Here is a 57,671-nt window from a genome sequence, read left to right as displayed (position 1 = left end):
AGGCCAAGATACAGATAGAGGAGGATCATTACTTGGCAAGACATCGCTCGGCCATGAAGCGGGATCGACAAAGTAAAACACGGCGTTTGCGTAATAAGAGCCGCAAGACCCGGGTTAAGCAACTAGTCAAAGAGGTCCGGCTGGCCGTGGCCCGAAATCAACCTGAGGAGGCTCAAGAAGCCCTGAAAAAAGCCATCCCGGTCATCGATCGGGTGGCGGGCCGAGGCACCCTGCATTGGCGAACCGCGGCCCGGAAAATCTCCCGACTGACTCGCCAGGTTAATTCCCTGACCGCTGGTTCCTAAGTGGAACTGGGGGACAGAGCTCTAAAATTACCTTTTCTAACCATAGCCGCGGAGAGGCAGTACTGGCTTTCAAGCCCTGATCGGCCAGGTGCAGACCAAAGAGGTGTGACCGGAGATCGGCAACCTTAAAATGCGCGGCCTGGCGCTGTAATTTTCCGGCCACAGGTCGAGGCACCCCCAGATGACTGGCGAGTTTATCTACCGAAGCACTGGGATGCTGGAATTCCTGGAGCCGGATAAGCAGGCGGAGCTGCCGGGCCAGCATGACTAGAATTTTGAGAGGCGGCTCGCCCATCTCCAGCAGTCGGTCTAGAACCTGTAAGGCCTGGTCAGGCCGGTGCTGCCCCAGGGCGTCGACCAGGGCAAAGACGGAATAACTGCGGCTCTGAGTGGTCAGTTGATCGACCATATCGGCGGTGATAGTTTTTTCAGGTCCCATATACAGGACTATTTTTTCCAGTTCCTGGGCTAGATCCAGCAGATTGTCTCCCACTGTTTCGATCAACCGCTGCGCCGCGGCGGGAGCCAAAACTTTCCCCTGACGGCGTGCCTCTTCCTCCAGCCAGCGGGGCAGCGCCGTTTCCCTGAGACGATAAAATCCCAGGGCCGCGTCCTGTTCATGCAGCCGCCGCCAGTAAGGGTTCTGCCTGATCTCTTTCGGCTTAAGCCCGGGCGCCACCAGGACCAAACAGGTTTGGGAAGCAGGGGCGTCGAGATATGGCCCTAAAGCCTTCAGCTCGGCAGGATTATAACGATCGGCGTTATAAAGAATTATAAGTTGCCGTCCCGACCATAAAGACGGCACCCGGGCTTGGCTCAAGGCTTCTGCCAAACTAATTTCCTCCGCCTCCAGGACCTTTTTTTCAGGACGGGTTTCGTTGCCTGATCCCAGTCCTTCTTGGAGACGCTCCAAGGCCCGGCGCATCAGCAACTCCTCGTCTCCATAAAACAGATAAGCCGGCAAGATGGTTTGCTTTTTGAGGTGGCGTTCCAGGATGGGGTGAGACATAGTCTGACCTTAAAGAATCATTAGAATCTCATCATGCACTCGCCGGGCCAGGGTGGCCGCCGCCCGGCTGATGGACATCTGGCGGGTTGCTTCCCCGTAATGATAGTCGGGTCGGACCACATAATCTGCTTCAATGATCTTCGTCTGCTTCCAGATGACCTTCCCGGACTGGCGTTCCTTGAGGATTAAATCAATGGAAATGGTCACCCGGCGAACCAGGGAACGGTCGATATCCCGATAGGCCAGAGAAGTGTTCTCCACTGTGGTAAGGTCCCCCTGGAGCACTAAATCCGCCTGATTTTCCTCAGTAGTCACCTGGGCGACCCTGCTTTGCGAAAAGGTGCCGATCAGGGCATTGGCAAAAATCGCTTCCAGTCCCACCTCATTAGAACGATTGGTAAACAGGGGAATGGCCAACTTGGGTTGTGTCCCCAAAGTGACCGGTTGGCTCCCCAGGACCTGGTAGCCGCAGGCCGCGAGGTTAACCAGGCTAAGCATTATCAGATATAGAGGTAAGATTCGCCGGATCGTCATCCTGGACTTCCGCAACAGAGGGATTCAAGTCTACTTTGGTTTATTGACCTGACTCACCTGGACAGATGGTTGATAACCATAATTCTATTTTATATTACAATATTAACCAACTTCTGACGGGCCACCACCACTTTTTTGGGCTTCTTCCCCTGGATCAACTCCTGAATGCGAGGATCTTCCAGAGCCCGTTGACGTATTTGGTCTTCCCCGGCCTCCGCCGGCACCTCGATCTTACTCCGCAACTTGCCATTGATCTGAATGACTACCAAGCGGGTTTCTGCAGCCAGGGCTTCGGGTTGCGCCTGGGGCCAGGAGGCCAGCAGAATCGGGATTGAGTGTCCCAAAGCTTCCCACAATTCTTCCGCAAAATGTGGCACCATAGGACTCAACATTAACAACAAGGAGTCGATCGCCTCGCGCCACACCGGGGCCGCCAGGGGTCCGGCTTCCAAATTCATTTCCTGGTGGTCCCGGGCCAGGTAGAGTTCATTTACCAACTCCATCATGGCCGCAATGGCGGTATTGAAATGGAATCGGGATTCAATGTCAACGGTCACCTTATGAATGGTTTGATGCACCTTGCGGCGCAGATCCTTTAGGCCCGGCGGCAACTCTGCTCCGGAACCGCAGTATGGTTTTAGCCCGGCCAACTGGCTATGTAGATCCGAGACCAGGGTCCAGGCCCGATGGAGGAATCGGGCGCACCCCGCGATCCCCTGTTCACTCCATTCCAGGTCCCGTTCCGGCGGGGCGGCAAACAGACAGAACAGTCGGGTGGTATCTGCACCGTAGGCTTTGATCATCTCGTCCGGATCTACCGCATTTCCCTTGGATTTGGACATCTTGGCGCCGTCCTTGAGGACCATGCCTTGGGTCAGCAACCGGGTAAAAGGCTCATCGAGGCTGATCAATCCCAGATCGCGCAGTACTTTGGTGAAAAACCGGGCATAGAGCAGGTGCATGACCGCGTGCTCAATACCACCGATATACTGATCCACCGGTAGCCAGTAATTCACCCGGGCGGGATCCAGGGGCCCTTCTTGGTAATCCGGACAGGTGTAGCGCAAGAAATACCAGGAGGACTCCACAAAGGTATCCATTGTATCCACTTCCCGCCGGGCCTGGCGGCCGCAGGCCGGACAGCTAGTATGGACAAAGGTATCCAGCTGCGCCAGGGGGGAGCCGCCGGCCATAGTAATGTTGACCTCCAGCGGCAAAACTACCGGCAAGTCAGCCTCGGGCACGGTCTGGATACCACAGTGCTCACAGTAGATGATGGGGATCGGTGCCCCCCAATAACGTTGCCGGGAAATACCCCAATCGCGCAAGCGATAATGCAATGAGGCGCGCCCCTTCCCTTGTGCTTCGAGATCCCGCAATATAGCCGGGCGGGCTTCTGAACTGGCCAGACCATTAAAGGGGCCGGAGTTGACCAAGGTGCCTTCATCTTCATAGGCAGCGGTCATGGTATCCGCGGATAAGGTCTGCCCCGGAGGCTGGATGACCACTACAACGGGCAATTGATACTTCCGGGCAAACTCGAAATCCCGCTGATCATGCGCCGGGACTGCCATCACCGCACCGGTGCCGTATTCCATCAAGACAAAATTGGCGACGTAGATAGGCATCCGCCAGCCGGTTACCGGGTTGAGACAACAGCGCCCGGTGAAGACCCCTTCCTTGGTCAGATCTTCTAATTGGCCGCGACTACGGTCCTGCTGCTTCCAGCGCTCTACAAAGTCCCGGACCACCTGTGCTTGCGGGGTTCCCTGAGCTAAACTGAGAGCCAACGGATGTTCCGGGGCCAGGCTCATAAAAGTGGCCCCGTAAAGGGTGTCCTGACGGGTAGTGAACACCGCAATGGACTCGTCGCTACCCTCTAACGGGAAATAGATTTCCGCACCCTCGGATCTGCCGATCCAGTTCTTTTGCATGGTGAGGACCCGCTCCGGCCAGTGGGGCAACTTGTCACAATATTCCAGCAGTTCGTCAACATAATCGGTAATTTTAAAGAACCATTGCTCGAATTCCCTCAAGGTTACCGGTTGCTGGCACCGCCAGCAACATCCCCCTTCGACCTGTTCGTTGGCTAATACTGTCTGGCAGTGCTCACACCAGTTAACCGCGGAAAGTTTTTTGTAGGCCATGCCCCGTCGATACATTTCGATAAACACCAGTTGTTCCCAGCGATAATACTCCGGATCACAAGTAGACAATTCCCGGGACCAGTCATAGCTGTAACCCAAAGACTTGAGTTGCTGACGCATGTAATTAATGTTGTCGTTGGTCCATTTAGCCGGATGAATGTTATGGGCCAGAGCCGCGTTTTCCGCTGGCATGCCAAAGGCATCCCAGCCCATGGGATGCAGGACATTGTAACCCTGCATCCGTTTGTAACGGGCAATCACATCACCGATGGTGTAATTACGCACATGCCCCATATGAATACGGCCGGAGGGATAAGGGAACATCTCCAGCACATAATAATTCGGTTGATCGGCCCTTTCCTGAACTTCAAACAACCGCTGTTCCATCCAGTATCGCTGCCATTTTGCCTCAATCCGGGCCGGGTCGTAGCGCACTTCCATTCCTTGCTCCTGAGAAATCTGAATTATCTGATACTTTATACCATACTTTAGCTGAAGGGCAAGTTTGATGACTGCGGACAGTATCCAGAATCTCCCTCCCGGCGAAAAGCTAAAACTGAATGAAGATCGGAAAAAATACCATGCGCTACCGCTCCCCAGTTGGGCGCAATTTGGCATTTCTTCCCGGTTATGCTAAAATTTTAGAGTCTGATAGCCATTTTATTAATACTATAATTTTTTGACACAATTTGGTATTATCTGAATATTACTATCTTTTATTATTGATCATGGCACGCCCCAAGAAAACTAAGAGTAAGCGAAAATCAAAAACCATATTGCCCAAACCAGCCAAGGGGCCGGCGGCACCTCCTCCGGGCCGTCGTCTGAGCCAAGAAATAATTGCCCTACTGTTGCTGGTATTGGACCTGTTTCTGGTGATCAGTCTGCTTTCTTATAGTTCCACTGATACCGCTGGACTGACCGCGGTTGGACCGGTAGCCAACTGGGGGGGCAAAGCCGGAGCACTGATCGCCGACTATCTTATCCGGGCTCTGGGACTGGCAGCTTTCTGGCTCCCCATTATATTGAGTTGGCTGGCTCTAAAGTTCTACCAGGGGGATGCCGGCCTCCGCTATCCCTGGCATTGGCTGGCTTATCTGGGGCTGCCGCTGGCCACTGCCGGGCTGATCTCTCTGGGCTGGCCCTTGTTCCCTTTGGGGGGCAGCCAGATTTTGGGCGGCGGTACCTTGGGATGGCGATTGTTAGTGCTGTTGACCCCCTGGCTCAATCTGGCCGGAACCGCCCTGGCACTAGTGGCGCTTTTGCTGGTCAGTTTCATGGCCGTGACCCGAATCTCCTACGTTGCTTTGCTGGGGCTTATTCGGGAAAAAATAGCCGCGCTGGTTCAGGCCATCTGCGGCCGCGGCCGGGAAGCCCCGGAAGTGCCTAATCCTCTGGAATCACCGCAGCCTTCGCTGATACCGCCCTCAGCCGAGGACCCGACTACCTCACTTAACGCCGCTGCCGCTGCTGCCCCGCCAGCCGAGCCCTTGCCGGAGCCAGTGGTATCGGCCTCGGCGGAAACCGTTTCTCGCCGTCAGAAGCGGGTCAAAGCCATACCGCTGAGCAGCTTTATTCTACCTCAACTGGATTTTTTGAATCCACCGCCTGCCTGGGATTTCCAGGTGCAGGAAGAAGCCTTATTGGCCCAGGCCCGAAAATTAGAAAATACCCTGCAACACTTTGGGGTGGAAGGCAAGGTAGTGGCGGTGCGTCCCGGCCCGGTGATTACCATGATTGAATTTGAACCGGCGTTGGGTATAAAAATCAGCAAAGTTACGAGCTTGGCTGACGACCTGGCCCTGGCTCTGAAGGCTCTATCGATTCGCATTGTTGCCCCGGTGCCCGGCAAGGCAGTGATTGGCATCGAGATTCCCAATGCCAAACGGCAACTGGTTACCATGCGGGAAATCTTAGGCCATGAGATCTATCGCCAGTCCCGTTCTCCTCTGACCATCGCCCTGGGCAAAGACATCATGGGGCAGCCGGTGGTCACCGATCTAGGCAAGATGCCTCATCTTTTGATTGCCGGGGCCACCGGTACTGGCAAAAGCGTCGGACTCAATGCCATGATCATCAGCATTCTCTTCAAGGCCAGCCCGGAAGAAGTGCGGTTTCTGATGGTCGACCCCAAGCGCATCGAGTTGTCAACTTACGAGGGAATTCCACATCTGCTGCATCCGGTGGTCATCAATCCGAAAGTGGCCACTACCGCCTTACGCTGGGCGGTGGAAGAAATGGAACGCCGTTATGGTCTGCTCTCCGACCTGGAAGTGCGCAATATTGAATCTTACAATGTCAAAATCCTTAAGACCTTAAAAATGACCAAAAACCAGGAAGAAGAGGATAGTGTGCGGCCTCTGCCCTATATTGTCATCGTCATCGACGAATTGGCCGATCTGATGATGATCTCGGCCCGGGAGACCGAGGAATATCTCATCCGTCTGGCCCAAAAAGCCCGGGCCGCAGGTATTCACCTGATTCTGGCCACCCAGAGACCTTCTGTCGATGTCATCACCGGCCTGATCAAAGCCAACTTCCCCACCCGGATTTCCTTTCAGGTGTCTTCCAAGGTGGACTCCCGGACCATCATGGATACGGTAGGGGCCGAAAAGCTCTTGGGGCTGGGTGACCTGTTGTTTATGCCCCCTGGCACGTCGCGGCTGAAGCGGATTCACGGGCCTTACATTTCGGAGGAGGAGGTCAAGCGGGTGGTTGACTTCCTTAAGGCCCAGCGGAGCCCCGAATTTGAACCGGGCATCCTGGAGATCCAGGAGCAGAAGGCTGAAGAAGAAGAATTGGGGGAAAAGGACGAAAAATACCAGGAAGCCCTGGAAATCGTCGCTGAAACCCGGCAGGCCTCCATTTCCATGCTGCAGCGCCGGCTGCGGGTGGGCTATAATCGCGCCGCCCGGATCATTGAGATGATGGAAAAAGAAGGACTGGTCGGCCCCTCGGACGGCATCAAGGCCCGGGAAGTCTATCTGCCGCACCGGAGATAGTTGAGCAAAAGTCCAATTCTAAATTATTACTTACCCTATTAAAGGTTAATATAAGGAGAATCTTCTATGACCCAAGCTCTGGTAGGATACAACCAGCATGGGATTATCCTGGCCACCGACAGTCAGGCCACCACTTTTGCTGAGGACGGTCAGAGCCACTATTTCACGGTGGAAAAGCTGTTTCCGTTGGGGACTCATGCCGCCGTAATAAGCGGCGGCTCCGGGGTCAGCGTGCCCCTGTCGCTGGCCTTGCGCCACGAAGTCGACCAGCGCCGCCTGGTGGAGATTGAGGCCATCATCGGGTTTGCCCTTTCCTTCCTCTCCCAAGCCTATGGCCGTTATTTAGCCCAACACGGGCCGGAGCCGGAGGACTTGCGCCGGATATATTTCATCCTGGCGGGTTATGCGCCCCAGACCCCGCCCCCAACTTACCAGGTTTCCCTGCTGGCCAGCGAAAACAACGTCTTGCCTTTGGAGCGCCTTCAGGTTCAACCGTTGGTCGTCATGCCCCGTCATCTGGGTATGGAAATGCGGCTGCTGAAGGCCCTGCAACAGGGGACGCCGTTGGCGGAACTGCTGGAAATGAGCTGGGAATTTCTGGAAAAGCGGGCCGCCGCCACCCAGGAAGTCGCGTCTCCCTTTTATTTTGCCACTATTACCCCTGACGGCTATCAGCCTGTAGTCTTGACGAATCGGATTTAAGGTCTGGTTCGCCCTCCTCCAACTGGACCGCCGGAGATTATCTAGGAAAGGCAATGACCTGGTTTTTTCTAATTCTGGCCATCATTTTAGAAGTGAGCGGCACCATTTCCATGAAGCTGTCTCAGGGGTTCAGCAAATTTCTGCCGTCGCTGGCCATGTTCATTTTTTACGGCTTCAGCCTGGTCTCCTTGACCCTGGCCCTGAAAAAAATCGATGTCAGCATTGCCTATGCCGTCTGGTCGGGCCTGGGAACGGCGTTGATCGCCACCGCCGGCATGATGTGGTTTAAGGAGCCGGTAAGCGTCTTTAAGTTGATTTCCCTCGGACTGGTGATTATTGGCATAATCGGTCTGAACCTGAGTGGCGGCGGGACTTAACCCGGGAGCCCCGGCCTGTTTCAGTTATTCCTTGGGCATTTAGATTTGAGGGGAGGGTCAGGGGACCGCTGGCCCCCTTTCCCAAGGTTAGTTACGGCCCCCTTCATTTATTTCGGAAAGGACGGCGAGGGCACTCAGGCCGCTGACAATGGGCAGCCATAGGACAGGGCGGGCCCTTGGCCTTGCGGCAGTAATCACGCCCCAAGCGGACCAAGGCGGCTTCCAGATCGGCAAAGTCATATCCTGCCAGGGACTCAGCGGCCCAACACTGTTGCAGCGCCTCCAGGGCCGCCTGGGCCGTTAAGCCTGAGGGCACCAACCCCAGATGCTTGGCAGCTTCCGCTGCCAAAGGGCTTAAGCGTGGCGCGGCTTTGAGCCATACACCCCTAAGCTCCCGCAGAAAGATTTCCACTGTGGTCGGCCCGATACCAGGAGCCAGTTTCATCAGCCGCTTCTCCAGATCGCGGGCATCCCGAGCCACCGCATGCAATTGCTCTATATCGCCCTGATAATCCTGCTGTAAGTTTGCCATGGCAGTCAACAGCTTGGTGGCAGTCTTAAAATCATACCGGGCATAGCCCCCCTCATCCAGCAGATCTACCAGCCGGTCCCACCCCTGTCGCAGGATGGCCTGGGGTTCGGTAATGCGGTTGGCGGCAAACACCTGGTAAGTGCGAGCCGCTAATTCTCCCGAAATGCGCGCTCCAAAAAGAATGGCGGCCAGCAGCCACTTCTGGCGCTCCTGGGGGCCGCCCTTCAGATCGATCCCCAGGGCAGTGGCGAACCGACCGCCCATGGTCGGCAATAAGCGGTTAACCACAGACATTAATATTGATTAAATTAATTGCAGGAAAGTTTACGGCACGCCCGGCAAGGCAATATTCGGAATGATAACTGCCTATATTTATCGAGCTTGGCTTCCAGGTCCAACAAGGGCTGAGTTTTGGGAAAATCTGGAGGCGGCATCCGGATTCGAACCGGAGAATAACGGTTTTGCAGACCGCTGCCTTACCACTTGGCTATGCCGCCCCAAAAAAATGGAGCGGGAAACGGGATTCGAACCCGCGACTTCAACCTTGGCAAGGTTGCACTCTACCACTGAGTTATTCCCGCTCTGCAATATTATTTAATCTTGTAAGCCAGGATTTGTCAAGAGCAAATCAGCTCCGGAGGTAAAAACCGGCTTAGAAAAACCTCATCATCATGAAATACCCCCTAGTGATCCAAAGGGTTCGTTGATTCGGGCTTGGACATGGCTCCGGAGCCAGTAAACAGCCCCAATTGCCCCGCATCCTGGGGCGCTGAGCGTCGCCGGGGGCGGGCCAGACGGGGGAAACCCAACTGGTCCAGGGTTCCGGCCTCAATATTTTCCAGCACCTCTTGAGCCCGCTCAATCACCCCTTCCGGGACTCCGGCCAGCCGGGCCACCTGGATGCCGTAACTCTTACTGGAGGCCTCGGGGCGCAACTGGTGCAGGAAAACGATTTTGCCGTCGGCTTCGACCACCGCCACATGTAAATTCTGTACCCGGGGTTTGAGACGGCTCAGGGCAGTCAATTCATGATAGTGGGTGGCGAACAGGGTCATAACCCCTGACCCAGCAAAATCGTGGAGGTGTTCCGCTACCGCCCAGGCTAGCGCCAGGCCATCAAAAGTGCTGGTCCCCCGGCCGATTTCGTCCAGGATGACCAGGCTGCGAGGGGTAGCCTGATGCAAAATGTTGGCGGTTTCATGCATTTCTACCAGAAAAGTGCTTTGGCCGCGGCCAATATCATCCACCGCCCCTACCCGGGTGAAGATGCGATCCACCACCCCCAAGACGGCCTCGGCAGCCGGAACAAAACTTCCCACCTGAGCCATCAGGCTGATCAGGGCCACCTGGCGCAGAATGGTGGACTTACCCGCCATATTAGGGCCGGTAATGATCAGTACCTGGGCGCGGTCGTCCACTATGATATCATTGGGAACAAAGCCTCCGGCGGGCAAATGCCGCTCGATTACCGGATGCCGGCCCTGGCGGATGCACAGGCTCGCGCGCTCTTGGAGGCAAGGGCAGGTATATTGATACTGGCTGGCGACTTCGGCCAGGGCGGCCAGGACATCCAGGGTCGCCACGGCCTCGGCTACCATCTTTACGCGCCGGGATTGGGCCCCCACCTGTTGTCGGACTTCTTTAAAGAGCTGCCATTCCAGCTGCCCCCGGGCCTCCTCGGCTCCCAGGACACGGGATTCATATTCCTTGAGATCGGCGGTGATGAAACGTTCGGCATTGACCAAGGTCTGTTTGCGGATGTAGTCCTCGGGCACCAGATGTAAATTGGCCCGCGAAACCTCCAGATAATAGCCAAATACTTTGTTATAACGGACCTTGAGGGAGTTGATGCCGGTACGCTGCCGCTCCTGGGCTTCCAAACGAGAGATCCAGTCCTTACCCTGCCGACTGAGGGCCAGCAATTCATCTAGTTCAGGATTAAAGCCCTCCTGAATAATCCCGCCTTCTTTGGCTGATAAAGGCGCTTCGGCCACAATCGCCTGATCAATAAGCTGATGAACATCTTGCAGGTCTTCCAGCTCTGCGGTGGTGGCGGCCAGCAAGGGGGGCAAATCCCCGGCTAGTATGACCCTCAGTGTAGGCAGGTGGGCCAGCGAATTTTTCAGAGCTATCAGGTCTCGGGGGGTGGCCTGCTCCAGAGCGATACGGGCTGTCAAGCGCTCCAGATCGGCCATGCCTTTGACGGTCTGCCGCCATTGCTGACGTAACCGACTGTTTTCCTTAAAAAATTGCACCGCAGCCAGCCGCGCCTGAATCTGGTCAAGCTGGCGTAAAGGATAGCGCAGCCAGTGAGCCAATTTGCGCCCCCCCATAGCGGTCTGAGTAACATCCAGCAGCTCTAACAGCGACCCCTGCCGACTGCGGGTTCGGGAGGTTTCGAAGATTTCCAGGTTGCGCAGGGTGGCCTCGTCCAATCCTAAGTAGTCTTCTAACGTATATGGGATGAGACGGAAAATATGCTTGGGGAAAGTGGTTTGGGTTTCCTGTAAGTAATAGAGAATAGACCCGGCGGCCCCTAGACCCAGCGAATATTCGGCCAGGCCGAAGCCATCCAGGAAAAGAGTGCCCAATTGCTGGGTCAAACGCCGCTTAGCGGTCTCGAGGACAAAGGCGTCGTCGGTCAGATAGCGGACACTGGGAGATTGAGGAAAACCTGACAACGGCTCCGTCAGGTCCTGCGCGGCCAGGGAATCGGGCAATAATAATTCCACCGGCCGCAAGCGCCGGAGTTCCTCCCATAGTGATGGTTGATCCCGTCCTTCGGTGACCCGAAATTCACCGGTCGACAGGTCCAAGAACGCCAGCCCCCAGGATTTTTTACTCCAGGTAGCCGCGGCCAGATAGTTGGCTTCTTTAGCGGCTAGGTTAGCGGGGTCAACTACCAAGCCCCGGGTCAGTATCCGGGTCACCTGCCGCCGGACCAGTCCCTTGGCCTGGCGGGGATCTTCCATCTGTTCACAGATAACCACCCGGAAACCCTGCTCGATCAGGCGGGAGATGTAACCCTCAGCCGCATGCAGAGGAAAGCCGGCCATGGGAATGGGTTCTTCCTCGGCCCGGCTGCGGCTGGTCAGCGCGATGTTCAGGGCCTGGGCGACCTGGCGGGCATCATCAAAGAAAACTTCAAAAAAATCGCCCATCTGGAACAGCAGCAGCGCATCCTGGTGCTGGGTCTTGATCTCCAGATACTGGCGCAGCATAGGGGTGATCTTCTCCGGCGCCAATTCGGACATAAAACTATTATATCTCAAAAATAGTGAATTCGTAAAACGTCTTTTTCGGTTCCCCGGACTATACCATAAACTTAAAGGGTAGCAGCGAAACTTAAGGGAAATGGCGGCAGGGGATCAGCGTCAGATTTATGGCCCCGAAGCAAAAAAGCTGATGAGGATTTTGACCCTGGAGAAGATTAAGCTAGTATTGACCAACCAGCACCTCAGGCGGGACCCGGCTGGGATTTCCTTTCCTCAGGCTCGGCGGCCACTGCTAGATCTGGACTGGATGTCTGGGATTTTGCCGTTCTAAGCTCGCTGGTGACGATTTCCAGATTATGTTGCAGTTGGCGGATAGTTTGGCGATGTTTGATCCATTCGAAAAATGAAAACAGGCTTACGGTCAACGCTCCAATAAAACAGGTAAACAACAGCAGGAGCCAGAGAGGAATCGGCATACTTTCAAAGGTATGGAAGTAAATATTAAAATGCAGCCTGACCTCGTGTTCCAAAGTGGCCAAATTCTGTTTGATGAACACAATGGCTAAGATGAACAACAACATAACAAAGATCATTTTTAAGGGGCGCATGACTAGTCTCCGTCCTTTAAGGCCTGGAAATGCGGAGTCAACTTTGCATAGGTTTGGAGGAAGTGTTCAGGGATAACCCGAACCTCGGCAAATACCGGGATATAATTGGTGTCTCCCAGCCAGCGGGGGACAATGTGAAAATGCAGGTGGCTTTCGACCCCAGCCCCAGCCACCTGGCCGAGATTGAGCCCGACATTAAACCCGTCGGGGTTCATTACTTGCTTGAGAATGGCCAGGGATTGACGCACCTTAAGCATCAGATCCAAAAGCTCGGCCTCGGTCAGATCTTCGAGACCGGCCACATGGCGTAAAGGTGAGACCAGCAGATGGCCGTTAATATAAGGATATTTATTCATCATCACCCGGGTCAGGCGGCCGCTGAACAGCACCAGGCGGGATTTCAGATCTTCGTTAGGCTGGGGACAGAAAATACATTCCTGGGGTTTATCCTCCCCCAGGATATATTCCATCCGCCACGGGGCCCACAGTACTTTCATGGAGGTTCCACCTTTTATAAATTGAAAGCTGACGATCGCCGACAGCCAACCTAATTTTTGCAAGTATATGATAGTCTTTGCATAATCATTCTTACTATAGCAAGCTGGCAAAAAACTTCAAGTATTTTTCTTGGCGGCAATGTTTTTAAGAACCTTAGGACTGACCCTCGGAGTTGATCTAGCACGGTCCGGTTGAACTGTGCTTGCGGCAGTCTATCATCCCAGGCTGGCAAGGTCTTTGCGGAATACCGGCGGGGGCTGCCGTTTGTGGGCCGATTGACGCATCAGGGCTAAGATGCGTTCCTGGGCCACCATACTAACCGTGGTGGGCAGGTGGTAAGCGGTCTCGTTCAGAAAGCGATCCAACTCTTTGTAGGTTACCCCCATCTCTTGTTCATCAGTCTGTTCAGGCCACAGCCCGGCGGTCGGCGGTTTCTGTTGTAGCCAGTCCGGGAGCCCTAAGGCCTGGGCCAAAGCCTGGACTTCGGTCTTGAGCAGATCGGCCAGGGGCAATAGATCCGCAGCGCCATCCCCGTATTTAGTAAAATAACCCACGGCGATTTCGCTTTTATTGCTGGTGCCCAACACCAGGGCCTGGCGTTGGGCGGCATAATAATACAGGGTGACCATGCGGAGCCGGGGCTTAAGGTTGGCATCAGCCATCGGCGGACCCGGAGGCAGGATGGACTTGAAAAGATCATATACCGGACTTAAATCTACGGTCTCATGGGGCAATCGCAGGTGGTCGGCCACCCGCTGGGCGTCTTTGATATCATGCGATAAGCTGTGGCAGGGCATGATCAGACCGAGAAACTCATTACCCAGGGCTTTTTGGCCCAGAGCGGCAACCACGGCGGAATCAATGCCGCCGCTCAATCCACAGACCGCGCCCCGGGCCCCGGCCTTGTTTATCTGCTCCTGGAGCCAGCCGGCGATTTGCTCAACTAAAACGGATTCTGCCATATTTCTCTTTTTTACAACCCACGGTTCAATCCTGGTCCAGACCGGAAAGATGGGTTAAACTTGTTGAAGAGAGAGGGTTTAGAGAAGATTAGGGATTTGCCGCACCTAGTTCCCTCTCCCAAGTTCTTCTTTGGCACCAATTCATTATCTTTTTGACTTAACCAATAAATCCGGTGAAGTTAGGAGGAATGGAGTTCTTCTCTAAGGAACCCAAGGAACAGTTTCCAGTCCCTGGGTTTCCGGCCATCCCTGCATCAGATTCATATTATGGATGGCCTGGCCCGAGGCTCCGCGGGTCAGGTTATCAATGGCCGATAAGACGATGATTCTGCCGGTGCGGGAGTCAAGCCGAAAGCCCAGATCACAGAAGTTGGTACCTCTGACAAAAACAGTGTTAGGCAACTCGCCAGGGGTACAGAGTCGAATAAAGGGGTGGCCCTGATAAAACTCCTGATACAGCTGGTAAATTTCCGAATCGGTGACCGGGTGTCGCCAGTGGGCATACAAAGTGGCCAGAATACCGCGACTCATCGGTACCAGATGGGGGGTGAAAGTGACCCGGACCGGAAAACCGGCAACCCGGCTCAACTCCTGCTCGATTTCTGGAGTATGGCGATGCTCGGCGACTTTGTAGGCCCGGAATCCCTCGTTGACTTCGCAAAAGAGGCTGGCTAAGGCAACGCCCCGACCGGCGCCGCTGACTCCGGATTTACAATCAGCGATAATGGTTTCCGGGTCGATAAGATCAGCTTTAAGCAGGGGGGCCAGGCCTAAAATGACGCTGATCGGATAACAGCCAGGATTGCCCACTAACCGGGCGGTGCGAATGGCCGGGCGATACAGTTCGGGCAGGCCATATACGGCTTCGGCCAGCAGTTCCGGGGCGCTGTGCGGTTGATACCATTGCTCGTAAAGCCCCTGATCCTGAAAGCGGAAATCAGCGCTCAGATCAACTACTTTGCAGCCCGCCTGGATAAAGGAAGGGATCACCCCCATAGCTGCTTTATGGGGCAGGGCGGTAAATATAAATTCGGCCTGAGTAGCAATGGTCTCTGGCTCCGGCGCGGTAAAGGCCAGTGCCACAATTTGAGCCAGGGCCGGAAAGACGGTACGCAACGGCTGTCCGGCATATTCCCGGGAAGTAACCGCCGCGATCTCCACCTCAGGATGGCGAGCTAGGAGCCGGACCAGTTCCAGGCCGGTGTATCCGGAAGCCCCCACCACCGCGACCTTGACCATCATGCCTTAACCTTAGGTAAAATTACCGTTTGGAGTACTGGTAGCGCGCTCGGGCTCCCCGCTGGCCATATTTCTTGCGCTCTTTGATCCGGGCGTCCCGGGTCAAAAACCCGGCTTTCTTGAGGATCGGTCGGAAATCAGGGTTTAATTCTACCAGAGCCCGGCTGAGGCCATGTTTGATCGCCCCGGCCTGACCGGAAATGCCGCCGCCCCGAACGTTGACTACGATATCGAACTCACTTCCGACGTTGGCCAGCTCCAGGGGCTGTTGAATGATCATACGAGAAGTTTCACAGGGAAAATATTGGGTAAATTCCCGTTGATTTACAGTAATTCGGCCTGTTCCCGGACGCAGGTAGACCCGGGCAATAGCATTTTTCCGTTTGCCTGTGGCATGAATATTGACCTTGCTAGTCATATCTCTTCTCTTGGACTAATTTTACTGTCAAAACCTCGGGTTGTTGCGCCTGATGGGGATGCTCGCCACCGGCATAGATCTTGAGTTTTTTTAACAATCGGCGGCCCAGGCTATTTTTAGGCAGCATCCCCCGCACCGCGGCCCTTAAGACCGCCTCAGGCTTCTTGTCAAGCAGCTTGCGGGCCGTAATGGACTTGATCCCCCCCATATAACCGCTATGCCGATAATATACTTTACTATCCAGTTTTTTCCCAGTCAAACGGACCTGTCCGGCATTGACTACCACCACAAAATCCCCCATATCGGCATGGGGGGTATAAATCGGTTTGGTTTTGCCACGCAGGATCATGGCAATCTGGCTGGCCAGGCGGCCCAACACCTGACCCCGGGCATCAACCAGATACCATTTTTTCTGAGCCTCCGCTTCACGGCCAACATATGTCTTCATACTGTGCCACCCCAATGATAATCAAATTGATATTTTAATCTTTAATTTCCTTATTTGTCAAGGCAGATTCCCCTGCTAAATAGTCAACAAACTTTCTGGTTCTATATCTTCCATAAGTCTGTTGCCGTATTGTCGGAATATTGTTTGGTATTCTGAGCCGCCTCCGGTTGCCGGAAAATCTTAAAGATATTCTATCTAGGCGGCTCAGGATGTCCCCAGAGATCTTGCTTGCCCCAAATAAGGCTTAGATACTCAACTCATCCCTGGTCTGGGTAACCGCGGCTGCGGATTTTTCCAGCATGGCCTGTTCTTCGGAAGTCATGGGCAGTTCCAGAACCTTCTCCACTCCTCCAGCCCCCAACACCACCGGCACCCCAAAAAAGATGTCCTTAAGGCCGTATTCGCCTTCCATATAGACGGAGACCGGAACCACCCGTTTCTGATCTTTCAGAATGGCCTCGGCCATTTGTGCCGCCGCCGCCGCCGGGGCGTAATAGGCTGAGCCGGTCTTGAGCAGGGCGACAATTTCGCCGCCGCCTTTGCGGGTGCGATCGACCAGGGCCTCCAGGCGTTCACGTCTGATCAGATGGGTGATCGGGATGCCGGACACGGTCGTGTAGCTTAACAACGGCACCATGTCGTCGCCATGGCCGCCCAGGACCACGGAGTGCACTTCTTCGACCGCGATCCCCAGTTCCATGGCGATAAAACAGCGGAACCGGGCGGTGTCGAGGATGCCGGCCATACCCATGACCCGCGGGCGGGGAAAGCCGCTCACCTTTTTCATCACATAACACATGGCGTCCAGCGGGTTGGCCACATTGATCAGGATTGCTTGGGGTGAGAGCGCGGCCAAATTTCTGGTAACCTCGGCCACAATCTTGGTGTTGGTATTGAGCAAGTCTTCCCGACTCATCCCGGGTTTGCGGGCCACCCCCGAGGTGACGATGACCAGATCGGAGTCGGCGGTCTCTTCATAACTATTACTACCGATGATATTGACATTAAAACCAAAAATCGGACGGGCCTCCATCAGGTCTAAGGCCTTACCTTGGGGCATGCCCTCCACTATATCCACTAAGACAATATCGCCTAACTCCCGTTCGGCCATCCAATGGGCGCAGGTCGCCCCGACGTTTCCAGCCCCCACCACGGTGATCTTTTTGCGTGCCATTCGGCCTCCTCCCTTAAATGTCAATTCGATCACTGAAATTTTCGATGATTTCTTAATTAAATTTATTAGAATAATGTTTTTATTTGGGGTAAGCAACCGAATTTGTGGAAAACTTGTAATCAGAGTGAAAAAATGTTCGTTAATGGTGCCACTGGACCAGATGAGGATTCAGATAATCAAATCAGAACTACCTGGTGCTGAGGCATTGACTCCCCGGTTGATTCACCTTATAATCGCCTTGGTAAATAGGGTCCTGCGGTAGGGACTGATTTCTGGGGGACCGCGATGAATGTTTATCTGCAAGCCCTGCGGCTGCCGTTTCTGACCGGCTCCCTGATGCCGGTGCTGGCCGGGGGGGCCTTGGCCTATTGGGCCGAAAAGACCGGGGATTTGCTTATGCTCGGGCTGACTCTGCTGGGAGTGGGGACGCTGCATCTGGGAGCCAACCTGCTCAACGATTATTTTGACGCCCAGGGTAGCGATCCGATCAATCTCAAACTGACCCCGTTTAGCGGCGGCAGCCGGGTTATCCAGAACCAGCAATTTTCAGCAGGCACCATCAAAAACATGGCTTTGGCTTGCTTTGTCCTGGCCGTGGTCGCGGGATTAACCTTGATCTATTTAGGCCGACCGCTGGTGGCAGTGCTGGGGCTGCTGGGGTTGCTGGGGGGATATGGTTATTCGGCCCGACCGGTACAACTCATGAGCCGGGGGCTGGGGGAATTAGACATCTTTTTAGTGTTCGGACCGCTTATTACCTGGGGAACTTATTATGTCATGGTCGGCAAATTAAAAGTAATGGCCTTTATGGCCGGCATTCCCTTCGGGTTCCTGATCGCTGCGGTCATTTGGATAAATCAATTCCCGGATTTTGAGGCGGATCGAGAGGTGGGCAAATATCATCTGGTGGCCCGGCTCGGCCTGTCAACCTCCCGGTGGGTTTATGCCGGGCTGATGTTGGCCCCGTTTTTCTCTCTGCCCCTTCTGGTAGAGGTTTATAGGTTGCCGGATCTCCTCTTTGCGGCTTTACTGCCGTTGCCGTTGGCAGTCCGGGCTATCGGTTTGCTCTGCCGCCACTACCATACCTATCAGGAGATTATTCCGGCGCAGTCCCTGACCATTCAGACCCACTTTCTCTTTGGCCTGACCATGACTCTGGCCCTGGTCTACGCAGCCTGCTTCAGATGAGCGATAAACAGCCGAATTTTTGTTATGCCGCTCATAAAATAACTGAATTGGGGTCAAAAAACGGCTTTCCCCTTTAAATAACCTTTTAATTGTAACGAGTAAGATGTTCACAATTCGCTTCAGGAGCGTATAATGGCAGAAATCCTGGTAAAAGTTACCCGAGGGGACCGGGTCGAGAGTGTACATTATGGCCACATTGCCGTGGTTGACGGCTCCGGCCGCTTGCTTCATTACCTTGGCGACCCTGATCTCTGGGTCTGTCTGCGCTCGATGGCCAAACCCCTCCAGGCCCTGCCGGTGTTGCTGACCGGGGCGGCAGCGGCCTTTGGCTTCGGTCCCGAGGAGTTGGCCATTTTTTGCGGCTCCTTGAGCGGGCAGGATTTTCATGTTGCCGTAGTCCAAAGGGTCCTGGATCGCCTGGGGCTGACTGTTGACCACCTGCAGTGCGGCATTCACCCCCCCTCCCATCGACCCACGGCCCAGGCCCTGGCCCAGGCCGGATTAAAGCCCACCCCGTTGCACAACAATTGCGCCGGCAAACATGCTGCCATGCTGGCCCTTTGTGTCCATCAGGGCTGGTCTTTGGACGATTATCTTGACCCTCAGCACCCGGTCCAGCAACTGGTGCTGGATACCATTGCCCAGGTGACGGGGGTGCCGCGGCAAGAGATCACCGTGGCCATTGACGGTTGCGGGGTGCCGGTGTTTTATGTACCCTTGCGTCAGATTGCCTGGGCTTATGCCCAATTAGCCGCCGCAGCTACTAGCCGTGTTCCTGCCAATCCGGTCATGGCGGGACTGGCCACCCTGATGCAGGCCAGTCTGGCCCATCCCCGCCTGATCGCTGGTGACGGCCGCCTGTGTACTGATGTTATGCAGGCATTGCCTAACAAAGTCTTTGCCAAGACCGGGGCCGAGGGGGGCTATGCCCTGGCCCTGCTCGATTCCGGGCTGGGGGTGGCCATTAAAATTTCTGACGGCCATCCCCGTGGCCTGAACCCCACTGTCATTGAAATTCTTAACCAGCTGGGGATCCTTATCCCCACCGCCGCCACTGCTTTGGCCAGTTATTATCACCCCCCGATCAGAAATCATTTAAAAAATGTAGTGGGCGAAGTGAGGCCAGAATTCAATTTGGTTTGATAAACGCCGCGGGCACCTCCCTTGCCTTTTAAAGGCAATCGAGATAAAGTAATTTTATGATTGACCGAGAATGTCGGCGCCGGTTGCGAGCCATTGTCGGCTCCGAAAATCTGCTGACCGAGATCGAAGACCGGCGCTGTTATGCCTACGATGCCACCAACCTGAAATACTTGCCCGAGGCGGTGGCCTTTCCTGGCCACCCCGAGGAAGTGGCCCAGATTGTCAGACTGGCGAACGAGTACCGCTTTTCAGTGGTCCCCCGCGGGGCCGGGACCGGGACTACGGGCGGGTCCTTGCCTATCCAGGGGGGGCTGGTATTAGTCACTACCCGCCTAAATCGCATCCTGGAGATTGATGCCGACAATTTCGTAGCAGTGGTGGAGCCAGGGGTAATCACCGGCCACCTCAAGGCCGCGGTTGCAAAACATGGCCTCTATTATCCCCCCGATCCGTCCAGTGCCAACTTCTGTACTATCGGGGGCAATGTCGCGGAATGCGCCGGCGGGCCAGTGGCAGTGCAATATGGGGTTACCCGGGATTATGTGTTGGGTCTCAGTGTGGTGTTGCCGACCGGGGAATTGATCGACACCGGAGTACGGACCGCCAAAGGGGTGGTGGGTTATGATCTGACCCGTCTGCTGATCGGTTCGGAGGGAACTCTTGGGGTGATTACCCGGATCATTTTACGATTGGTGACCCGGCCGGCGGCCTGCCAGACGCTTCTGGCCGGCTTCAACGACCTCCAGGTGGCCACTCAGGCCGTGGGCCGGATTCTTAAGGCGCGGTTGGCCCCGACCGCGCTGGAATTCCTGGACCGGACTACTTTGGCCTGTGTGCGGGAAATGTTTCCCTGTCCTCTGCCGGAGGCCATCCAGGCTCTGCTGCTCATTGAGGTCGACGGCCATCCCCATGATGTGCAGAACCGGACTGAGCAGATTCAAACTTTCTGCCAGGAAACCGGCGCCATCCTGATACTGGCGGCTACGACTAGTGAGGAAGCCGAGAAACTGTGGGCGGCCCGCAAGTCCATATCCCCGGCCTCGTTTAAACTCAAGCCCCACAAGCTGAGCGAAGACGTGGTGGTGCCCCTCAGCCGGATTCCGACGTTGGTGGCCCGGGTGGAAGGGATCGCGCAAGAACAGGAATTACCCATTTTATGCTTTGGCCATGCCGGGGATGGCAATATTCATGTCAATATTATGTACGATGCTCAGGTGGAACGAGAGCTACGCGCGGCCCGAAGCGCGGTCCGGCAGATCTTCATGATAGTCCGGGAACTGCAGGGCACCCTGTCGGGAGAACACGGCATCGGCATCACTAAATCATCTTTTTTGCGCCTGGAATTATCCGAAGCCGCCATAGCTCTCAGTAAACGGCTCAAACAGGCCTTTGATCCGCATAATATCATGAACCCCGGCAAAATTTTTTACCCGCCGCCTGAACTCGACCTAGGCCCTGCGGCATGACCGATCTGGTGCCTTTATGGACTGGACCGCCGTCTTCCTGTATCCGTTGCGGGGCGTGCATGGAGGTCTGTCCCCTTTACCAGCGGCTGGGGCGAGAACCGGTGGTGGCCCGGGGTAAACTCAGCCTGCTGCAGGCCTTGGAATCTGGAGAGTTGTCGGCCAGCCGTCATTTCCAGGAAATTCTAGAGTGTTGTTTGCTCTGCGGGGCCTGCACCGAAAAATGTGTAGCCCAGATTCAGATTCCCGAGCTGATTAAAAAAGGCAGGGCCCGAGTTCGGAGCTTACATGGCGCCCATTGGAGTCCAGCCCTGGCCCTGGTCCATCTGACCCGACAGAGTCCGCATCTGATCCCGGCCCTGGCCGAAGCCGCGCCGCTGATTAACCGGATGAAAAACTGGCTGGGAGAACCGAGTGGCTGGTTTTACCGGCTCTGGCCCGGGGTGGCTGGTCCCTTGGGACAATTGCCGCCGCTAGCCCGGCGGCCCTTTTTAGCCACTGTGCCCAAGCTTATACCGGGAGCCGGACCCCTAAAAATCGCGTTTTTTGTGGGCTGCGGTTTGCAGGCTTGGTTTCCGTCCGCTGGACACGCCTTTCTGAAGCTCTGTCAGCAGCAGGAGGTGGCAGTGGTAATCCCGCCAACTCAGGGTTGCTGTGGCCTCTTAGCCGAATGCGCCGGGGAACGGCAAGTGGCTTTGGAACTGGGCCGTCGGCTGCTGGCACAATTCGGTGCGCTGGAAGTGGATTATATTGTCAGCACCTGTGCCTCTTGTACCTATCAACTGAAGCATCTGGGACAACTTTTTCAAGATACGCCGCTAGCCATTGAGGCCTCCCGGTTTTCCAGCCGGGTGCGGGAGGCCAGTGAATTTTTGGTGCATATTCTGGGATTGACTCATTATCCATTTTCTCCGGCCCAGCCCTCGCGACCAATAATTTTTCATGATCCCTGTCATTTGCACCGTGGTCAAGCTATCTCCCAAGAACCGCGGGATCTTCTCATGGCAGTGCCCGGACTGGAGCTGGTCGAGCCCCCGGGCGGCAAAAGTTGCTGCGGCCAGGGAGGATTATTTGGCCTCTGTTATCCAGACCTGTCTAAAACCATCGGCCAGGAACTGATGCAGGTTTATCAGCAGACGGGGGCCGCCGAAGTGGTCAGCGCCTGCAGCGGCTGTCTGATGCAATTGATCAGTCTGGCCCCCCAGCAAGTGCCGGTTAGGCACTTCCTGGAAGTGCTGGCCGATTCTTGTTAACTAGTGAAAATTACTGGCTTCCGAGATCTTAGAAATTTTTATCCTGGACTTTTAAGTGTTGACAAGTTATCCAATATCTAGTAGATAAAAATCACTGTAAGAAAAAAATCACATGGTGTAAAATTCAGAAGGAGGTGGACATATGGCCTTAGTAGAACACAAAGGCAAAACCTTTGAGGTAGATGAGGATGGATTCTTACAAGATCTGGACGCCTGGGGCCCGGATTGGGTAGACTTTGTCAAGGAGTCCGAGGGCATTACCGAGCTTACCGACGACCATTGGAAGGTAATCAATATGTTACAGGATTACTTCAAGAAAAACGGCATCGCCCCCATGGTGCGTATCCTTTCCAAGGTCACCGGCTTTAAGTTGAAATATATTTACGAGCTTTTTCCCTCGGGACCTGGCAAAGGCGCTTGTAAAATGGCCGGCCTGCCCAAACCCACGGGTTGCGTCTGACGCAGATTCGACGGCGCTGTTGGCTCTGGCCAGGCAAGACCGGCCCCCGCGAACCATCCGGCTGCCATTGAACTTTTTGAAGCAGATACCGGCATTACATATTGCCGGATTCTGCTTCAAAAACCGAACATTGCAAAGGTGAGGTTTTTACCCCAAAGATTCCTACCTAACGAAAAGAATTGACAATTTACCACAGGTGAGTTAATTTTTAACCAGGCAAGGTAAACGCGTCTAAAGAAGGTTTAATAGTTGTTACCGGTGGGTTGGCAGCGATTGTTTTGGGTTAGCGGCTAAGGATCCGGGTTTAATCCAGGGTAAAGTCTTTTCATAGGCGATTCGGTTCCACAGTCCTGACTCAGACTACCAGCAGTGTGGGGTTGTCTCAAGGATATTTTAAATCATTTAAAACTGTTGCAGTAAACATTTCAGTCGCTACCGGGGACAGGGATTATGGTAACCGGAGGGCGGCTAAAACCGTGTACGGTTACACTTAAAGGGGTATTATGGCCTTACCAATACGAAAAGTGCTTTTCATCGAACCCAGGTCTCCCCGGGCGCATATCTTCAGTCGAGTAGTCATCCCCCGTCTCGGGTGCGTGTTATTAGGAACTATTCTCAAGCAGCAAGGTCTAGAAGTAAAAGTAATCATTGAGGAAGTTAACAGCCCAGACCTGGATCGGCTTGATTTCCAGCCCGATCTCGTGTGTATCTCATCGATCAGCTCGACTATCCCAAGAGCTTTTCAGCTGGCCGATTACTATCGCCAACAAGGGGTTCCGGTGGTCATGGGGGGGCCGCATTCCTCGTTCCTGCCCGCCGAAAGCCTGGAACATGCCGATTATGTGGTCAGCGGCGAGGGTGATGAGGCCCTACCGGAACTGATCACCGCCCTTAATGAAGGCAGCGGCTTTGAGTCCATTGCCAATCTTAATTTTCATCGCGGCGAAGAGCTACAAATAAATCCTCGCCGCCCCTTTATTGAAGACCTGGATATCCTGCCGATTCCCGACTATTCCCTGATTCACGGTTGGCGGACCGGAAAGCAACGTTATGTCTCTATTGCCACTTCCCGTGGTTGCCCTTTTAACTGCCGCTTCTGTTCAGTGATCCAGATGTTCGGCCGCCGCTTCCGCTATAACTCGGTGGACCGTATCGTTGAGGAAGTCAGTCTGAACGGGGTTCAAAGCCAACATTTGTTTTTTTGTGATGATAATTTCACTGTCAACCGGGAGCGCATTAAGAATTTACTGGAGCGGATGCTGTCGCTGGGACTGAAAGTGGAATGGAGCGCCCAGGTCCGGGTAGAGGCCGCTCGGGACATGGAACTATTAGAACTAATGGCCAGAAGCGGCTGCTATATTGTCTTTGTCGGTCTGGAATCGATCAATCCGGCCACCCTCAAGGCTTATAACAAATCCCAGACGGTAGAAGACATTCAGGATTGTGTCATCAATTTTCACCGGGCCGGAATTAAAGTCCATGGCATGTTTGTCTTTGGCTCGGAAGAGGATAATCCCCAGGTGATCAAGGAAACCGTAAAATTTTCTCGCCGTCTGGATCTTGATTCCCTGCAATATCTTATCCTGACCCCGTTGCCCGGCACCCCGGTTTATGACGAATTGGAGGCCCAGAATCGAATCATCTGCCGGGACTGGAGCCGCTACGACGCTCACCACACGGTGTTCCTGCCCCGCCAAATGACCCCCTATGAATTGCAATGGGAAACCTTTAAGGCCATGAAACGGTTCTATAGCTGGTCGTCGGCAGTGAAGCGCTTAATCAGGCGGGATTACTTTATGGCCATGCTCAAGATCCATGGCCGTCTGCATCTGAAACGGGCCTTTTATGAAAAGAAGGGATATTTTCAGCAGCTCAAGGATCAGTTGTTCAGCCGGGCCCGGCAGTGGCGGGCTTATTGGCCTCGCCACCGCCGCATCCGCCGGGTGGGCATTCCGGAGGACATCTGGCAACTGACTGCCTGGGAGACTGGCCCGCGGGAATTCCTCCTGCGGTTTTTAGAGCGGCTGGGGGTTGAAATCGTCAGAGAAGGTAAAGCTGATCTACCGGCGTTAGCGCTCGACGCCGATAATGGCCAGATCGCTACCCTGATCGCGGAAATCAATAATCTCCAGGAAAAGGTTGATGTGATTCTGTTACCCTTCTGGCAGGGATTGGAAGGCTTCCGGCAAAAGGCCAAGGATTGGCATCAAGAGCTGGGCGACCGGCTCCACTCCTGGCGCCGGACCGTGGCCATCGAATTTGATCGCGGCTCCTTTTACAATGTTTGCATGCAATTAGGGCTGTGTTTCAAAGCCCGCCCGCGCCGCATCCGGCGTATTTACTTTCAGACCTTGGGAGAGGTGGGAGTCCAGGTCTGATCAGTTATTTTGAACTTTTGCCTTCTGAGGCACAGCTGACTTTGGCTGTGCCTTTTTTAGTTATACATCGGCATGTTTGTCTTTGGTTTTCCGGTGCCTGCCGTGTTTGATAGTTTCCCCAAATAACCTCATTCTCCGGTTAGCTGATGACAAATTTGTATATGGCGATGATAACCGGGTCAAAATAAGGACTGAATAATTTTAAATTATACCACCGGTCTAATAATAAGATCCCGATCAGGACCCAGGGGCCAGCCAACTCGAAGACTTTTTTGATGTTATCGAACTTCCCGGTCAACGGCTCCGAAAGGATATAAGAGGCGGCCAGCGGTGGTAGGGGTAACATATTATAGATTGCCACGGTGAGATTGACCGCGATCACCTCGTGGAATAAACGGGGGTCGATGTTAATGAATTGCATAATCACCCCGACACTGCCTGCTATCCCCGCCAGCAGAAAATTGGCTACTGGCCCGGCAAATCTAGCTACTATGGTATATAACCTGGGATATTCGAACTTGCTGGGATCTATGGGCATTTTGCGGGGCCAGCCGAAGCCCTCGATAAAAAAAGCCAGGGTTCCCAAAATATCCAGATGGAACAGGAAGAAATAGTGCCCGCGATCCTTGGCGTCCTTCCTTACGTCTCCCAAAACCCCGGCCACCAAGGCCTGGGCCTCAGCACTGATGGTTACGGCAAAAAAGATCCCCAGTATAAAACCAACCAGGTCTTCGATGACAAAATTCGAAAAATGGAATATATAAGGCACTGGAAACGGCTTATCCATAACTCGAAACCAACCTTTGGAATTGAGATGCGGCGCGGCCCCGATGAGTTCCCGAAGTGCTTCTGGGATAACGGCAAGCTATAATAATCCTTACAGGAACTCCTTTATAAATAAACACGTCAAGCGCAGTTTGTAAATAGCCAATCTCAGTTTCTTAAAAAAATAAGGTAGAAGGATTAAATCCTTCTACCTTAATCTGAAAGATTCAGCTTTAGGCCAGCTTGGCACCAGGCTAAAACCTCATACGGCATACCAAGCTAGGCGTGCTCGTGCCCGCTGCAGAATTACTCGTGGGCCGCAATCGGTCTCTTGGTAAACCGGCACAAGACAACGGCGAGGACAAGAATAAGCGCTGAAATCCACAGAGCGGGCTTCAGGCTCCCGGTCCAGTCCAGAGACCAGCCACCCATTTTCGATCCCCAGAATCCAAGTCCCCAACCCAGGAAGACAATACCATAGTTCATACCCAGGTTCTTGGGCCCAAAGAAATCGGCCGTGTACGAGGGCAACAGGGACAAACCACCCCCGTACTGCCAGTAGGCAATCCCCACGGCCAAGAACAGGAAGAACAAGTTCCCCCAATCAATGATGAAGGGCAAGAGGAACATGCATACAGCAGAAACCAGGCAGTTCAGGGTATAGGCATTGTCCCGACCGATGATGTCGGAATACTTGCCAGTGCCGATACGCCCGGCAGCATTCACCAGGCCCCCGAAAGATGGTAAGATCCAGGCGTTGCGCACAAAGAAATCAAAGCCTTTGGCGGCCTTCCCCAGAATGGGCTTGGCGAAAGTAATAATCAGCAACCCTGATTGAGTGGTGCCCATGAACAGGAGAATTAAGGCGTAGATCTGCCAGGTTTTCAATGCTTCAGACGGTGACCAGTCAATAATAGTGAGGGCCGGTTTGGCCGAGGCCACGGGAGTCGGTGGAGCTGGAGGCACATAGCCCGGCTCGGGCCAGGCCAACAAAGACCCAGCGATAATGGTCACCGCTCCGAACCAGATCCCCAAAATAACGAAGCTTCCGGTCAGGCTGATGCCGCGGATAAGGAAGTCAGCCAACGGGGCGATATATAAGGCCGCCCCACCGTAACCGCTGACCACCAGACCAGCCACCAACCCCCGTTGATGGGGACCGAACCATTTCAGGGCCGCCGGGGTCGGAGCAGCGTAACCGATGCCCATACCAATGCCGCCCAGAATCCCAAAGCCGAAGATCAAGCCACCATAGCTCTTGGATACTCCGGCGATGATGCAACCGAGGGCCAGGCATAGTCCCCCGGTGATAGCCCCTACCTTGGGGCCTAATTTATCCTGAATCCGGCCCCCTGGAATCATTAATAAGGCGAAGATAATGACGCACAAAGAAAACGGCCAAGAGCACTGGGAGGCCGAAAGATATTCCCATCCCGGGGCATTAGGAATAGGAGTTCCCACCAATTCGAGATTGCCTCCCGGGACCTTCAAGCTCGCCACCCAAATACTCCAGGCGTATAACACACCCAAACACAAGTTAATGGCCGTCCCAGCGAACACCACGCGCCATGCTTTTCCTGGAACTTTTCCTGCTGGAGCTGTCATAGATTCCTCCTCTGCTGGTGGAAAAAAGTCAAAAACCCGTTACCAAAAAAATAAAATAATAACAATATCCTACCCTTCCCCCTTGAGACAATTGGTACAACAACTCACCTCCTTTCCCGGGGACGTAATAGCCTTAAATATTTAAATTTTGCAAATTTACTGCCACTAATCAGGAAAATCCGGTTTAAAATTTTTAAGGTAAATTTATATTAATTGACAACACCTAGGAATTTTGCCCCTTAACAGGCAAAATAATTGGTGCTCAGGATTTTAAAAATCGGGGTATTTTTCCCCCTTTGCGGGGGGTAATCTACCCCGCAGAAATTATCGGCTTGACTGGGCCCAGATTATGGTGAAATTCTGAACTAAGTCTAATTATCCGCTTTATCAGACCGACTACCATGCTGACCAAACCTTGTGGACCGCAGCCACCGTGGCTTCCAGTTGCTCTTGCCCATGGGCCAAAGAGATAAACCAGGCTTCAAACTGGGAAGGCGGCAAGTAGATACCCTGAACCAGGAGCTCTTGGAAAAAACGTCGGAATTGGGCCAGATCACTGGACTGGGCCTCGGCCAGGTTGGTCACTGGCCGGTCGGTGAAAAACACGGTCAACATGGAGCCGACCCGGTTCAGGGTTATCGGCACTCCAGCGGCAGCCGCCCGGTGCTTGATTTCGGTCTCCAGATAACGGCCTTTGTGCTCCAAGACGTCGTAAACTCCTGGTTGCCGGAGAATCTCCAAGGTTGCCAGCCCGGCGGCCACGGCTAGAGGGTTGCCCGACAGGGTCCCAGCCTGGTAAATCGGCCCACTGGGGGCCATCCGGGTCATGATCTCCCGCCGGCCGCCATAGGCCCCCACCGGCAGCCCGCCGCCGATGATCTTGCCCAGGCAGGTTAGATCTGGGATCACCCCATAGCGACCCTGGGCCCCTTCCCAGGCCACCCGGAAACCAGTGATCACTTCATCAAAAATCAGAATGATATCATGCTCGGTACAGAGGTGGCGCAGTCCCGGCAAAAAATCGGGCTGGGGGGCCACTATCCCCATGTTGCCCGCCACCGGCTCCACGATAAGCGCGGCGATCTGTCCCTTATTCCGCAAAATAGCCTGACGGACTGCCTCCAGGTCATTATAGGGCACGGAAATAGTCAATTCGGCGATGGCTGCCGGAATTCCGGGGCTGCCAGGAATGCCCTGGGTTAAGATACCACTGCCCGCCTGGACCAGTAAGGTATCGGCATGGCCGTGATAGCCGCCGTCAAACTTGATGATCTTGGGACGTCCGGTGTATCCCCGGGCCAGCCGCAGGGCGCTCATCGCCGCCTCGGTCCCGGAGTTGACCAGACGTACCATCTCCAGACCCGGGACGGCCTCAGTTAACCGCTGAGCCAACTCCACCTCCCCCGGAGTCGGGGCCCCAAAACTGGTGCCATTAGCCGCAGCCTGTTGTACCGCTGCCACTACCTGGGGATGGGCATGGCCCACAATCATCGGTCCCCAGGAGCCGACAAAATCCAGATAGGCCTGACCCTCCACATCGTAAATGGTAGCCCCCTGGGCCCGGGCAATAAAGGGAGGACAGAGGTCAACGGCCTGCCAGGCCCGTACCGGACTGTTGACTCCCCCCGGAATCAGTTGCTGGGCCTGTCGGAACAGCTGTGCGGAGCGTTGAGTGGGCATGGTTGCATGTCTGTTTTCAATTCTTGGTTAATGGTTTTAAGTCATTCAGGGGAAAGTTCAGGGGTTCGTCGGCATACTCCCGAAAATACCGCATGGTGGTCTTTTTTAATTCCGCGTCGCTGAACAGCAATTCGTAATCCTTGACCCCGCTCAGATCCGCCATCCGCTGGGCGATTTCTTGGCATTCCGGCTGGGTGCGGGCGTGGATCATGGTGAACAGATTATAGGGCCAATTGCCCGTGACCTGGCGTTCGTAGCAATGGGTGACCTCCCGAAAGGAGGCCATAATCTTTCCGACCCGGTTGATATCCTGGGGGGGCACCGCCCAGGCCACCATGGCATTGGCATCAAAGCCAGAAATCCGGTGCCGGATGGTGGCCCCGAAGCGGCGGATATAACCGCGGGCCATTAGATCCCGAATTGCTTGCAGAAACTCAGTCTCGTTCAATCCCAGGCGTTGTGCCAGAGGCAAGAAGGGTTGGGCATCGACCTCCATATCGATCTGCAGGGCGTGAATTATACGTTTTTCTAATTCGGTCAACATAAAGCACTGCTTAGGGACCGCAGTTGCTCGTCAAACCTGTATTTGCGGCCGGCCAAAAAACTCTGCAGCTCCTGTTCCAACCCTTCAAAAGCCTGCAGCAATCCCTGGCTTAACGGGGTTAGAATCAATCGCTGTCCCCGACCTTTGCCGGGCACCTTTTCAACCAGTTGCACACCCAGGCGATTCTCAGATGATTTTAACCGGCCCCAAGCCGCCCGGTAGGACATGCCCAGATGTCTGGCGGTTTCCGCCAAGGAACCATAATCGCGAATGCCTTTTAATAATTCGAGCCGTCCCCGGCCAAAGACAACTTTGCCCTCTTTCTCCAGCCAGACTTTAAAATGGATTTCCAGCCCGCCCATCCCGAGGTATTTTATCTGCCCTACTTATCAATCTGAATGACGCCAGGAAATGTTATGCTAAACTTGTTTAACAGTAGACTACCTGATTTCCGGTCTGCTAGTCAAGCTCTTTGCGATTCTTATTACGCAGGTTATAAAATAAATGAATTGGGGGTAGAAAAAAACAGCTCTGGGAAAAGGGGGCTAGGGGTCGCAGACCCCTAGCCCCTCTCCCAAACCCACTCCCCAACCCCCAAAAGGGGAGTTGGAGGGGAGCTTGAGGGAGGGCAGGGGGCCCTGGTCCTCCCCTCATGGGATAGTTTAAGCTTGACCTGGCCAAGCGGATTTGCTACAGGTGTAGTCGGGCTAAGAAGTAAAAGGCGGCGCTCCTTGCTTAAGGCCAAATATTGGCAGGTCGGAGAATATTCTTACTCGATGATTACCAACCATTATCATCTAATCAGGGTGGTGATTTTGTTGATAGGTTTGATCCTGGGACTGAAGGTCCCAGCCCTAAGTGCCAAACCAGGGGTTCCCAAATGTATCCGGGTCTGCAAAAAAGGGGTGATCTACTATTACTTTTCCACCCGGGGGGTTGATTCTGCTCCTGATTACTCTAAACCGGCGGCCCGGATTTATACCTGGCGGCCTCCCTGCCGGTCTAGGCGCTTATCCCACCAGGAAGTGGAACGCTTGATCAAAGAAGCCAGTCGCCAGAATAAATTACCGCCATCTTTGATCAAAGCGGTGATTCGGGTTGAATCGAACTTTAATCCCGCTGCCACTTCTCCCAAAGGGGCGATGGGAATGATGCAACTGATGCCCGCAACGGCTGCCGATTTACAGGTCTCAGACCCCTATGACAGTCGGGAAAACATTTTGGCCGGCAGCCGCTATTTGCGGAGGTTATTGCATCAATTTAATTTCCATCTTCCCCTGGCGCTGGCGGCCTACAATGCCGGTCCGCAGCGGGTCAGGAGATCCCAACAGGTCCCCCCCATAAAGGAGACTCAGGCCTTTGTGCGGGATGTTTGTGTCAATTTTTTGAAATACGATCAAGATAACCAGGAGCAACCTTAATCAGGGCAACGGTGACAGGTACATCAGGCTAAAAGTTTTATAATTTACCAATTCTGATTCGAGCTGACTAAAAATCCCAATCATAACAAGCAAAAAATCAAGGGTAATCTTCGATCGGCGTCTGCCTAAGGCAGGAGCTGGAAATGGAGCCAGGCGCGGTGGTACCTGGTTTTGCCAGACTGGGTTAATACTCGGGTCACAAAATAAATCAATTGGGCCCCGAGAACAATTCCTCTCCGTACTAAGAAGATTCAACGGAGGCGAGCATGCTAGTCTTAATTAGTGACATACACTTAGTGGATGGTACCGCAGGGGACCATAATGTCCCCAGCCGCGCCTTCAGATACTTCTTCCAGGATGTAGCCGCCAGTGTCACTCCCCGAACCGAAGAAATCAAATTAGTCTTTTTAGGTGACATCTTCGATCTGCTCCGGACCGAGAAATGGTTTGATTTTCCGGTTGCGGAAAGGCCTTGGGGTACAAAGGAAAACGAGACTGAGGCTCACGCCAATGACATCTTTGCGGCCATCCAGAATCATCCCGAAAACCGGCAAACCTATGCGCTGCTGAGTGGCAGCCTGAAAGACCGCTTTGGCCTGCCTTTGGAGCCGCTGAGGATTTACATTCCAGGCAACCATGACCGGTTGTGCAACAAGTATCCCAGTCTGAGAGCAAAAGTTGTCGATTTTCTGGGTCTTAACCATAATCCGGTCCAGCCCTTCGCCCACACCTTTCAGGATGTTAATTACGGAGTCTTTGCTCGCCACGGCCATGAGTTCGATAAATATAACTATGAAGGGGGAGAATCTTACACTCCTCCGGATTACCTGCGAGTGCCGATCGGCGACCCGATCACCACCGAACTGGTGGCCAAGCTGCCCTATAAAATTACCGACCGGCTGGCTACCCTTCCCTTGACTCCCCAGGAGAAGCTCAGTTTAAGAAGAAACTTTGAAGAGGTTGAAAATGTCAGACCCCTGTCCGCGGTCATTGATTGGCTTCTCTATCAGGTGCGGCAGCGGCGGTGGCTCAAGGAGGTCATCGAAGATACGGTGGACGAGGTCATCAGGGAGTTCAACGACCTTGATTTCGTCAAGGGCTGGTATAGGGACCATGACAGGTGGACCAACCCTTTTGACGAAGCTGACCGGATACAGACGTTGCTTTATTTATTAGAGAAGTTCAAGATTTTTTCCACTGAAAAGCTTTCGTCGCTGCTGGTAGAAGCAAAAAATTATCTGATCACCGACGATCTGTTGGAGGCTGCTCCCAAGGAATACCTGCACTTGGATTCGCGTATCCGCTATGTGGTCTATGGTCACACGCATGAGGCGCTGACCGTCCCCCTCCGCACGGTGCCCTGCAACTCCGGGAGGGCCGAACATGTTTACCTGAACACCGGCACTTGGCGGGCCCGGCATCGCAAAGCCATAAGTGATAATTCTTTTATCAGCTGGAAAAACATGACCTACCTGTTCTTTTATCACGCCGGCGAAAAGGAGACGGATTTTCCGGTGTTTGAAACCTGGACCGGGGGCTTGAAGACCATCTAGCTTCTATCCGGAAACTCGCTTTCCCCTCTCCCTTGATGGGAGATCGGGGCAGGGCAAATCAATTATACAAATTTCATCCGGGACACAATACTTAGGAATTTAAAAAATAATACTTTATCAATAAATGCTCCGTGTTATACCCCGTGTCTGTTGCTCCCCCACTCCGTAATATCCAATTAGTATTGGAATACGACGGCAGCCGCTATCACGGTTGGCAGCGCCAGAAAAATGCCCTGACCATCCAGGAAGTTTTAGAAACCTGCCTGGGGCGTCTGACCGGGGATGATATCCGGGTGATCGGCTCCGGCCGCACCGATGCCGGGGTCCACGCCCTGGGTCAGGTGGCCAATTTCAAAACTGCCAGTCAGTTGCCCCTGGCCGCCTTTGGTGCCGGGCTTAACAGTATGCTCCCCCCTGATATCGCCGTCCTGACCGTTCAGGAAGTCGATCCCGAATTTCATGCCCGCTACGCGGCCCTGGCCAAGACCTACGAATACCGTCTGTTAAATCGAGCGGTGCGCTCCCCCCTACACCGGGGATATTGCTGGTGGGTGCCGATGCCGTTGGCAGCATCCGCCATTCAACAGGCGATGGTTGAGCTTCCTGGGGAACATGACTTTTCCGCGTTCCAGGCCGGTGGCAGCAACATTAAAAATCCGGTGCGGCGGGTCTGGGCAGCGAGCTGGGAAAAAGCAGCCGAAGACTGGTATAAATTCCGTATAACCGCTAACGGCTTCTTGCGGGGGATGGTGCGGGCTCTGGTGGGGACCCTGGTGGAGATCGGCCGCGGCAAACGGCCGCCCGAAGAGCTGAGTCAGATTCTGGCCAGCCGCGATCGCCGTCGGGCCGGACCCACGGCCCCGGCCCAGGGGTTATATCTGGTACAAGTGATTTACGATCAGGAGATTTTGCGAAAAATTAACGCGTCCCCTCCCCCGGGCTAGTTGCCCTTTTTACGCAGCCGCCGCAATTCCCGTTCCTCATCCCGGCGGCGGATGGTCTCGCGTTTGTCATATTTCTTTTTACCCCGGGCCAGGCCGATTTCCACTTTGACATACTGATCGCGGAAATAAATTTTTAAAGGGATCAGGGTATAACCCCGCTCTTCAGTTTTGCCGATCAAACGTTTGATTTCTTGACGATGCAATAATAGTTTGCGGGGGCGGGTAGGATCATACGGCTCAGTAGGGGCAAAGGGATAAGGGCTGATATGGGCGTTGTAAAGATAGACCTCGCCCTTGCGGATACGGGCATAGGCGTCGCCGATGTTGACTTTGCCCATCCGCAGCGATTTGACCTCAGGTCCGGTCAGCACTAATCCGGCCTCATAAAGATCATCGATGTAGTAATCAAAGTAGGCTTTGCGATTCTGAGAGATCAGTTTAATGACTTCTTTTCTCATAATAATATTGAAAACTTAAGCATGGTCCCCAAAATTTATCCCAACCGCCCGCTGGAGATGGCCAAGCTTTGGCTTAACGCACTGCAATTTTCCTGGCAGGGGCGACCCGGTGGATCGCCCCTCTGGGCTTGATCCCTTGAGGCCTGATTAATAATTGCTATTAACTAACTCGCGGCCAAACATAAAGACTTCGGGAAAACGGCGGGCCATGAAATTAGTCACATAAGAAGACACGGCCTCTATCGACCCCAATTGCAAGGCCTGGTGGGCAAATTCCTGGGCTTCCTGCATGGTGGCCATCCGAACGATCCTTTTCACTACCGGGATCGAAGGGACATTCATCGATAGTTCATCTACCCCCAGACCCAGCAGAATGGGGGTATAGAACGGGTCACCGGCCATTTCGCCGCACATGGCCACCGGGATGCCCGCAACATGGGCCGCGTTGACCACCTGCTTGACCATCCGTAAGACCGCGGGATGCAGCGGCTGGTACATCTCGGCCACATATTTGTTGCCCCGGTCAACGGCTAGGGCGTACTGGATCAGATCATTGGTGCCGATACTGAAGAAATCAGCTTCCTGAGCCAAAAGATCGGCCAACATAACCGCGGCTGGGACCTCAATCATGACCCCCACAGGTATATGAGGATCAAAGAGTAAGTTTTCCCGTTGGAGTTCGGCCTTGATATCCTCCAACATCCGCCGGGCCGCCACTACCTCCTGAACTCCGGAAATCAGGGGAAACATAATCCGGACCGAGCCAAAGGCCGAAGCTCGCAGAATGGCCCGCAACTGGGACCGAAAAATCTGGTGTTCTTTCAGACAGAAGCGGATCGCCCGCAACCCCAGGGCCGGGTTCATCTCCTGGACATAATCCGAGTAGGAGGCAAACTTGTCACCGCCAATATCCAGGGTGCGGATGGTCACCGGCTTAGGCTTCATAATGTGGGCCACGGTCTTATAGTCTTCGAATAACTCCTCTTCGGTGGGCAGGTGGTGCTGTCTCAGATAGAGAAATTCAGTGCGATACAGGCCGACACCGTCGGCCCCGTAATCCAAGACCAGATCCAGTTCATCCTGAAATTCAATGTTGGCCATGATCCGGGTCGGATAATCATCGAGGGTGACCGCCGGCCGAAAACTGGCTCGATTTACTTCCGCTTTGAAGTTTTCGAATTTCTTTTTACGATCCAGATAGATGGCCATCATTGAAGTATCCGGATTGACGATGACCGTGCCGGTCAAGCCGTCAAGAATCAGTGTATAACCGGTATCGATCTCCCGGGTGGCGTTTTCTACCCCTACGACGGCGGGAATCCGCAGGCACTGGGCCATGATCGCGGTATGGGCAGTCTTGCCGCCCATTTCCGTGATGAAACCCTGAACCTGATCGACCGACATCTGGGTGGTATCGACCGGCGACAGGTTCTGGGCGACAATAATCACCGGCTCCTTGAAGTTGGTGAAACTGGAGGAATTAGTGCCGGTAAGATGGCGCAGGATACGTTCGCTGACATCTTCAATGTCTTGGACCCGGCTGCGGATATATGGATCTGCGATCTGTTCGAAGAGTGCCTGAGCCTTTTTGACCGCTTGTTTTACCGCCCATTCGGCATTTATCTTCTCCTGCTGAATGAGCCTGAGAGTCTCATCCAACAGCAGGCGATCCTGGAGAATTAACAGATGGGTGTCCAGGATGTAAGCATGTTCCCGAAAATCCTCTGGAATGGCCTCCTTGCTCTGGATCAATTCCTGCTGGGTCAGGGCAATGGCTTGCCGAAAGCGTTCCTGTTCTTGCGCGCCTTGCTGGGGAGAGCTTAGATAACGGTAAAAAATCTGAATCCTTTTGCGGTCAGCCAGGACATGTGCTGGTGCGATAATGATCCCGGGAGAAGCGGCAATGCCCTTTAAAATTTTATTTTGGGGCCAGACTTCCTGGACCATCAAGGTTCTCCAAACCGTAGTCGAAATAATTCCTGCAGGGCCTGCAGGGCCTGGCTGGCCTCCGGCCCCTGGACCCGGACCTCCACCGTCGTCCCCGGGGTGCAACCCAGGCTGAGAATTTCTAGAATGTTTCGGGCGTTTGCCATAAGGCCATTGTTTTCCAATATAATTTCAGCCTGATGCTTCTGAGCCAAGGCGGCAATCTGGGCCGCCGCCCGAGCATGCAACCCCAATCGGTTACATACTAGTAATTTGCCCTGGTAATGGGGGCGTTCCAAATCCAGATCAGACGTTACAGATACCATCCCGCCATATTCCAATTTTATCCGGTTGCTGGGTATCATCAGCCAGATGCCGGGGACCTCAATCCTCACCGGTCAGGCCAGGCGCTTCTGGGCCTTTAAATCCAGATAGGTCTGATATACCAGACGGCGGGGCAGACCCAATTCCCGAGCCACCCGGGAAGCGAGGGTTCGTCCGCGGTCCTGGGAGTCCTGGGCCGCAGCCAGCAAGTAATCAACCAGATCGTGACCTTGGGGAGCTTCCCCCGTTGGCCGCGAGAGCACCAGAGTGCACTCGCCCTTAATCTCCTGCCCGGCAATCTGGGACAGGACCTCGGCAATAGGTCCCCGCCAACATTGCTCATAATATTTAGTCAATTCACGGGCCACTAAAATCTGGCGGTCACCCATGATTTCGTTAAGTTCGGCAAGGGTGGCCGCCAGTCGCCGAGGGGATTCGTAAAAAATCAAGATCCTCTCTTCTTGAGCCAGACTTGATAAAAATTCCCGCCGCTTCCCGCCTTTGCGGGGCAAAAACCCGATAAAACTGACGTCGCCCTTAAACCCGGAGATTGACAGGGCGGCGATCCCGGCCGCCGGACCCGGGATAGCCACCGCGCTCAGACCGGCCTCCGAGACCTGAGCCACCAGCGCCGCTCCCGGATCGGAAAATCCCGGAGTACCGGCATCACTGACCAGAGCGATATTCTGTCCTTCCCGCAGGCGTTGCAGTAATTCCGGCCCCCGAGTTGCTTGATTATGAGCCTGATAACTGATCAGAGGCGTGGCAATCTGATAATGCGTCAAGAGTTTCCGGGTCTGGCGGGTGTCTTCAGCCGCAATCAAATCCACCGCGCTCAAAATTTTTAAGGCCCGCAAGGTGATGTCTTCTAGATTGCCGATGGGGGTGGCGACCACATACAGACAGCCCTGGGTCTCCAGTTCCCCCGCCTTCGGTAAGTTGATTTTTTCTGGTTTGTCCGGGGTGCGTCGCATTGCTATCCCCCAAAGGCGTAGGGGATAATCTCTACCTTGATGTCCTGTCCCTGGACTGAAATAGCCACCACGTCGAAGCGCATGGGCCGGGGAGTCAGACGCCGGTGTTTTAGGTAATATTGCGCCAAGCGATGCAACCGCGCCTGCTTGCGGCTACTGATGGCTTCCCGGGCACTGCCAAAAGTTTTACTCTTTCGGGTTTTGATCTCCACAAATACCAAGGCCCCCTGATGTTGGGCAATGAGGTCAACCTCTCCCAGGGGAGTGGTATAATTGCGTTCCAGGATTTTATAGCCCTGCCGTTTTAAGGTGGCTGCGGCCAGTTCTTCTCCGGCCTGGCCCAGGATACGGCGGCTAGGGGTCATAATGGTGCTCCAACCATTCCCGCACTCCCCGAAAGGTGCGTCGATGCAATGCACAAGGGCCCCAACGGCGGATCGCCTCCCGATGTTCGGCGGTGCCATAGCCTTTATGGCGGGCGAAGTTATATTGGGGATAACTGCGGTGGTAAGCGATCATTTGCCGATCCCGAAAGACCTTGGCCAACACCGAGGCCGCGGCGATCGATAAACACCGGGCATCACCCCGGACCACCGGTTGTTGCGGATAGGTTAGAGGCAAGCGCCAGGGGCCGTCAATCAGCACCATTTCCGGCTCCCTGGGCAGGGCCTGCACCGCTTGGCTCATGGCCAGCAGGGAGGCAGTCAGAATTCCTTGGCGGTCAATCTCCTGAACTTCGACGGCCTGGATGGCATAGGCCAAGGCCTGGGTTTTGATCTGCTGGTCAAAGACCTCCCTCTGGGACGGACTCAAACGTTTGGAATCAGTTAGCCCCTCAAGATGGGTGCGTTGCGGCAGGATAACCGCGGCGGCTACTACTGGCCCGGCCAGCGGTCCCCGCCCGACTTCATCTACTCCGGCCAACAGGGTCAGACCCTGAGCCCGGAACCACGATTCCGGATCGTCGACGGCATGATCAAGTAAAGGCCGCTGGTCCACCGGGCTGCCTGCTTCCCCTTGCCGCTCCACGCTTAACTGACTCGCTTCTCCTTGACCCGGGCGGCCTTGCCATAACGATCCCGGAAGTAATAAAGCCGTCCCCGCCGGACCCGGCCCCGACTGATCACTTTAATATGATCGATACTGGGCGAATGCAACGGGAAGGTGCGCTCTACACCTACGCCATAGGAAATTTTGCGTACCGTAAAACTGGCCCCGGTATTGCGACCGCGTTTGCGGAGCACCATCCCTTTGAATACCTGGATGCGTTCCTTATCGCCTTCGACGATCCGGACATGCACCTCGACGGTATCACCGGGGCGAAAGTCGGGCAGGTCCGCTCGCATCTGCTCCTTTTCCAGGAGATCAATCCGTTCCATGTTTTCCTCGTTCCTAGTTATTCTTCTGACCCGCTTTCAGCCTCCCTGGTCAACTTGGCCAGGAAATGCTGGTCTTCTGGGGTAAGCGAAGCAGTCTTTAGTAATTCTGGCCGCCGTTGCCAGGTGCGCCGTAAGGCCTCCTGTCGCCGCCAACGAGAAATGCGTTGGTGATCGCCGGATAGTAAAATTTCCGGCACTGCATGTCCGTTAAAGAATTGCGGCCGGGTATAATGGGGGTATTCCAACAGGCTGTCCTGAAATGATTCCTCCGCGGCTGACTCGGCATCACCCAAACTGCCCGGCAATAATCTGGTCACTGCATCGATCACCGCCAAGGCGGGAATCTCTCCCCCGGTCAGAATATAGTCCCCGATGGAGATTTCCTCGTCAATATAATAGCGGACCCGGTCATCCACCCCTTCATAGTGGCCACAGACCAGAAGTAAATGTTGCTGGCGGGCCAAAGTTGCCGCCAGCGGCTGTTTAAACAAGGCCCCCTGGGGACTGAGGAGAATAACCTGCACCACGGCATCCTGTTTCCGGACCCAGTTAATCGCCCGGGCCAGTGGCTCGATTTTTAACACCATGCCGGGTCCGCCCCCAAAGGGTCGATCATCGGTTACCTGATGGCGATCCAGGGCAAAATCTCGCAGATTAATGACCCGGAAGTGGACGACCCCCTTGTGCTGGGCCCGCTTTAACATACTCTGCTGCAGCGGCGAGTCGAAAAACTCGGGAAACAAGGTGAGGATGTCAATCTGCACGGTTTTCGACCACCCCGATGTTCGGGTCGATTGTCATCCAGCCCTGTTCTAGGGATATGTCCTGAATCACCTCTTCTCTGGCTGGAATAAGATATTCCTGGTCGCCTTCCCGAACCACGTAGACATCATGTGCCGCAGTGGGGATAATCTCCGTTACCCGGCCTATCCAGGCTCCGGTATCAGCCCGATAAACGTCCAGTCCCAGAATCTCATGCCAGTAATATTCACCCGCCGGTAAGGGCGGCAAACGCTCCGCGTTCCCTCGGAGGTCCTGGCCGATCAAGGCTTCAGCCTGGTTTCGGGTATTGATGCCCGCCAGACTGAGGAGCAGATGTTGTTTATGCGGCCGGACGCCGGTCACTTGATAGTGGCGGCCGTCGATCTCTACTTCTCCGATCTGGAGTAAAATCTCGGCACTGTCGGTCTCGGCCCGTACTTTGAGCTCACCTCGGATACCATGGGCACCAATTACTCGCCCCAGAAAAATCCTGGGGGGCGAAGTTTGCATGGTATTATTCGATGATTTCTAATACTGCCCGTTTGCGGATTTTGGTGGAGGCGGCGCTCAGAATGGTGCGCATGGCCCGCGCGGTCCGTCCCTGTTTGCCAATGACCTTCCCCAAATCTTCCTTGGCCACCTTGAGCTCGATCACCGAGGTCTGCTCACCCTCAATTTCGGTAACTTCCACTTGCTCGGGATGATCCACTAGCGACTGGGCGATGTATCGGATCAACTCTTTCATCTTACGGACCTCCGTTAGCGGATAACATTGGAAAACGGGCTTGCCCGGTTGCCCCGGGTTACCGCGCCAGTAGCACTCCCTCCCCGGCCACCGGCGATTAGTGATCGCCGCCAGGCTGATCATGCCTCACCTGAACCTCAAGTCCCGATCAATCCCAGGGTAATGTTAAGAGACACTGCCCTGGGCCAGCAAAAGTTTTGCCCTCCTCTACATCTAGTTATGGGGTGGCGGAGCCGCACCTGGGGCTAAACCATATTTCTTCAGCAGACTGGCCACGGTCTTGGTGGGTTGGGCCCCGCGATCCAGCCACTGTGTTAATGGTTCGGCTTTCACCGTAACCCTGGCCGGCTCTTGATTGGGGTCATAGGTGCCAATGATTTCGATAAACCGGCCATCCCGGGGCGCCTCACTATTGGCCACGACGATGCGGTAAAATGGTTGTTTTTTAGTCCCATGGCGGGCCAGACGGATTTTTAAGGACATTGATTTATACTTTCTCCCTTTTTTAAGAGTTTTCTGTTTTCCTTTTTCAGTTTTCTGTAAAAAAATCTTAATTTAATGTGAGGCTGACAATTATGGCCAGAAACCAAAAGCCTTAAAACCAAGCTTTCATAAAGCCAAACATTCTTGCCTAATCTAAGGTTTAGGTTATAGTTCTCAACTAAACTTAACTTTCTTATATTTTTGCATTAATCTTTGAAACCGAAAACCGTATTTCAAAAGCCGAACGGCATAAACCGGCGTTTGCCGCCCTTTTTTCCGGCTTGGACCATTTTTTTCATCATCTTCTGGGTCATGGCAAAATTCTTCAGCAGGCGGTTGACCTCCTGAACCGTAGTGCCGCTCCCCATCGCGATGCGGCGCCGCCGACTGCCGTCGATAATCTGATATTGGGCCCGCTCCTTGGGGGTCATGGAATTGATGATGGCCTCGATTCTGACCAGTTCCTGTTCATCCGGCTGCATGCCTTTGAGACCCTTAACCCGGTTAAGGCCGGGAATCATATTCATTAACTGTTCCAGGCTGCCCATCTTGCGGACCTGTTTTAGCTGATCCCGAAAATCCTCCAGGGTAAAAGTCTCTTGGCGGAGCTTGCGCTCCAGTTCCTGGGCCTGTTTCGTATCAAAAGCTTCTTCGGCCTTTTCAATCAAAGTCAGGACATCACCCATGCCCAGGATCCGGGAGGCCAGCCGATCAGGATGAAAAACCTCCAGGGCATCAAGCTTTTCCCCGACTCCCAGAAACTTGATCGGCCGGTCGATCACGGCCCGCATGGACAGGGCCGCCCCGCCCCGGGCATCCCCTTCGATCTTGGTCAGGATGACCCCGGTGAGATCTAACAGCTCGTGAAATTTCTGGCCCACCTGAACCGCGTCCTGGCCGGTCATGGCATCAGCTACCAATAAAATCTCTTTGGGGCCAACCTGAGCTTTTATGTCCTTAAGCTCGGCCATGAGCGGCGCATCAATATGGAGGCGACCAGCGGTATCCAGCAACACGGTATCAAGGCCCTGGGTGTAGGCCTGTTCCATAGCGCTAGCCGCGATCTCTACCGGATTCTGACCAGGGCGCAGTTGATAAGTTTCGACCCCGATCTCGGCCCCCAACTTCTGGAGCTGCTCGATGGCTGCCGGGCGATAGATATCAGCCGGGACCAGAAAGGGCTGACGTCCCTGTTTTTTTAATTTTAAACCCAGCTTGGCGGCCGTAGTGGTCTTGCCGGAACCCTGAAGGCCGACCAACATCAGGGCGATGGGCGGCTTACCGCTCAAATCCAGCCGCGGCGCCTCCCCCCCCAACAGCTCAATCAACTCCTCGTGGACAATCTTGATCATCTGTTGACCGGGAGTTAAGGAGGCCATGACTTCCTGGCCCAAGGCCCGCTCCCGCACCCGGTCAATAAAGGCCTTGGCCACCTTATAATTGACGTCGGCTTCTAAGAGGGCCAGCCGCACTTCGCGCAAGGCGGCATAAATATTGACTTCGGTAAGCTTGCCATGCCCCTTGAGCTTCTTGAAAACTTGAGCCAGCTTGTCGGATAATCGGTCAAACATCCAGGCCTGCCAAAAAAATTAATCTTTTACATTAAACCGGAAATAATAGAATTGTCAAGGAAAAACATCAACCGCTGCTACCCTTTGATCACCCCCAAGGGGTGCAATTTGGCCACCTTACGGCTGATCCCCGCGCCGTGCACCACCTCCACCACATTATCCACATCTTTATAGGCCTCCGGTATTTCTTCGGCAATGGTCCCCCGACTGGCGCCCCGCACCACGATCCCTTTGGCAGCCAATTCCTGGAGGATCGACCGGCCTTTAGCGGCCTTTAGAGCCTGGTGGCGGCTGAGAAGGCGACCGGCCCCATGGCAGGTGCTGCCAAAGGTCTCCATCATGGCTTGCGGAGTCCCTACCAGAACGTACGAATACCGTCCCATATCGCCGGGAATCAGCACCGGTTGACCGACCTCCCGATAGGCCTCCGGAACCTCGGGGTGATGCGGCGCAAAGGCCCGGGTCGCTCCTTTGCGATGCACGCAGACCTTTTTAGTTATTTGATTAATGGTGTGAGTTTCAATCTTGGCGATATTATGGGCGACGTCATAAACCAACTCCAGGCCCAAGACCCGGGGGCCAGCCTGCCACACCTGCTCAAAAGACTCCCGCACCCAGTGAGTGATCAACTGGCGGTTGGCAAAGGCAAAGTTGGCCGCCGCGGCCATGGCCGCCAGATATTGCTCACCCTCGGGCGAAGTGAGGGGTGCACAGCAGAGTTGTCGGTCCGGCAGTTCAATACCGTATTTGGCCGCCGCCCTCATCATAATTTTAATATAATCATCGCAGACCTGATGTCCCAGCCCCCGGGAACCGGTATGGATGATTACCGTAATCTGCTGGGGGAACAGACCAAAGGCTCGAGCTATGGAGTCGTCAAATATTTCACCTACATAGCCGACTTCGACAAAGTGGTTACCCGAGCCCAGAGTGCCCAATTGGTCGCGTCCCCTCTCTAGGGCCTTGTCGGAGACCAGGTCGGCATCAGCCCCGGGAATCTGGCCCCCGGCTTCGATATGTAGCAAATCGTCGGCAGTGCCAAAGCCGTTTTTAACGGCCCAGGCCGCTCCCGCCCGTAACACCTGCCGCAGCGTCGGGAGGGTCAGTTTTAAATCCTTCCGTCGGGAGCCCAAGCCGGAGGGAATATTGCGGAATAAGGCATTCACCAAGTCTTCCAGGATCGGCTCTACTTCCTGGTGTTGCAGGTTGGTGCGCAACAGGCGGACGCCGCAATTGATATCATAGCCCACCCCACCTGGCGAGATTATTCCCTCGGTCATATTAAAGGCCGCCACCCCGCCGATGGGGAAACCATAGCCCCAATGGATATCGGGCATCGCCATCGAAGCCCCCTCGATGCCGGGCAGGGTAGCCACATTGGCCACTTGCTGGATGCTTTGATCAGAGCGGAGATCAGGCAACATCGCCTGGGAGGCGAAAATCAGCCCCCGGGTCCGCATCTTGCCGATTGGCGGAATCTCCCAGCGATATTGATCGATCTGACGAAGCTTAATTTCGTTAGACTTAGATACCATAATTTATCAAAAGCTTAGTCACCCAAGGTTTAATCTAAATATCCAGGATGATCGTGGCTTGCCAGCCCGCGGCGGTCTCCTCGACCTCCAGGTTATGAAAGGTAGCTGCCTTGATCCCGGTATTGCATTGATGGCGTTCCGGGTCAAACGGTTCCCCCTTAAGCACGGCCCGCAGTCGATTAGAAGAGATTTCCTGGACCTCAATCTCCTTTCCCAGAAAGCCGGTGGTATCAAAGAGATACAACAGTTGGTTGAGCCACTCTACCAGGAGCGCCCCCGGATCAGGGGCCTCCACCTCCACCTCTTGGGTAATTAAAGGCCTGATTCCCCGGCGATCGGTCATGACCCCGTACAAGCCCCGGCCAGCGTTGGCAAAAAGCTCGGCCAGGCTCTCTCCATACAGCCGGAGACCCACATCCGCGGTATGGGACAGAAGGCGGTAACCGGGTTTAGATCTGGAGGGATTAGATTTTTGCACCATGAGTAGCCTCAACCCCGGTATAGGCCTATTAGATTTCGATTAATCTTTATTAAATTTGACAGATCCACTGCTATTATGCAACCTTGAATTACCATTAGCCATTTACCGACCATTTTCTGCTAATTGTGCAACAGGTTATCAAAGTTGGGGAATATTTCCGATCTGGGAGAGGTAAAGCCAGAGCCCGCCGCACCCGGTTTTTTTATAATTGAGCCGCGAACGGCACTATCAGGGTAGTTAAACTTGGCATTCCAGCAAAGGGGGGATTGGACTAGAATGCCCTGAGGCACCCGAGCTTTTTACTTCTGGAGCTGGGTCAAAATGGCCTGACCGAAAGCCTTGGCCGCGGGCGGGCCGGAAGCGGTGACCAATTTGCCGTCCACCGTGACCAGGGCACCGGTATAGGTGGCGCCAGCTTTCTCTAAATCGCTCTGGGCACTGGGGTAGACCGTGGCCTGTTTACCTTTTAGCAGGCCAGCCCGGGCCATCGTCACCGGCGCAATGCAGATGGCCGCCACTACCTTATTTTGGGCCGCGGCCTGGCGGGCCAAAGCCAGAGCCAAAGGATCATCAAAATATACCGAGGCGCCGCTCCCTCCCACGAAGATCACTGCGTCATAATCTTCTACCTTGACCTCCTTTAACAGCAGATCGGGCTTGACATGGGCTCCCTCCATGCCCCGGCATACGGCCTGGGTGGAGGCCACTGTTACTTTGACCCCGCCTTGCTCCAGGACCTGTTTGGTGACTAACAGCTCCTGATCCTGAAAATTTTGTGGGGCAATCAGCATCACTGCCTGGGGGGCAAACTGAGCCAGAGAAGAGATCCGCCCCAAACTGATAATTATGGTTATGGCGATCAGACTCGCAAAAATCTTTCGGCGCATCATTTCCTCCACTATGATAACCTTAAGTTATGTTAAAGCCGGGCAGCCAGGAGGCCGCCCGGCCTGAAATTAAGCTCTTACCTTAGGAATCTCAGCAATAGCCTCGTGAATTTTCTCATCGGGATATTCATAATCTTCCAGTTTGCCCCCTAAATAGGCATCATAGGCCGCCAGGTCGAAATGGCCGTGACCGCTGAAGGCGATGACGATGCATTTTTCCTCGCCGGTGGCCTTGCATTTCAGGGCCTCATCAATAGCCGCATGGACGCAATGGGCGGTTTCCGGGGCCGGAATGATGCCCTCGGTGCGGGCAAAGGTAATGGCCGATTCAAACACCGGGGTTTGCGGGTAGGCCCGAGCCTCCATAATTTTATCATGCACCAGCAGGCTGAGCAGCGGGGCATCGCCATGATAGCGCAGGCCCCCGGCATGAATCCCCGGCGGTATAAAAGAGTGCCCTAAGGTATACATCATAATCAGTGGCGTCAGACCGGCGGTGTCGCCAAAGTCATAGGTATATTGACCTTTGGTTAAGGTCGGACAGGAGGTTGGCTCCACGGCAATGATGCGGATATCCTCGCCCTTTAATTTGCGCGGCACAAAGGGGAAGGCAAAACCGGCGAAATTACTGCCGCCACCGACACAACCGACCAGGATATCGGGTTTTTCCTCACCCGCCAAGGCGAGCTGCTTCTCGGTTTCGAGGCCGACAATGGTCTGGTGCAAGAGCACATGATTGAGGACGCTGCCCAGGGAATATTTGGTATCTTCGTGCTGCACCGCATCTTCCACTGCCTCGGAGATGGCAATCCCCAGGCTGCCGTTAGAGTTCGGATCTTTGGCCAGGATGGCGCGACCGGAATTGGTCATATCGGTCGGAGAGGGGAAAACCTCGGCCCCCCAGATATGGATCAGGGAGCGGCGATAAGGTTTTTGGAAATAACTCACCTTCACCATGTAGACCCGGCATTCCAGGTCAAAACATTTGCAGGCAAAGGACAGAGCACTGCCCCACTGTCCCGCCCCGGTCTCGGTGGTCAGACGGCGGACGCCTGCCTGTTTGTTGTAATAGGCCTGGGCTACGGCGGTGTTGGGCTTATGACTGCCGGGAGGGCTGACTGACTCGTTTTTATAATAGATGCGGGCCGGGGTTTTAAGCTCCGCCTCCAGCCGCCGGGCCCGGTGCAAGGGCGAGGGCCGCCACAGGCGGTAGATGCGCCTCACTTCATCCGGGATGTCAATCCAGCGTTCCTGACTGACTTCCTGTTTGATCAATTCCATTGGAAAAATCGGAGCCATATCCTCTGGTCCCAGGAGCTTATGGGTGACTGGATGAATATAGGGCGGCATGGGCCGGGGCAGATCAGGCTGAATATTGTACCACTGCTGAGGCATTTCCTGCTCACTCAGAAAAATCTTGTAAGAATCCTTCACGGGAGCTCTCCTTTTTTCAATAATATGACAGCATGTTTATCGAATAAGATCACATACTGTCAAGTCCTAATCGGGAATCGGTAAAAAATTTCTCTAACCAGCTTTATTGCTGGTGGGTCGCGGCTCTGGAAGGAGTCTGCCCAAATTGTGGCGTCCGGGCAGATACCTTGTGCCATTAAGGACAAAGACAACATTATGTTGCTCGGTTAATAACTATATGATATTTCTGGTTAAATAAGTGAGCCGGAATTATGTGGCCGGAGTTATAACAACTATTGCCACTCCTGCTTATTTTTTGATAGATCAAAGCCCGAAAAATTTCTTGACAGGCCCCAACTAGATCGGATATAAATAGATAGTGCTAACATTCACGAGCATCTCGGCCTGATAATCGTTTACATTAGCCGAGTCCGTGACTGGCAGAGGCCCAAGGGGATTCACCAAGCGGGTGGGGATGAGTGTAATGGCGAAATTATTGTTTAGTCTGCTCCGGGTATAAGAAGTCTTATCAAGATATAGCTGTTGGGCATAATGCAAGAATTCCGAATAATTTGAAGAAAGGGGACCAACATGGAAATGATCGGTCATGGGGGCAAGCCGCTGGTCGAACAAGTTGTCACCGACAGGGACGAAGCCCTTAAAATGATTAAGGATTTAAAAACGATGCCGGTCTCCCGGCAGATGGCCACCGAAGCCATCGGCATCGCCTATGGGTTTTTTTCACCCATCGAAGGTTTTATGAAGAAAGCGGATGTGGAGTCCACCTGCAAGAAGATGGAGCTGGCGGACGGCACAGTGTGGAGCATTCCCCTGGTTTACGACATCTCCGATCAGGAGATCGCCGATTATGGGATCAAACAAGGTGACAAAATCCTCCTGACCTACGAGGACAATCCCTTGGCCATCTTCGAAATCGAGGACATTTACAGTTACAATAAAGAAAGTATGGCTCAGGATGTGTATGGGACCAAAGAGGAGAAGCATCCGGGGGTCAAGCGCACCTATGCATACAAAGATAAGTTCCTGGGTGGCAAGATCACCCTGGTGAACGAACCCAAGATCCGGGAACCCTTCACTTCCTACTTCCTGACCCCCCGACAGCACCGGGAATTATTCGCCAAGAAGGGCTGGCAGCGCATTGTCGCCCACCAGACCCGGAATGTCCCCCACTCCGGTCACGAGTGGCTGATGAAACACGCCTACATCGCCGCCCACGGGGACCTGCCGGTGGAGCAACAGGAAACCCTCCAAGGTCGGGCGATTTCCGGGGTCCTGGTCAACTGCATCGTCGGGGAGAAGCGCACCGGTGACTACATCGACGAAGCCATCGTGTTGTGCCAGGATGAGCTGCGCAAATCCGGCTACTTCCGGAATGATATCCACATGGTGACCATGACCTTCTGGGATATGCGTTATGCCGGACCCCGGGAGGCGGTGCACCACGCCATCATCCGTACCAACCTGGGTCTGACCCACCATATGTTTGGTCGGGACCACGCCGGGGTGGGCACCTACTATCATTCCTATCAGGCCCATCACCTGCTCATGAGCATCCCCAAAGAAAAACTGAACATCACCCCCATCTATGTCTTGGAATGGGCCTTCTGCCCGCACTGCGGCGAGGTTACCTGCGTCGGCCTCTGCGGGCATCACGATGAGCTGCAGAAATTCAGCGGCACCAAAATCAGGTCGATTATTATGGATGAAGTGAAACCGACCCGCCTGATTTTCCGGCCAGAGGTCTTTGATGTGGTCATGGAATGCTCCAAGAAATACGGCTTTGGTTCTCCATTTGTCACCACCCAATATCTGGAAAAGGCCAAGCCGGCCTTCAGCATCGAACCGCTGTAACTCTTAAGGCTGCGGTCCGCGAATCTGCAAAGGAGGAAATGAAATGGCTGAGACTTTCCCCATCAATATATGGATCAATGAAGAAAGGTTCCATGCTCTCAAGGATGCCGGTCTGGCGGATTTACTGAAGGAAGAGCTGGCGGGCATGAAGGTGCTCATCGTCCCCTGTACTGCCAGCCAGCGGGATAAGATCTTGGAACTGTATCCCATGGCCAAGTTTGATGCGGCCACCACCAAGAGCATCGAGCTCCTTCCCAAGGATGTTAAGGATAAAATCTACAACATGGTGGTCCAGAAAAAGAGCCTGGAGGTTATGGACGAGTTTATCAAAAGCGTTGAAAAGAGTTGAGTCCTTGTGGAGACCGGAGGATGCCCAAGTCTGTTTCAAGTTGATCATATGATGCCGGCAACTCCAAAAGGTTAAACACCAATCTCGACCTTGGGTAGAGAGAGGAGGTGGAAGAGGGACGGGAAGAGCTTCTTTAAAACCATAAAATGTGAACCAAAGTTTAAGCTGATAAATCTTTTTAGGAGGAACCACAAATGCCAAGCTTTGTAATCGTAGAAAAATGTGATGGTTGTAAAGCGCTGGACCGGACGGCTTGTCAGTACATCTGTCCCAATGACCTGATGATTCTGGAACCCGAACCAAGACCTGATGGTACAAAGAAGGCCTATAACCAGGAGCCGGATCAGTGCTGGGAATGTTTTAACTGCGTCAAGATCTGCCCCCAGCAGGCCATTGAAATCCGTCATTATTCCGACTTTACGCCGCTGGGTTCGAGCACCATTCCGCTGCGCGGCACCGATTCCATCATGTGGACCATCAAGTTCCGGGATGGCAAGACCATGAAACGCTTTAAGTTCCCCATTCGGACTACCCCGGAAGGTTCCATCGACGTCTATAAGGGTAAACCGGAAGCGGACCTCAGCAAGATTAAAGAGCCCGGGTTCTTTAATACTCCGGCTCGGGAGAAGTAGATCGCTACCCTCGAAAAACTAAGGAGGTCAATCCTATGGAAAAAGAAGTTTGTAAATGGTCGTTTTGTGAAAAACCCGCGGTCGAAACGATTGAGACCGATTTTCTAATCGTCGGTGGCGGCATGGCGGCCTGCGGGGCCGCGGTAGAAGCCAAACGCTGGGCGGACGCAGCTGGCCTCAAGGTAACTCTGGTAGATAAGGCGGCCCTAGACCGCAGCGGTGCAGTGGCCATGGGACTATCGGCCATTAATACCTATGTCGGTCCGGAAAATACGGTTGATGACTATGTGCGCTACGTCCGTCAGGACCTGATGGGCATCATCCGGGAAGACCTGGTCAAAGACGTCGGTCGTCATGTCGATGATAGCGTGCACCTGTTCGAGGAATGGGGCCTGCCGATCTGGAAAAAAGATAAAGAAGGCCACACCGTCGACGGTCAGACGGCTATCGATGAAGGTTTGCCGGCCCTGAAAGATGGTGGTCAATGTTGCCGTTCGGGTCGTTGGCAGATGATGATCAACGGCGAATCCTATAAGGTTATCGTTGCTGAGGCCGCGAAGAATGCCCTGGGCATGGATAACATCTATGAGCGGGTGTTCATCGTTAAATTGATGGTCGACAAAAACGATAACAATCGGGTCTGCGGCGCGATTGGCTTCAGCGTCCGGGAGCGCAAGGTCTACGTCTTTAAAGCCAAAGCCGTATTGATCGCCTGTGGCGGCGTGGTCAATGTCTTCCGGCCCCGGTCGGTAGCCGAAGGTCAGGGGCGGGCCTGGTATCCGGTCTGGAATGCCGGCTCCACCTACGCCATGGCCGCGGAGATCGGCGCCGAAATGACCATGATGGAAAACCGCTTCGTCCCGGCCCGGTTCAAGGATGGTTACGGCCCGGTCGGCGCCTGGTTCCTGTTCTTCAAGGCGCAGGCGACCAACGCCGCCGGCGAAGAGTATATGAGCAAGAACCAGGAACGGCTGCGCCAAGAATACCCCGGCTATGCCGATGCTCCGGGCACCTGCCTGCGTAACCATGCCATGATGATCGAGATGCGGGAAGGTCGCGGCCCGATCTATATGCACACCGATGCAGCCATGGCCGAGTTGGCCAAGGTGCTGAGCAAGAAAGAACTCAAGCATTTGGAGGCTGAGGCGTGGGAAGACTTTTTGGATATGTCCATCTCCCAGGCGTCGCTGTGGGCTGCCACTAACACCGAGCCGGATAAGAAAAAGTCTGAGATCATGCCTTCGGAACCCTATCTGCTGGGTTCGCATGCCGGCTGCGCCGGTCTGTGGGTAAGTGGTCCGGCGGATCTGGCCCCGCCCGAGTGGAACTGGGGCTACAACCGGATGACTACCGTAACCGGGCTATTTACTGCAGGTGACGGTACTGGCGCCTCCGGGCATAAGTTCTCCTCGGGCTCCCATGCCGAAGGCCGGATCGCCGGCAAATCGGCTATCTCCTTCATTATAGACCACAAGGATGATAAGCTGGAATTCGCTCGGGATGTAGATGAAGTCATTGCCGAAATCTATCTGCCCTTCGAGATCTACGAGAAGTACAAGAACTACACCACTGATCCGGTGGTCAACCCCAATTACATCAAACCGCGTCATCTCCAGGCCCGGTTACAGAAGATCATGGACGAGTACTGCGCGGGGGTAACCTCCCAATACTTTACCAATGAGACTTCCCTTAAAACCGGTCTGGAAAATCTGACCATGCTGAAAGAAGACGCGGCCCGGATGGCGGCGGAGGATCTGCATGAACTGATGCGCTGCTGGGAAAACTATCACCGCATCCTGGCCGGTGAGGCCCATCTGCGGCACATTCTGTTCCGCCAGGAAACCCGCTACCCGGGTTATTATTACCGGGCGGATTACATCAAGATCGATGATGACAACTGGAAATGCTTTGTCAATTCCAAGTACAATCCCGCCACCAATGAGTGGGAAATTAAGAAGGTTCCTTACAAGCAATTGGTTAGCTAAGCATTTCCCGGATCCAACTTAAAACTCCAGGCGCCTAAAGCGCCTGGAGCCATTCAAAAAGTGCCACAACTAAATGAGGTGGCCCAGACTAGGCCTTGCAAACGCTGAACGTTTAGGGCCGTTTTGCATTGAAGGCCGTGGCGCCTAGGGGCCACGGCCAATTTACTGCCAACTTCTCCAGCCCTGGCTATGAGGGAGGGGAAGTCGGGAGCCAGGACCGAGGAGATGGGCCTTTTCCCTGCCGCTCCAAGTTAACGGATAAAGCAAAACCGGGTTTTTCTAATGATAGGCATCTAAGGAGGAATGGCGTGACACCGAACGACCGCAAAGTTCTGGTCATCGGGGGAGGGATGAGCGGCCTGACGACGGCACTCGAAGCCGCGGAATCGGGCGCCCAAGTCGTGATCGTGGAAAGGAGCCCGTACCTGGGTGGGAGAGTGACCCAGTTGAATAAGTACTTCCCGAAGCTCTGTCCCCCCACTTGCGGGCTGGAGATCAATTTTCGCCGGATCAAAACCAACCCTGATATCACCTTTTATACCCTGGCGGAGGTGACTCAAATCTCCGGTCAGGAAGGTAATTTTGACGTCACCATTAAAGTTAAGCCACGTTATGTGAACGACAATTGCGTGGCCTGCGATAAATGTGCTGAAGTCTGCCCGGTAGAACGGGTCAATGATTTTAACTATGGACTTGATAAAAACAAAGCGGCCTATCTCCCCTTTGATATGGCCTTTCCCCTTAAATACGTCATCGACGATTCCGTATGTCTGGGCTCAACCTGTGCCAAATGTGTAGAGGCGTGCGCCTATAATGCTATTGACCTGGCAATGCAGCCACAGACGATCAATCTCAAAGTGGGAGCTATCGCCCTGGCTGGCGGCTGGGATCTATATGACGCCACCAAGATCGACAACCTGGGATTTGGCACTGTTAAAAATGTCATTACCAATATGCAGATGGAACGGCTGGCGTCACCCAATGGTCCTACTGAAGGCCGTATTCGGCGTCCCTCGGATGGCCAGGAGCCCAAAAATGTAGCCTTTGTTCAATGTGCCGGTTCTCGGGATGAAAACCACTTGCCGTATTGTTCGTATATCTGCTGCATGGCATCACTGAAACAGGTGACTTATCTGAGAGAACAGGACCCCGAGGTAACAGCCAGCATCTTTTACATCGATATCCGCAGTCCCGGACGCTACGAAAAGTTCTTTTGGAAAGTCCGAGATGACGAAAATGTCGAGTTGATCAGGGGGAAAGTGGCCAAGATCACCCAGGAACCTGGGACCGACAATGTTATCGTCGAAGCTGAGGATACCACGACGGGAGATAAGATCCATAAGACCTTTGAACTGGTCGTGCTGGCCGTGGGCATGGTTCCGGCCACCAAAGCCATGAAACTGCCGTTGAACATCTCCTATACTGAAGACGGTTTCATCGTGCCGGCGTCACTCCCGGCCGGAGTCTATGCCGTCGGTTCCCTGAAAAGCCCTCTTGATGTGGCAAAATCAGTCCAGGAGGGCACCGGAGCCGCCATCAAGTGTCTTCAGAGCCTGGGAGGTAGGTAGGATATGGAGAAAAAACTAGGTTTTTATGTCTGCAAAGGATGCGAGATCGGGCAATCCCTGGATATCGAAGGCCTGCTAAAGGTTGCCGCTAAAGAGGGCAAGGTTCCGATCTGCAAAGAACACGATGTCCTATGCAGCCCGGAAGGAATAAAATTTTTACAGGACGAAATCGCCAACGAGGAGATCAACACTCTGGTCATTGCGGCCTGTTCTCCCCGCGTCAAGTTTGAGGAATTTGACTTTCCGGGCTGTTTAACAGAGCGAGTTAACCTACGGGAACTGGTGGTCTGGTCCCATGAGCCTAACCATGAAGAGACCCAGGCTCTGGCCGAGGATTATGTCCGGATGGGCTGTGCCAAAGCCAAAAGAGCTGAAATTCCTGAGCCTTATGCCAGTGACCCGATTGACAAGACGGTTATGGTCATCGGCGGCGGCATAACCGGCTTAAGCGCCGCCCTGGAAGTAGCCAATCTGGGCTACTCCGTAGTTCTGGTGGAAAAAGAGGCCGAACTGGGCGGCTATGGGGCCAAACTCTATCGCCAATGTCCCCGGAGCTATCCTTATCAGGTACCGGAAGAGCCAGCGGTCTTCTCCAAGATCAAGGAAGTCCAAGCCCATCCTAAAATTAAGGTGATGACCTCCTCACAAGTGGAATCGACCGAAGGCCAGCCAGGGCTGTATGATGTGGTGATTAGATCGAACGGCAACCTGGAAACCATAAAAATCGGGGCCATTATCCTGGCGGCGGGCTGGAAGCCCTACGATCCTACCAAGTTAAGCCATTTAGGATATGGGCTGTCGCCGGATGTAATCACTAATATCCAGATGGAAGAACTGGCCAACAAAGGCAAGATCCTGCGGCCCTCGGACGGTCGGGAGGCCAAACGGGTGGCCTTTATCCAGTGTGCCGGCTCTCGTGACCCGGACCATCTGCCTTACTGCTCTGCTTTTTGCTGTATGACCTCCTTGAAACAGGCCCATTATGTCCGGCAGATGAATGACGGACTGGCCTACATCATTTATAAAGACATGCGGACTCCGGGGCAGTATGAGCTGTTCTATAAAAGTATGCAAAACGATCCGGGCGTCATGCTGACCAAAGGCGATGTTACCGGAGTCAGCCGGGGAGAGGGCGGTAACCTGTACGTCCACGCCGAAAATACTCTGCTGGGCGAAAAGGTCAAGTTCGAAGCTGACCTGGTGGTGCTGGCTACCGGCGTCGTTCCCACGACCCTGGATGACCCCGTCACCAACCTTACTTATCGTCAGGGTCTGGGACTGCCCGATCTGGATTTATACGACGGGTTTGCAGATTCCAACTTTATCTGCTTCCAGTATGAAACCCGCCGCACCGGGATTTATGCTGCCGGGTGTGTGCGCCAGCCGATGGATATGGCTACCTGCATGGAGGACGCCGCGGGTGCGGCGCTCAAGGCAGTTCAGTGTCTGGAACATACTGCCAAGGGCATTGCTGTGCATCCTCGTTCCTGGGATATTACCTTCCCCGATCCCTTCATGCAACGTTGCACCCAGTGCAAGCGCTGCACCGAGGAATGTCCATTTGGGGCCATTGACGAAGACGAGAAAGGTACCCCGTACTTCAAGATCAATCGTTGTCGTCGCTGCGGTACCTGTATGGGAGCCTGTCCCGAACGGATCATCTCCTTCAAGGACCTGAGTGTCGATATCGTCGGCTCGATGATCAAGGCCATGGACGTCCCTGAGGAAGGCTTCCGGCTGATCGGGCTGGTGTGCGAAAACGACGCCTATCCGGCCCTGGATGCGGTCGGATTGCATCGCTTACAGTTCGACCCGCGCATCCGCTTCATTCCCATCCGCTGCCTGGGGTCTTTTAACCTGGTATGGATTGCCGATGCCCTGTCCCGCGGGATCGATGGGGTTCTGCTGCTGGGCTGCAAATTCGGAGAGGATTATCAATGCCACTTTGCCAAAGGCAGCGAACTGGCCAACGAACGGATGGGCAAATTGCAAGAGACCCTTGATCGATTGGCGCTCGAATCCGAACGGGCCCAGCTCATTGAAGTGGCAATCGATGATTTTGACCGAATCCCTGGAATCATTGAGAACTTCATGGCGCGCATCGAAGAAATCGGGGAGAATCCATTCAAGGAGTTTTAGGAGGTTTGTTCCATGGCTGAGGAAATTGTCGTTAAACCAGATGTTGAGTTTATAAAACGTGTCCAGAGCGCCGGGGGCGAATCTCTGAAAAAATGTTTCCAGTGTGCGACCTGCTCGGTGGTGTGCAATCTCTCCCCCGACTCCAAGCCCTTTCCACGCAAGGAAATGAACTGGGCTAGCTGGGGGCTGAAAGATCAACTGGTCAAAGACCCGGATATCTGGCTCTGCCACTATTGTGGCGATTGCACCGCTTATTGTCCCCGGGGCGCTAAGCCCGGGGAGGTGTTGGGGGCGATCCGACAGGTTGCCATCGAGCACTACTCCTGGCCCACCCCCCTGGCCCGGATGGTCAATGACCCGAAATATCTGCTTTTCTTGATTGCCTTCCCCTTAATCTTAATCGGGGCGGCCATCCATTATTTCGGTAATTTCAGCCCAGAGGGGCCGATCATCTATTCCAAGATGCTCAAGCCCTGGCCTTTTGTGGATTTTATCTTTCTCGGTGCCGCGGCCTTTGCAATAGTGGCCTTTGCCAAAGGGGTAACGGCCTACTGGAAAGACCTCAACATAAATCCCTGGAAAATCCGGCTGAAGGAAAATGTTTGGCTGGCCGTGGCCGAGGTCGTCAAAGATATCTTGTTCCACAACCGCTTTCGGAAATGCATCACCTATTATAACCGCTCGACTTCGCATCTGTTGGTGTTTCTGGGTTTTGTGGGACTGTTTATCACCACTGCTATGGCTGCTACCTACGAATGGATCTTACATAAGGAATCACCTTATCCGATTACGGATCCCTTAAAATGGGTGGCAATTCCCAGTGCCATCATTCTGTTGTATGGCATCTGGCTGGTGATCCGCGACCGTCAGCAGGCTCAGGAGCAGGCCGGCCCGGGGAGTTACTTTGACTGGCTGTTGATCTGGGTAATCGCCGCGGTGGCGGTTACGGGCGCCCTGTGCCTGGTCTTGCGCTGGATGGGATTGGCCATCCTGGCCTACCCCACTTATTACCTGCATCTGGTATCGGTGTTTTTCCTGTTTTTCTATGCCCCGTACACAAAAATGGCGCATATGGTTTACCGGACCACTGCCATGATTTACTGCAAACTGGCGGAGCGAGAATAACAAGAAAACCATTTTGGTAGAGGCCGTAGGCAAAAACCAGGACCGTTAAACAGGCCGGTTTTCGATAGTGAAACCGGCCTGTTTGTTTTAGGGGTTGCCGGGAATTTATGTTATATTGCCATAAGTAACATTTTAAGGCGCAATACGCCCAACCTACTTAAGGAGATTTTTTATGTACACCATGTACAGCATGCGGGATGTCAAACCCGTCAAGCTTAGTCTAAAAAGCAAATTCCGGTTTAACTGCCACCCGGGCATCTCCTGTTATACCCAATGTTGTGGCCGGATCAATATTATCCTGACCCCTTACGACATTATCCGTCTGAAGCACCGCCTCGGCCTTAGTTCGGGAGAATTTTTAAGCCGCTATACCCGGGAGGAGATTGAGGAAAGATCGGGTCTGCCCATTGTCTTCCTTAAGATGCAGAACGATCAGGACAACCTCTGTCCGTTTGTTACCCCTGAGGGCTGCACCATCTATACCGACCGGCCGGCCGCCTGCCGTTACTATCCCATCGGTCAGGGAACCTTGCAGAAAGAAGACGGGATCGAGGAGTTCTATTTCCTGATCGCCGAGAAACATTGTTTGGGCTATAAGGAAGATCACCTATGGACCATTGAATCCTGGCGGCTCGATCAGGAAGTGGCCCAATATGATGAGCTCAATGCGGAATGGAAGGCCATGATGCTGCGTCGCGACTCCCAGACTCGAAAGCCAATTGACCCCAAGCAGCAGACCCTGTTTTATCTGGCCAGTTATGATCTGGATAACTTCCGGCGCTACATACTTGAGAGCCGTTTTCTGGAGGTTTTCGCGGTGGCGCCGGAGACCCTGACCGCGATCCAAAACGACGACGTCGCCTTATTAAAGTTCGGTTGCCAATATCTGAAATATATCTTGATGATCGAAGAGAGTATGAAGCTCAAGGCCGGGACTGCAGCCTCGCTGGCTACCTCGAAATAACCATCGCTGGATGTTTTTTTCCTCTTTTCAAAAAGCCGGGTTTGTGCTAAAAATGGTGGTAGAAAATCCAGTAGGGGCTTGGATTGATAAGGATCCGGTTTGCCGGGGTTGCATGAAGATGGATGAAGAAGTTACTATGATGCGGGGGTTTATCGACGCCATCTCAGCTGAGGAGGCCAAAGAAAAAGATCTTGTCTGCGCCCGCTGCGGCAAGAAAATCGCCCAATAATAAAAGCGTCAACCATGGCCCTCTGGGAACCCGGGGGGCCAAAAATTATTGTCACTCCTAAGAGATTTCCCGATCAATAAGTCCTTCCTGTTATTGATTGATGGCGGGACGGCTTATGTCTCATAAGCCAATACCACCAGACCGACGGCCAGCCAAAAGCCTTCCCGCAGGCGGCGGATGACGCTGAAAGTGGCCCCCAGAATGGCCCCCAGGTGGAGTCCCATGGTCAATAAGATATTGCCTCCGTCCTGAACCCCCAGATTGCCGGGAATAAAAAAGGCCAGCGAGGTGATCAGAATCGCC

Annotated in this window: 55 protein-coding genes and 2 tRNA genes; 21 read left to right on the top strand and 36 right to left on the bottom strand. The window is 54.1% G+C overall.

The window, feature by feature from the left end; translation table 11 throughout:
• The first annotated feature begins 32 nt into the window (after positions 1-32).
• A complete protein-coding gene (locus JRG72_04345) occupies positions 33-305 on the top strand; it encodes a 30S ribosomal protein S20 (GenBank protein MBW2134452.1) in 273 nt (90 codons plus the stop codon).
• Here JRG72_04345 and holA read toward each other — a convergent pair.
• The 3 genes from holA to JRG72_04330 form a co-directional block, all read right to left on the bottom strand.
• Positions 280-1,314, bottom strand: a complete 1,035-nt coding sequence (holA, locus tag JRG72_04340; protein MBW2134451.1) for a DNA polymerase III subunit delta — start codon at positions 1,312-1,314, stop codon at positions 280-282. The two genes, JRG72_04345 and holA, sit on opposite strands and share 26 nt — an antisense overlap.
• Positions 1,315-1,323: 9 nt before the next feature.
• A complete protein-coding gene (locus tag JRG72_04335) occupies positions 1,324-1,848 on the bottom strand; it encodes a hypothetical protein (GenBank protein ID MBW2134450.1) in 525 nt (174 codons plus the stop codon).
• Positions 1,849-1,937: 89 nt separating this feature from the next.
• Positions 1,938-4,436 carry a leucine--tRNA ligase gene (locus JRG72_04330; protein ID MBW2134449.1) on the bottom strand — a complete coding sequence of 833 codons (2,499 nt, stop codon included), beginning with the start codon at positions 4,434-4,436 and terminating at the stop codon, positions 1,938-1,940.
• 287 nt (positions 4,437-4,723) lie between these two features.
• Between JRG72_04330 and JRG72_04325 the strand changes: the two genes are divergently transcribed.
• The 3 genes from JRG72_04325 to JRG72_04315 all read left to right on the top strand — a co-directional run bounded on the left by JRG72_04325 (position 4,724) and on the right by JRG72_04315 (position 8,076).
• Positions 4,724-6,997 carry a DNA translocase FtsK 4TM domain-containing protein gene (locus JRG72_04325; protein ID MBW2134448.1) on the top strand — a complete coding sequence of 758 codons (2,274 nt, stop codon included), beginning with the start codon at positions 4,724-4,726 and terminating at the stop codon, positions 6,995-6,997.
• Positions 6,998-7,063: 66 nt separating this feature from the next.
• Positions 7,064-7,699 carry a hypothetical protein gene (locus tag JRG72_04320; GenBank protein ID MBW2134447.1) on the top strand — a complete coding sequence of 212 codons (636 nt, stop codon included), beginning with the start codon at positions 7,064-7,066 and terminating at the stop codon, positions 7,697-7,699.
• 53 nt (positions 7,700-7,752) lie between these two features.
• Positions 7,753-8,076 (top strand): multidrug efflux SMR transporter, encoded by a 324-nt coding sequence (locus JRG72_04315; GenBank protein MBW2134446.1) that lies wholly within the window; start codon positions 7,753-7,755, stop codon positions 8,074-8,076.
• A 103-nt stretch (positions 8,077-8,179) separates the two neighbouring features.
• Here the strand turns inward: JRG72_04315 and JRG72_04310 are convergent, their stop codons facing one another.
• From JRG72_04310 to mdh, 11 genes are all read right to left on the bottom strand, one after another.
• The gene (locus tag JRG72_04310; protein MBW2134445.1) at positions 8,180-8,902 is read right to left on the bottom strand and encodes a hypothetical protein; all 723 of its coding nucleotides are present in this window, start codon (positions 8,900-8,902) and stop codon (positions 8,180-8,182) included.
• 128 nt (positions 8,903-9,030) lie between these two features.
• Positions 9,031-9,105 (bottom strand) — tRNA-Cys (locus JRG72_04305).
• Between the two features lie 9 nt (positions 9,106-9,114).
• Positions 9,115-9,189: transfer RNA gene (locus JRG72_04300), tRNA-Gly, on the bottom strand.
• Between the two features lie 102 nt (positions 9,190-9,291).
• Positions 9,292-11,862: a DNA mismatch repair protein MutS gene (gene mutS, locus JRG72_04295; GenBank protein ID MBW2134444.1), complete on the bottom strand. Its 2,571-nt coding sequence runs from the start codon at positions 11,860-11,862 to the stop codon at positions 9,292-9,294.
• Between the two features lie 203 nt (positions 11,863-12,065).
• Positions 12,066-12,431, bottom strand: coding sequence for a LapA family protein (locus JRG72_04290; GenBank protein MBW2134443.1), 366 nt, complete (start codon positions 12,429-12,431; stop codon positions 12,066-12,068).
• Positions 12,432-12,433: 2 nt separating this feature from the next.
• Complete coding sequence (locus JRG72_04285) at positions 12,434-12,928, bottom strand: HIT domain-containing protein (GenBank protein ID MBW2134442.1); 495 nt, start codon at positions 12,926-12,928, stop codon at positions 12,434-12,436.
• 216 nt (positions 12,929-13,144) lie between these two features.
• Entirely contained in the window at positions 13,145-13,891 is a 747-nt protein-coding gene (gene nadE / locus JRG72_04280) for an NAD(+) synthase (protein MBW2134441.1), read from the bottom strand.
• A 201-nt stretch (positions 13,892-14,092) separates the two neighbouring features.
• On the bottom strand, positions 14,093-15,130 hold the full coding sequence (locus tag JRG72_04275) for an N-acetyl-gamma-glutamyl-phosphate reductase (GenBank protein MBW2134440.1): 1,038 nt from the start codon (positions 15,128-15,130) through the stop codon (positions 14,093-14,095).
• 22 nt (positions 15,131-15,152) lie between these two features.
• Positions 15,153-15,548 (bottom strand): 30S ribosomal protein S9, encoded by a 396-nt coding sequence (gene rpsI, locus JRG72_04270; GenBank protein ID MBW2134439.1) that lies wholly within the window; start codon positions 15,546-15,548, stop codon positions 15,153-15,155.
• Complete coding sequence (gene rplM, locus JRG72_04265) at positions 15,541-15,996, bottom strand: 50S ribosomal protein L13 (protein MBW2134438.1); 456 nt, start codon at positions 15,994-15,996, stop codon at positions 15,541-15,543. Before rplM ends, rpsI begins: the two co-directional genes overlap by 8 nt.
• Before the next feature lie 244 nt (positions 15,997-16,240).
• Positions 16,241-17,170, bottom strand: coding sequence for a malate dehydrogenase (gene mdh, locus JRG72_04260; protein MBW2134437.1), 930 nt, complete (start codon positions 17,168-17,170; stop codon positions 16,241-16,243).
• Positions 17,171-17,455: 285 nt separating this feature from the next.
• Between mdh and menA the strand changes: the two genes are divergently transcribed.
• The 6 genes from menA (at position 17,456) to JRG72_04230 (ending at position 25,055) form a co-directional block, all read left to right on the top strand.
• Positions 17,456-18,358, top strand: coding sequence for a 1,4-dihydroxy-2-naphthoate octaprenyltransferase (gene menA / locus JRG72_04255; GenBank protein ID MBW2134436.1), 903 nt, complete (start codon positions 17,456-17,458; stop codon positions 18,356-18,358).
• A 132-nt stretch (positions 18,359-18,490) separates the two neighbouring features.
• Positions 18,491-19,501 carry an asparaginase gene (locus tag JRG72_04250; GenBank protein MBW2134435.1) on the top strand — a complete coding sequence of 337 codons (1,011 nt, stop codon included), beginning with the start codon at positions 18,491-18,493 and terminating at the stop codon, positions 19,499-19,501.
• Positions 19,502-19,557: 56 nt separating this feature from the next.
• The gene (locus JRG72_04245) at positions 19,558-20,967 is read left to right on the top strand and encodes an FAD-binding protein (GenBank protein ID MBW2134434.1); all 1,410 of its coding nucleotides are present in this window, start codon (positions 19,558-19,560) and stop codon (positions 20,965-20,967) included.
• Positions 20,964-22,217, top strand: a complete 1,254-nt coding sequence (locus JRG72_04240) for a (Fe-S)-binding protein (protein ID MBW2134433.1) — start codon at positions 20,964-20,966, stop codon at positions 22,215-22,217. The genes JRG72_04245 and JRG72_04240 overlap by 4 nt, the downstream gene beginning before the upstream one ends.
• A gap of 142 nt (positions 22,218-22,359) precedes the next feature.
• A complete protein-coding gene (locus JRG72_04235) occupies positions 22,360-22,677 on the top strand; it encodes a TusE/DsrC/DsvC family sulfur relay protein (GenBank protein ID MBW2134432.1) in 318 nt (105 codons plus the stop codon).
• A gap of 503 nt (positions 22,678-23,180) precedes the next feature.
• Entirely contained in the window at positions 23,181-25,055 is a 1,875-nt protein-coding gene (locus JRG72_04230; GenBank protein MBW2134431.1) for a B12-binding domain-containing radical SAM protein, read from the top strand.
• A 139-nt stretch (positions 25,056-25,194) separates the two neighbouring features.
• Here JRG72_04230 and JRG72_04225 read toward each other — a convergent pair whose 3' ends face one another.
• From JRG72_04225 to JRG72_04205, 5 genes are all read right to left on the bottom strand, one after another.
• Entirely contained in the window at positions 25,195-25,842 is a 648-nt protein-coding gene (locus tag JRG72_04225; protein ID MBW2134430.1) for a hypothetical protein, read from the bottom strand.
• A 284-nt stretch (positions 25,843-26,126) separates the two neighbouring features.
• Positions 26,127-27,425 (bottom strand): MFS transporter, encoded by a 1,299-nt coding sequence (locus JRG72_04220; protein MBW2134429.1) that lies wholly within the window; start codon positions 27,423-27,425, stop codon positions 26,127-26,129.
• Between the two features lie 396 nt (positions 27,426-27,821).
• On the bottom strand, positions 27,822-29,105 hold the full coding sequence (gene hemL, locus JRG72_04215; protein MBW2134428.1) for a glutamate-1-semialdehyde 2,1-aminomutase: 1,284 nt from the start codon (positions 29,103-29,105) through the stop codon (positions 27,822-27,824).
• Positions 29,106-29,121: 16 nt separating this feature from the next.
• Positions 29,122-29,649, bottom strand: a complete 528-nt coding sequence (locus JRG72_04210; protein MBW2134427.1) for an Lrp/AsnC family transcriptional regulator — start codon at positions 29,647-29,649, stop codon at positions 29,122-29,124.
• Positions 29,643-30,011, bottom strand: a complete 369-nt coding sequence (locus JRG72_04205; GenBank protein ID MBW2134426.1) for a LysR family transcriptional regulator — start codon at positions 30,009-30,011, stop codon at positions 29,643-29,645. The genes JRG72_04210 and JRG72_04205 overlap by 7 nt, the downstream gene beginning before the upstream one ends.
• A gap of 369 nt (positions 30,012-30,380) precedes the next feature.
• On the opposite strand from JRG72_04205, the gene JRG72_04200 reads away from it, so the two are divergent.
• The 3 genes from JRG72_04200 to truA all read left to right on the top strand — a co-directional run bounded on the left by JRG72_04200 (position 30,381) and on the right by truA (position 33,567).
• Positions 30,381-31,070: a lytic transglycosylase domain-containing protein gene (locus tag JRG72_04200; GenBank protein ID MBW2134425.1), complete on the top strand. Its 690-nt coding sequence runs from the start codon at positions 30,381-30,383 to the stop codon at positions 31,068-31,070.
• Positions 31,071-31,336: 266 nt separating this feature from the next.
• Positions 31,337-32,623 carry a metallophosphoesterase gene (locus tag JRG72_04195; protein MBW2134424.1) on the top strand — a complete coding sequence of 429 codons (1,287 nt, stop codon included), beginning with the start codon at positions 31,337-31,339 and terminating at the stop codon, positions 32,621-32,623.
• 143 nt (positions 32,624-32,766) lie between these two features.
• Complete coding sequence (truA, locus tag JRG72_04190; GenBank protein MBW2134423.1) at positions 32,767-33,567, top strand: tRNA pseudouridine(38-40) synthase TruA; 801 nt, start codon at positions 32,767-32,769, stop codon at positions 33,565-33,567.
• Here the strand turns inward: truA and smpB are convergent.
• From smpB to JRG72_04110, 16 genes are all read right to left on the bottom strand, one after another.
• Positions 33,564-34,025: an SsrA-binding protein SmpB gene (gene smpB / locus JRG72_04185; GenBank protein ID MBW2134422.1), complete on the bottom strand. Its 462-nt coding sequence runs from the start codon at positions 34,023-34,025 to the stop codon at positions 33,564-33,566. The genes truA and smpB overlap by 4 nt on opposite strands.
• A 147-nt stretch (positions 34,026-34,172) precedes the next feature.
• Complete coding sequence (gene ptsP / locus JRG72_04180; GenBank protein MBW2134421.1) at positions 34,173-35,972, bottom strand: phosphoenolpyruvate--protein phosphotransferase; 1,800 nt, start codon at positions 35,970-35,972, stop codon at positions 34,173-34,175.
• Positions 35,972-36,277 (bottom strand): HPr family phosphocarrier protein, encoded by a 306-nt coding sequence (locus tag JRG72_04175; protein ID MBW2134420.1) that lies wholly within the window; start codon positions 36,275-36,277, stop codon positions 35,972-35,974. Before JRG72_04175 ends, ptsP begins: the two co-directional genes overlap by 1 nt.
• A 72-nt stretch (positions 36,278-36,349) precedes the next feature.
• On the bottom strand, positions 36,350-37,249 hold the full coding sequence (gene rsmI, locus JRG72_04170) for a 16S rRNA (cytidine(1402)-2'-O)-methyltransferase (GenBank protein ID MBW2134419.1): 900 nt from the start codon (positions 37,247-37,249) through the stop codon (positions 36,350-36,352).
• A 2-nt stretch (positions 37,250-37,251) separates the two neighbouring features.
• Positions 37,252-37,614: a YraN family protein gene (locus JRG72_04165; protein ID MBW2134418.1), complete on the bottom strand. Its 363-nt coding sequence runs from the start codon at positions 37,612-37,614 to the stop codon at positions 37,252-37,254.
• Complete coding sequence (locus JRG72_04160; GenBank protein ID MBW2134417.1) at positions 37,604-38,248, bottom strand: ribonuclease HII; 645 nt, start codon at positions 38,246-38,248, stop codon at positions 37,604-37,606. Before JRG72_04160 ends, JRG72_04165 begins: the two co-directional genes overlap by 11 nt.
• A 32-nt stretch (positions 38,249-38,280) precedes the next feature.
• Entirely contained in the window at positions 38,281-38,628 is a 348-nt protein-coding gene (gene rplS / locus JRG72_04155; GenBank protein ID MBW2134416.1) for a 50S ribosomal protein L19, read from the bottom strand.
• A gap of 17 nt (positions 38,629-38,645) precedes the next feature.
• Positions 38,646-39,392, bottom strand: coding sequence for a tRNA (guanosine(37)-N1)-methyltransferase TrmD (trmD, locus tag JRG72_04150; GenBank protein ID MBW2134415.1), 747 nt, complete (start codon positions 39,390-39,392; stop codon positions 38,646-38,648).
• Positions 39,382-39,900: a 16S rRNA processing protein RimM gene (gene rimM, locus JRG72_04145; GenBank protein ID MBW2134414.1), complete on the bottom strand. Its 519-nt coding sequence runs from the start codon at positions 39,898-39,900 to the stop codon at positions 39,382-39,384. Before rimM ends, trmD begins: the two co-directional genes overlap by 11 nt.
• Positions 39,901-39,904: 4 nt before the next feature.
• On the bottom strand, positions 39,905-40,135 hold the full coding sequence (locus JRG72_04140) for a KH domain-containing protein (GenBank protein MBW2134413.1): 231 nt from the start codon (positions 40,133-40,135) through the stop codon (positions 39,905-39,907).
• Positions 40,136-40,348: 213 nt separating this feature from the next.
• Positions 40,349-40,618: a 30S ribosomal protein S16 gene (gene rpsP / locus JRG72_04135; protein MBW2134412.1), complete on the bottom strand. Its 270-nt coding sequence runs from the start codon at positions 40,616-40,618 to the stop codon at positions 40,349-40,351.
• Between the two features lie 233 nt (positions 40,619-40,851).
• Positions 40,852-42,189 (bottom strand): signal recognition particle protein, encoded by a 1,338-nt coding sequence (gene ffh / locus JRG72_04130; GenBank protein ID MBW2134411.1) that lies wholly within the window; start codon positions 42,187-42,189, stop codon positions 40,852-40,854.
• A gap of 77 nt (positions 42,190-42,266) precedes the next feature.
• Complete coding sequence (locus tag JRG72_04125) at positions 42,267-43,703, bottom strand: RtcB family protein (GenBank protein MBW2134410.1); 1,437 nt, start codon at positions 43,701-43,703, stop codon at positions 42,267-42,269.
• A gap of 55 nt (positions 43,704-43,758) precedes the next feature.
• Complete coding sequence (locus tag JRG72_04120; protein MBW2134409.1) at positions 43,759-44,205, bottom strand: archease; 447 nt, start codon at positions 44,203-44,205, stop codon at positions 43,759-43,761.
• Between the two features lie 299 nt (positions 44,206-44,504).
• A complete protein-coding gene (locus tag JRG72_04115) occupies positions 44,505-45,092 on the bottom strand; it encodes a DJ-1/PfpI family protein (GenBank protein ID MBW2134408.1) in 588 nt (195 codons plus the stop codon).
• A gap of 69 nt (positions 45,093-45,161) precedes the next feature.
• Positions 45,162-46,526: a TrpB-like pyridoxal phosphate-dependent enzyme gene (locus tag JRG72_04110; GenBank protein ID MBW2134407.1), complete on the bottom strand. Its 1,365-nt coding sequence runs from the start codon at positions 46,524-46,526 to the stop codon at positions 45,162-45,164.
• 570 nt (positions 46,527-47,096) lie between these two features.
• Between JRG72_04110 and sat the strand changes: the two genes are divergently transcribed.
• The 8 genes from sat to JRG72_04070 all read left to right on the top strand — a co-directional run bounded on the left by sat (position 47,097) and on the right by JRG72_04070 (position 57,139).
• Positions 47,097-48,377: a sulfate adenylyltransferase gene (gene sat, locus JRG72_04105; protein MBW2134406.1), complete on the top strand. Its 1,281-nt coding sequence runs from the start codon at positions 47,097-47,099 to the stop codon at positions 48,375-48,377.
• Between the two features lie 43 nt (positions 48,378-48,420).
• The gene (locus JRG72_04100) at positions 48,421-48,726 is read left to right on the top strand and encodes a hypothetical protein (protein MBW2134405.1); all 306 of its coding nucleotides are present in this window, start codon (positions 48,421-48,423) and stop codon (positions 48,724-48,726) included.
• Positions 48,727-48,920: 194 nt separating this feature from the next.
• Complete coding sequence (gene aprB / locus JRG72_04095; protein ID MBW2134404.1) at positions 48,921-49,358, top strand: adenylyl-sulfate reductase subunit beta; 438 nt, start codon at positions 48,921-48,923, stop codon at positions 49,356-49,358.
• A gap of 35 nt (positions 49,359-49,393) precedes the next feature.
• Positions 49,394-51,343, top strand: coding sequence for an adenylyl-sulfate reductase subunit alpha (locus JRG72_04090; protein MBW2134403.1), 1,950 nt, complete (start codon positions 49,394-49,396; stop codon positions 51,341-51,343).
• Between the two features lie 308 nt (positions 51,344-51,651).
• Entirely contained in the window at positions 51,652-52,911 is a 1,260-nt protein-coding gene (locus JRG72_04085) for a CoB--CoM heterodisulfide reductase iron-sulfur subunit A family protein (GenBank protein ID MBW2134402.1), read from the top strand.
• A gap of 3 nt (positions 52,912-52,914) precedes the next feature.
• Entirely contained in the window at positions 52,915-55,050 is a 2,136-nt protein-coding gene (locus JRG72_04080; GenBank protein MBW2134401.1) for an FAD-dependent oxidoreductase, read from the top strand.
• Positions 55,051-55,062: 12 nt separating this feature from the next.
• Complete coding sequence (qmoC, locus tag JRG72_04075; protein MBW2134400.1) at positions 55,063-56,175, top strand: quinone-interacting membrane-bound oxidoreductase complex subunit QmoC; 1,113 nt, start codon at positions 55,063-55,065, stop codon at positions 56,173-56,175.
• Positions 56,176-56,356: 181 nt separating this feature from the next.
• Positions 56,357-57,139 carry a YkgJ family cysteine cluster protein gene (locus JRG72_04070; protein MBW2134399.1) on the top strand — a complete coding sequence of 261 codons (783 nt, stop codon included), beginning with the start codon at positions 56,357-56,359 and terminating at the stop codon, positions 57,137-57,139.
• Between the two features lie 342 nt (positions 57,140-57,481).
• Here the strand turns inward: JRG72_04070 and JRG72_04065 are convergent.
• Positions 57,482-57,671: TIGR00374 family protein (locus JRG72_04065; protein MBW2134398.1), on the bottom strand; the 190-nt coding region annotated here is incomplete at its 5' end.

It is taken from the genome of Deltaproteobacteria bacterium, from assembly GCA_019309545.1.
In the GTDB taxonomy this organism is placed as follows: domain Bacteria; phylum Desulfobacterota; class Desulfobaccia; order Desulfobaccales; family Desulfobaccaceae; genus Desulfobacca_B.
The sequence above is the reverse complement of the archived record's forward strand: the minus strand, read 5'-3'. Positions and strand labels throughout refer to the sequence as shown.

Coding starts and splice junctions, on each gene's coding strand:
- holA (MBW2134451.1), bottom strand. CDS start 1,314: ATGTCTCACCCCATCCTGGAACGCCACCTCAAAAAGCAAACCATCTTG.
- JRG72_04335 (MBW2134450.1), bottom strand. CDS start 1,848: ATGACGATCCGGCGAATCTTACCTCTATATCTGATAATGCTTAGCCTG.
- JRG72_04330 (MBW2134449.1), bottom strand. CDS start 4,436: ATGGAAGTGCGCTACGACCCGGCCCGGATTGAGGCAAAATGGCAGCGA.
- JRG72_04325 (MBW2134448.1), top strand. CDS start 4,724: ATGGCACGCCCCAAGAAAACTAAGAGTAAGCGAAAATCAAAAACCATA.
- JRG72_04320 (MBW2134447.1), top strand. CDS start 7,064: ATGACCCAAGCTCTGGTAGGATACAACCAGCATGGGATTATCCTGGCC.
- JRG72_04315 (MBW2134446.1), top strand. CDS start 7,753: ATGACCTGGTTTTTTCTAATTCTGGCCATCATTTTAGAAGTGAGCGGC.
- JRG72_04310 (MBW2134445.1), bottom strand. CDS start 8,902: ATGTCTGTGGTTAACCGCTTATTGCCGACCATGGGCGGTCGGTTCGCC.
- mutS (MBW2134444.1), bottom strand. CDS start 11,862: ATGTCCGAATTGGCGCCGGAGAAGATCACCCCTATGCTGCGCCAGTAT.
- JRG72_04290 (MBW2134443.1), bottom strand. CDS start 12,431: ATGCGCCCCTTAAAAATGATCTTTGTTATGTTGTTGTTCATCTTAGCC.
- JRG72_04285 (MBW2134442.1), bottom strand. CDS start 12,928: ATGAAAGTACTGTGGGCCCCGTGGCGGATGGAATATATCCTGGGGGAG.
- nadE (MBW2134441.1), bottom strand. CDS start 13,891: ATGGCAGAATCCGTTTTAGTTGAGCAAATCGCCGGCTGGCTCCAGGAG.
- JRG72_04275 (MBW2134440.1), bottom strand. CDS start 15,130: ATGGTCAAGGTCGCGGTGGTGGGGGCTTCCGGATACACCGGCCTGGAA.
- rpsI (MBW2134439.1), bottom strand. CDS start 15,548: ATGACTAGCAAGGTCAATATTCATGCCACAGGCAAACGGAAAAATGCT.
- rplM (MBW2134438.1), bottom strand. CDS start 15,996: ATGAAGACATATGTTGGCCGTGAAGCGGAGGCTCAGAAAAAATGGTAT.
- mdh (MBW2134437.1), bottom strand. CDS start 17,170: ATGGCACGCAAAAAGATCACCGTGGTGGGGGCTGGAAACGTCGGGGCG.
- menA (MBW2134436.1), top strand. CDS start 17,456: ATGAATGTTTATCTGCAAGCCCTGCGGCTGCCGTTTCTGACCGGCTCC.
- JRG72_04250 (MBW2134435.1), top strand. CDS start 18,491: ATGGCAGAAATCCTGGTAAAAGTTACCCGAGGGGACCGGGTCGAGAGT.
- JRG72_04245 (MBW2134434.1), top strand. CDS start 19,558: ATGATTGACCGAGAATGTCGGCGCCGGTTGCGAGCCATTGTCGGCTCC.
- JRG72_04240 (MBW2134433.1), top strand. CDS start 20,964: ATGACCGATCTGGTGCCTTTATGGACTGGACCGCCGTCTTCCTGTATC.
- JRG72_04235 (MBW2134432.1), top strand. CDS start 22,360: ATGGCCTTAGTAGAACACAAAGGCAAAACCTTTGAGGTAGATGAGGAT.
- JRG72_04230 (MBW2134431.1), top strand. CDS start 23,181: ATGGCCTTACCAATACGAAAAGTGCTTTTCATCGAACCCAGGTCTCCC.
- JRG72_04225 (MBW2134430.1), bottom strand. CDS start 25,842: ATGGATAAGCCGTTTCCAGTGCCTTATATATTCCATTTTTCGAATTTT.
- JRG72_04220 (MBW2134429.1), bottom strand. CDS start 27,425: ATGACAGCTCCAGCAGGAAAAGTTCCAGGAAAAGCATGGCGCGTGGTG.
- hemL (MBW2134428.1), bottom strand. CDS start 29,105: ATGCCCACTCAACGCTCCGCACAGCTGTTCCGACAGGCCCAGCAACTG.
- JRG72_04210 (MBW2134427.1), bottom strand. CDS start 29,649: ATGTTGACCGAATTAGAAAAACGTATAATTCACGCCCTGCAGATCGAT.
- JRG72_04205 (MBW2134426.1), bottom strand. CDS start 30,011: ATGGGCGGGCTGGAAATCCATTTTAAAGTCTGGCTGGAGAAAGAGGGC.
- JRG72_04195 (MBW2134424.1), top strand. CDS start 31,337: ATGCTAGTCTTAATTAGTGACATACACTTAGTGGATGGTACCGCAGGG.
- smpB (MBW2134422.1), bottom strand. CDS start 34,025: ATGAGAAAAGAAGTCATTAAACTGATCTCTCAGAATCGCAAAGCCTAC.
- ptsP (MBW2134421.1), bottom strand. CDS start 35,972: ATGGTCCAGGAAGTCTGGCCCCAAAATAAAATTTTAAAGGGCATTGCC.
- JRG72_04175 (MBW2134420.1), bottom strand. CDS start 36,277: ATGGTATCTGTAACGTCTGATCTGGATTTGGAACGCCCCCATTACCAG.
- rsmI (MBW2134419.1), bottom strand. CDS start 37,249: ATGCGACGCACCCCGGACAAACCAGAAAAAATCAACTTACCGAAGGCG.
- JRG72_04165 (MBW2134418.1), bottom strand. CDS start 37,614: ATGACCCCTAGCCGCCGTATCCTGGGCCAGGCCGGAGAAGAACTGGCC.
- rplS (MBW2134416.1), bottom strand. CDS start 38,628: ATGGAACGGATTGATCTCCTGGAAAAGGAGCAGATGCGAGCGGACCTG.
- rimM (MBW2134414.1), bottom strand. CDS start 39,900: ATGCAAACTTCGCCCCCCAGGATTTTTCTGGGGCGAGTAATTGGTGCC.
- JRG72_04140 (MBW2134413.1), bottom strand. CDS start 40,135: ATGAAAGAGTTGATCCGATACATCGCCCAGTCGCTAGTGGATCATCCC.
- rpsP (MBW2134412.1), bottom strand. CDS start 40,618: ATGTCCTTAAAAATCCGTCTGGCCCGCCATGGGACTAAAAAACAACCA.
- ffh (MBW2134411.1), bottom strand. CDS start 42,189: ATGTTTGACCGATTATCCGACAAGCTGGCTCAAGTTTTCAAGAAGCTC.
- JRG72_04120 (MBW2134409.1), bottom strand. CDS start 44,205: ATGGTGCAAAAATCTAATCCCTCCAGATCTAAACCCGGTTACCGCCTT.
- JRG72_04115 (MBW2134408.1), bottom strand. CDS start 45,092: ATGCGCCGAAAGATTTTTGCGAGTCTGATCGCCATAACCATAATTATC.
- sat (MBW2134406.1), top strand. CDS start 47,097: ATGGAAATGATCGGTCATGGGGGCAAGCCGCTGGTCGAACAAGTTGTC.
- JRG72_04100 (MBW2134405.1), top strand. CDS start 48,421: ATGGCTGAGACTTTCCCCATCAATATATGGATCAATGAAGAAAGGTTC.
- aprB (MBW2134404.1), top strand. CDS start 48,921: ATGCCAAGCTTTGTAATCGTAGAAAAATGTGATGGTTGTAAAGCGCTG.
- JRG72_04090 (MBW2134403.1), top strand. CDS start 49,394: ATGGAAAAAGAAGTTTGTAAATGGTCGTTTTGTGAAAAACCCGCGGTC.
- JRG72_04080 (MBW2134401.1), top strand. CDS start 52,915: ATGGAGAAAAAACTAGGTTTTTATGTCTGCAAAGGATGCGAGATCGGG.
- qmoC (MBW2134400.1), top strand. CDS start 55,063: ATGGCTGAGGAAATTGTCGTTAAACCAGATGTTGAGTTTATAAAACGT.
- JRG72_04070 (MBW2134399.1), top strand. CDS start 56,357: ATGTACAGCATGCGGGATGTCAAACCCGTCAAGCTTAGTCTAAAAAGC.